This window comes from Sphingobacterium sp. MAE (assembly GCF_056711605.1).
In genome coordinates this window covers 1,384,115-1,441,785 of record NZ_CM160044.1, presented here as the reverse complement: position 1 = coordinate 1,441,785, position 57,671 = coordinate 1,384,115, and the positions used below count along the sequence as shown (strand labels likewise).

43 protein-coding genes, 1 pseudogene and 1 CRISPR repeat array (2 of these 45 running past the window's edge) are annotated in these 57,671 nt (G+C 38.2%); of the genes and pseudogenes, 33 read left to right on the top strand and 11 right to left on the bottom strand.

Annotated features, from left to right (window positions below):
- Together AC06G9_RS06130 and AC06G9_RS06125 are read right to left on the bottom strand one after the other, a co-directional pair.
- Positions 1-537, bottom strand: the 5' portion of a protein-coding gene (locus AC06G9_RS06130) for a FecR family protein (RefSeq protein WP_480957713.1). The gene continues 660 nt to the left of window position 1, outside the view; the window shows 537 of its 1,197 coding nt (coding positions 1-537); the start codon lies at positions 535-537; its stop codon lies off the left edge, out of view.
- 50 nt (positions 538-587) lie between these two features.
- Positions 588-1,217, bottom strand: a complete 630-nt coding sequence (locus AC06G9_RS06125) for an RNA polymerase sigma factor (RefSeq protein WP_480957712.1) — start codon at positions 1,215-1,217, stop codon at positions 588-590.
- A 632-nt stretch (positions 1,218-1,849) separates the two neighbouring features.
- Here AC06G9_RS06125 and AC06G9_RS06120 point away from each other — a divergent pair.
- The 5 genes from AC06G9_RS06120 to AC06G9_RS06100 all read left to right on the top strand — a co-directional run bounded on the left by AC06G9_RS06120 (position 1,850) and on the right by AC06G9_RS06100 (position 6,713).
- Positions 1,850-3,091, top strand: a complete 1,242-nt coding sequence (locus tag AC06G9_RS06120) for a GTP-binding protein (RefSeq protein WP_480957711.1) — start codon at positions 1,850-1,852, stop codon at positions 3,089-3,091.
- A 310-nt stretch (positions 3,092-3,401) separates the two neighbouring features.
- The gene (locus tag AC06G9_RS06115; protein WP_480957710.1) at positions 3,402-4,139 is read left to right on the top strand and encodes a CPBP family glutamic-type intramembrane protease; all 738 of its coding nucleotides are present in this window, start codon (positions 3,402-3,404) and stop codon (positions 4,137-4,139) included.
- A gap of 141 nt (positions 4,140-4,280) precedes the next feature.
- The gene (locus AC06G9_RS06110; protein ID WP_480957709.1) at positions 4,281-5,459 is read left to right on the top strand and encodes a sensor histidine kinase; all 1,179 of its coding nucleotides are present in this window, start codon (positions 4,281-4,283) and stop codon (positions 5,457-5,459) included.
- Positions 5,452-6,159: a LytR/AlgR family response regulator transcription factor gene (locus tag AC06G9_RS06105; RefSeq protein WP_480957708.1), complete on the top strand. Its 708-nt coding sequence runs from the start codon at positions 5,452-5,454 to the stop codon at positions 6,157-6,159. Before AC06G9_RS06110 ends, AC06G9_RS06105 begins: the two co-directional genes overlap by 8 nt.
- A gap of 35 nt (positions 6,160-6,194) precedes the next feature.
- A complete protein-coding gene (locus AC06G9_RS06100) occupies positions 6,195-6,713 on the top strand; it encodes an STM3941 family protein (protein ID WP_480957707.1) in 519 nt (172 codons plus the stop codon).
- A 16-nt stretch (positions 6,714-6,729) separates the two neighbouring features.
- Here AC06G9_RS06100 and AC06G9_RS06095 read toward each other — a convergent pair whose 3' ends face one another.
- Both AC06G9_RS06095 and AC06G9_RS06090 read right to left on the bottom strand, forming a co-directional pair.
- Positions 6,730-9,402 carry a TonB-dependent receptor gene (locus tag AC06G9_RS06095; protein WP_480957706.1) on the bottom strand — a complete coding sequence of 891 codons (2,673 nt, stop codon included), beginning with the start codon at positions 9,400-9,402 and terminating at the stop codon, positions 6,730-6,732.
- Position 9,403: 1 nt separating this feature from the next.
- Positions 9,404-10,285, bottom strand: a complete 882-nt coding sequence (locus AC06G9_RS06090; protein WP_346568926.1) for a GLPGLI family protein — start codon at positions 10,283-10,285, stop codon at positions 9,404-9,406.
- 727 nt (positions 10,286-11,012) lie between these two features.
- On the opposite strand from AC06G9_RS06090, the gene AC06G9_RS06085 reads away from it, so the two are divergent.
- From AC06G9_RS06085 to AC06G9_RS06045, 9 genes and pseudogenes are all read left to right on the top strand, one after another.
- Entirely contained in the window at positions 11,013-14,783 is a 3,771-nt protein-coding gene (locus AC06G9_RS06085) for an RHS repeat domain-containing protein (RefSeq protein ID WP_480957705.1), read from the top strand.
- Positions 14,770-18,093, top strand: a complete 3,324-nt coding sequence (locus AC06G9_RS06080; RefSeq protein ID WP_480957704.1) for a DUF6443 domain-containing protein — start codon at positions 14,770-14,772, stop codon at positions 18,091-18,093. Before AC06G9_RS06085 ends, AC06G9_RS06080 begins: the two co-directional genes overlap by 14 nt.
- Before the next feature lie 3 nt (positions 18,094-18,096).
- Positions 18,097-18,492 (top strand): hypothetical protein, encoded by a 396-nt coding sequence (locus AC06G9_RS06075; protein ID WP_480957703.1) that lies wholly within the window; start codon positions 18,097-18,099, stop codon positions 18,490-18,492.
- A 181-nt stretch (positions 18,493-18,673) separates the two neighbouring features.
- Positions 18,674-18,967 (top strand): hypothetical protein, encoded by a 294-nt coding sequence (locus AC06G9_RS06070; RefSeq protein ID WP_480957702.1) that lies wholly within the window; start codon positions 18,674-18,676, stop codon positions 18,965-18,967.
- Positions 18,968-19,513: 546 nt separating this feature from the next.
- Positions 19,514-20,449, top strand: coding sequence for a hypothetical protein (locus tag AC06G9_RS06065; RefSeq protein WP_480957701.1), 936 nt, complete (start codon positions 19,514-19,516; stop codon positions 20,447-20,449).
- 51 nt (positions 20,450-20,500) lie between these two features.
- Positions 20,501-21,031: pseudogene (locus tag AC06G9_RS06060) on the top strand (RHS repeat domain-containing protein); the annotation flags it as partial.
- Positions 21,032-21,351: 320 nt separating this feature from the next.
- A complete protein-coding gene (locus AC06G9_RS06055) occupies positions 21,352-21,615 on the top strand; it encodes a hypothetical protein (protein ID WP_480957700.1) in 264 nt (87 codons plus the stop codon).
- A 132-nt stretch (positions 21,616-21,747) separates the two neighbouring features.
- On the top strand, positions 21,748-22,134 hold the full coding sequence (locus tag AC06G9_RS06050; protein WP_480957699.1) for a hypothetical protein: 387 nt from the start codon (positions 21,748-21,750) through the stop codon (positions 22,132-22,134).
- 81 nt (positions 22,135-22,215) lie between these two features.
- Positions 22,216-23,313, top strand: a complete 1,098-nt coding sequence (locus AC06G9_RS06045) for a DUF3644 domain-containing protein (protein ID WP_480957698.1) — start codon at positions 22,216-22,218, stop codon at positions 23,311-23,313.
- Positions 23,314-23,403: 90 nt separating this feature from the next.
- On the opposite strand, the gene AC06G9_RS06040 is transcribed toward AC06G9_RS06045, so the two are convergent.
- The 4 genes from AC06G9_RS06040 to AC06G9_RS06025 all read right to left on the bottom strand — a co-directional run bounded on the left by AC06G9_RS06040 (position 23,404) and on the right by AC06G9_RS06025 (position 27,770).
- Positions 23,404-24,498 (bottom strand): hypothetical protein, encoded by a 1,095-nt coding sequence (locus tag AC06G9_RS06040; protein WP_293929198.1) that lies wholly within the window; start codon positions 24,496-24,498, stop codon positions 23,404-23,406.
- A gap of 17 nt (positions 24,499-24,515) precedes the next feature.
- The gene (locus tag AC06G9_RS06035) at positions 24,516-25,328 is read right to left on the bottom strand and encodes an RNA polymerase sigma factor (protein ID WP_480957697.1); all 813 of its coding nucleotides are present in this window, start codon (positions 25,326-25,328) and stop codon (positions 24,516-24,518) included.
- Positions 25,329-27,223: 1,895 nt separating this feature from the next.
- Positions 27,224-27,523, bottom strand: a complete 300-nt coding sequence (locus AC06G9_RS06030) for a type II toxin-antitoxin system RelE/ParE family toxin (RefSeq protein ID WP_480957696.1) — start codon at positions 27,521-27,523, stop codon at positions 27,224-27,226.
- Positions 27,513-27,770 (bottom strand): hypothetical protein, encoded by a 258-nt coding sequence (locus AC06G9_RS06025; RefSeq protein ID WP_480957695.1) that lies wholly within the window; start codon positions 27,768-27,770, stop codon positions 27,513-27,515. Before AC06G9_RS06025 ends, AC06G9_RS06030 begins: the two co-directional genes overlap by 11 nt.
- Before the next feature lie 640 nt (positions 27,771-28,410).
- Here AC06G9_RS06025 and AC06G9_RS06020 point away from each other — a divergent pair.
- On the top strand, positions 28,411-28,872 hold the full coding sequence (locus AC06G9_RS06020) for a helix-turn-helix domain-containing protein (RefSeq protein WP_293929192.1): 462 nt from the start codon (positions 28,411-28,413) through the stop codon (positions 28,870-28,872).
- Positions 28,873-28,973: 101 nt separating this feature from the next.
- Here the strand turns inward: AC06G9_RS06020 and AC06G9_RS06015 are convergent, their stop codons facing one another.
- Positions 28,974-29,471, bottom strand: coding sequence for a hypothetical protein (locus tag AC06G9_RS06015; protein WP_480957694.1), 498 nt, complete (start codon positions 29,469-29,471; stop codon positions 28,974-28,976).
- Between the two features lie 19 nt (positions 29,472-29,490).
- Positions 29,491-29,868, bottom strand: coding sequence for a hypothetical protein (locus AC06G9_RS06010; protein WP_480957693.1), 378 nt, complete (start codon positions 29,866-29,868; stop codon positions 29,491-29,493).
- A gap of 1,214 nt (positions 29,869-31,082) precedes the next feature.
- Between AC06G9_RS06010 and AC06G9_RS06005 the strand changes: the two genes are divergently transcribed.
- The 3 genes from AC06G9_RS06005 (at position 31,083) to AC06G9_RS05995 (ending at position 33,757) form a co-directional block, all read left to right on the top strand.
- Entirely contained in the window at positions 31,083-31,460 is a 378-nt protein-coding gene (locus AC06G9_RS06005) for a transposase (protein WP_480957453.1), read from the top strand.
- Entirely contained in the window at positions 31,457-32,437 is a 981-nt protein-coding gene (locus tag AC06G9_RS06000) for an IS3 family transposase (RefSeq protein ID WP_480957692.1), read from the top strand. Before AC06G9_RS06005 ends, AC06G9_RS06000 begins: the two co-directional genes overlap by 4 nt.
- A 756-nt stretch (positions 32,438-33,193) precedes the next feature.
- Entirely contained in the window at positions 33,194-33,757 is a 564-nt protein-coding gene (locus tag AC06G9_RS05995; protein ID WP_480957691.1) for a hypothetical protein, read from the top strand.
- Between the two features lie 528 nt (positions 33,758-34,285).
- On the opposite strand, the gene AC06G9_RS05990 is transcribed toward AC06G9_RS05995, so the two are convergent.
- Positions 34,286-34,735 carry a nuclear transport factor 2 family protein gene (locus AC06G9_RS05990; protein ID WP_045756565.1) on the bottom strand — a complete coding sequence of 150 codons (450 nt, stop codon included), beginning with the start codon at positions 34,733-34,735 and terminating at the stop codon, positions 34,286-34,288.
- A 575-nt stretch (positions 34,736-35,310) separates the two neighbouring features.
- On the opposite strand from AC06G9_RS05990, the gene AC06G9_RS05985 reads away from it, so the two are divergent.
- The 15 genes from AC06G9_RS05985 (at position 35,311) to cas2 (ending at position 54,632) form a co-directional block, all read left to right on the top strand.
- Positions 35,311-35,949 (top strand): hypothetical protein, encoded by a 639-nt coding sequence (locus tag AC06G9_RS05985; protein WP_248754402.1) that lies wholly within the window; start codon positions 35,311-35,313, stop codon positions 35,947-35,949.
- A 569-nt stretch (positions 35,950-36,518) separates the two neighbouring features.
- Positions 36,519-37,331, top strand: coding sequence for a sensor histidine kinase (locus AC06G9_RS05980; RefSeq protein WP_480957690.1), 813 nt, complete (start codon positions 36,519-36,521; stop codon positions 37,329-37,331).
- Positions 37,316-37,984, top strand: coding sequence for a response regulator transcription factor (locus AC06G9_RS05975; protein WP_480957689.1), 669 nt, complete (start codon positions 37,316-37,318; stop codon positions 37,982-37,984). The genes AC06G9_RS05980 and AC06G9_RS05975 overlap by 16 nt, the downstream gene beginning before the upstream one ends.
- A gap of 188 nt (positions 37,985-38,172) precedes the next feature.
- Positions 38,173-39,528, top strand: coding sequence for a T6SS phospholipase effector Tle1-like catalytic domain-containing protein (locus tag AC06G9_RS05970; protein WP_480957688.1), 1,356 nt, complete (start codon positions 38,173-38,175; stop codon positions 39,526-39,528).
- A gap of 102 nt (positions 39,529-39,630) precedes the next feature.
- Positions 39,631-41,502: a hypothetical protein gene (locus tag AC06G9_RS05965; RefSeq protein ID WP_480957687.1), complete on the top strand. Its 1,872-nt coding sequence runs from the start codon at positions 39,631-39,633 to the stop codon at positions 41,500-41,502.
- A 160-nt stretch (positions 41,503-41,662) separates the two neighbouring features.
- On the top strand, positions 41,663-45,169 hold the full coding sequence (locus AC06G9_RS05960; RefSeq protein ID WP_480957686.1) for a hypothetical protein: 3,507 nt from the start codon (positions 41,663-41,665) through the stop codon (positions 45,167-45,169).
- Positions 45,170-45,747: 578 nt separating this feature from the next.
- Positions 45,748-46,542 (top strand): CRISPR-associated endoribonuclease Cas6, encoded by a 795-nt coding sequence (cas6, locus tag AC06G9_RS05955; protein WP_480957685.1) that lies wholly within the window; start codon positions 45,748-45,750, stop codon positions 46,540-46,542.
- 85 nt (positions 46,543-46,627) lie between these two features.
- The gene (locus AC06G9_RS05950; RefSeq protein ID WP_480957684.1) at positions 46,628-48,577 is read left to right on the top strand and encodes a hypothetical protein; all 1,950 of its coding nucleotides are present in this window, start codon (positions 46,628-46,630) and stop codon (positions 48,575-48,577) included.
- A gap of 16 nt (positions 48,578-48,593) precedes the next feature.
- Positions 48,594-49,622 carry a type I-B CRISPR-associated protein Cas7/Cst2/DevR gene (gene cas7i, locus AC06G9_RS05945; protein ID WP_480957683.1) on the top strand — a complete coding sequence of 343 codons (1,029 nt, stop codon included), beginning with the start codon at positions 48,594-48,596 and terminating at the stop codon, positions 49,620-49,622.
- The gene (locus AC06G9_RS05940) at positions 49,615-50,295 is read left to right on the top strand and encodes a Cas5 family CRISPR-associated protein (RefSeq protein ID WP_480957682.1); all 681 of its coding nucleotides are present in this window, start codon (positions 49,615-49,617) and stop codon (positions 50,293-50,295) included. Before cas7i ends, AC06G9_RS05940 begins: the two co-directional genes overlap by 8 nt.
- Positions 50,288-52,582 (top strand): CRISPR-associated helicase Cas3', encoded by a 2,295-nt coding sequence (gene cas3 / locus AC06G9_RS05935; RefSeq protein WP_480957681.1) that lies wholly within the window; start codon positions 50,288-50,290, stop codon positions 52,580-52,582. The genes AC06G9_RS05940 and cas3 overlap by 8 nt, the downstream gene beginning before the upstream one ends.
- Positions 52,583-52,593: 11 nt before the next feature.
- Positions 52,594-53,109, top strand: coding sequence for a CRISPR-associated protein Cas4 (locus AC06G9_RS05930; RefSeq protein ID WP_480957680.1), 516 nt, complete (start codon positions 52,594-52,596; stop codon positions 53,107-53,109).
- Positions 53,110-53,175: 66 nt separating this feature from the next.
- Entirely contained in the window at positions 53,176-53,382 is a 207-nt protein-coding gene (locus AC06G9_RS05925) for an IS1096 element passenger TnpR family protein (RefSeq protein ID WP_480957679.1), read from the top strand.
- Between the two features lie 10 nt (positions 53,383-53,392).
- The gene (gene cas1b / locus AC06G9_RS05920; RefSeq protein ID WP_480957678.1) at positions 53,393-54,367 is read left to right on the top strand and encodes a type I-B CRISPR-associated endonuclease Cas1b; all 975 of its coding nucleotides are present in this window, start codon (positions 53,393-53,395) and stop codon (positions 54,365-54,367) included.
- Position 54,368: 1 nt separating this feature from the next.
- The gene (gene cas2, locus AC06G9_RS05915) at positions 54,369-54,632 is read left to right on the top strand and encodes a CRISPR-associated endonuclease Cas2 (RefSeq protein ID WP_480957677.1); all 264 of its coding nucleotides are present in this window, start codon (positions 54,369-54,371) and stop codon (positions 54,630-54,632) included.
- A 219-nt stretch (positions 54,633-54,851) separates the two neighbouring features.
- A CRISPR array of direct repeats spans positions 54,852-57,671; the repeat unit is 30 nt; unit sequence CCTTTAATCGCACCATCTTGGAATTGAAAT; it runs 6,187 nt beyond the window's last position.

The following is a 57,671-nucleotide window of genomic DNA, read 5'->3' as shown; positions in this document are numbered from 1 at the left end:
CCTGTTACTGGATTCGGATTCGGAAACACTGTAAATAAGCTGACCACTTTTTGTTTTCTCTACGCGCACACCGCCTTCTAAGGCCAATGTTCCGACTGCAACTTCATCTAATGAGATGGTCGAACCATCTGCCAAAGTCAATAAGGCTTTATCTTCTCCAGGGATTACTACACTTTGCTTATGGTGATCAGGTTCAGATAGGAAAGATTGACGTAAAATCAAGTACGATAGGGAACCGATGAGCAGTAGTGAAGCCGCGATCTTTAGCCATGGAGAAATTCGAAAGCGGGTATCCGTTTTCTTATTTTTTTTTGCGATCTGCTCCTTGAGGCGGAGATAATGATCTTCAACAGTAGTTACGGCAGTATGATAGGCCAACGTTTGGACTATCCGCTTCTGTTCTTCTACTTCTTTACGGTACTGCGCATGGTCTTGCAGCCAGTTTTCCCATTTGGCAACATCCTGAGCTGGGTATCCTTTACAATAGTTGATGAAGCTGTCATCTGCTAACAATGCTTTCAGATTCAGTTCTTCCATGTTTTATTTCTCTTCATTTGATCAATAGAGCATGGAGTATGCTATTTTCACTACTGATTTTCTAAAAAAAATAAAAAAAATGTTGAAAGGGCCCCAATGGCTATTTTAAGGAAGGTTTCTTGTTCTGCAGTCAACAGATTTCTTAATTTATCCACAGACTTATAGATGGTATTGTAGACGGTATTGATGGAAATACCATTTGCAGCAGCAATTTCTTGGTAGGATAATCCAAGATAAAATTTTTGATAAATCAGCAAACGTTGTTTCTCGCCTAGCTCATCAACTTTTTCTTTTACAAAGCGTCCCACCTCGTCTTCCGTATAGCGCTGTATAAATCCATCTTCAACAGAAGGAACTTCGCAGTTCTCCAATAAAGTGGCGATGGTCGGAATCATTTCATACTTCTTGGCATCATCGCGAAATAGTTTCCGCAAAAAGATGGTAATGATGTAATTATGGAGATGGTGTATGCTGCTACTTTTAGCTCTGTTTTCCCATAAATGAAGAAACACATCATTGATAGCATCTTGAATGATATCGATAGCAAAACCACGTTTGGTACCTACATAACTGAGATAATGATGGTAGTATTCGTAAATCTGATAAAACGCTTCTTCACATGCTGCTGCAACAAATGTATTCCAGTGTTCTTTCAGTTCGTGACGTGTTATAAGAGACATAAATTCAAGATCATACGGTTAACTTTTCTTTACAAAGAAATAGAACGCATATTAACAGAGCATTAATTATAAATAACCAAATCATGTCATATTGATCCTCCATATAAAGCCGAGCAGCAGCTCGGCACACGATGTACCTGCCCCCTATTGTCTATCTAATATATCCGATGCCTTTATCCGGATCATTTAAAAGGTATATTATCTTGTCCATCATGTCTGTATGTGTACCTGATCTGTTTTCTCAATTTCTTTAATTTTACAAATGCAACTATATTGCATTTACTATATTAGTTTTATATCTTTGCTTTTGTATTACACTTAAGAAAACAGATTATATATGATACCTGAAACATTTGAACAATGGAAAACCTGTTTGGTACATGATTGCAAGATCCCGCTAACAGCAGAATTTGCCAGAACGAGACTTGCTGTTTACCAGGACTTCAATAAGTCGGAAACGAAAACATTCATCCGCTTATATGGCCCTCAACACCATCAAAACATCATTGGCTGGTTTACAAAAATAGTTGAAGGTTCGATTGAGGATCAAATCAGCTAGGTTTTACACGAGCGGACTTTATCTCACGCAAGTACCCCTACCACTTACATTAAAATACTAAAGAATGAAATACATGCAGACAAAAACATCCGTATCCACTCCTGATGGGATCACGCAAAAGAAACTCCCCGTTACCGTATTAAGCGGTTTTCTTGGTGCTGGAAAAACAACCCTTCTCAATCATATTTTACATAATAAGGAGGGGTTGAAGGTAGCAGTGATCGTCAACGATATGAGCGAGGTCAATGTGGACGCGCGCTTGGTTGAACATCAGCACACGCTATCACGTACAGAAGAAAAATTGGTTGAAATGAGCAACGGTTGCATTTGCTGTACCCTGCGCGAAGATCTCATGGTTGAGGTGGAAAAACTCGCGAATGAAGGTCGATTTGATTATTTATTGATTGAGAGCACAGGCATCAGTGAGCCTATTCCGGTAGCGCAGACTTTTTCCTATGTTGACGAAGATCAAGGTATAGACTTGTCTCGCTTCAGCTATATCGACACCATGGTGACGGTGGTGGATTGCTTTAACTTTTTCAAAGATTTTGGTACAAATGAAATGCTACAGGATCGCAATCTAACAGATATGGAAGGTGACGACCGAACGATCGTCAACCTGCTGACCGACCAGATCGAGTTTGCGAATGTCATCATCTTGAATAAAACAGATCTGGTGGATGCTGGGACCGTTGGTGTTTTAAAGGCTGCGATACACAAATTAAATCCTGGGGCAAAAATAATCAGTTCTGTTTTTGGAAAAGTAAGTCCAAAAGAAGTGTTAAACACCAAACTTTTTGATTTTGATGAAGCCCAGACTTCGGCAGGATGGCAAAAGGAATTGGAGTCGGAACAGCATACTCCCGAAACAGAAGAATATGGCATCAGTTCGTTTGTATTCAGAAATCAAAGACCTTTTCATCCTGAACGGTTTTGGCATTACTTAAACCATCAGTATCCCGCAGGTATTATACGTGCCAAGGGTCTTTTCTGGCTAGCCTCCCGTCGTGATGAAGCTTTAAATTTTTCTCAGGCTGGCGGCTCTTCGCGCCTAGAGACTGCTGGTGTGTGGTGGATCAGTATGTCCTACTTCGAACGCATACAATTTGAAAGTTACGTCGCCAATAAAGACTATATCGAAGGTCGCTGGAGTAAACAATGGGGGGATAGAATAAATGAACTTGTCTTTATTGGACAAGACATCAATGAAAACAAGGTGAGGATGGACCTGGAAAAATGCTTACTCCAAGAAGATGAGTTTTATCTGTTTGATAAAAACATCAGGTTTGAAGATCCTTTTCCAACAAATATATAAGGTGGATCATCTTGATTAAAAATGTAATAACATGGTTGCATAAATAAGCACCATGTTATTTTTTTATCAGGGGACATCATTATAGATGTGTACATCAGCCCTGTAATTGATTTCCTCATCTCTTAATGATCTGTCAGATCTTTTAAATTTTTACTGCACTATTTTTTCAATCTCCAAGGCGATCAAACGCTTAATAACGGACCTGCTTAATCGATCAAAAAATAGCTTCTATCGGTTGATCATACCTTTTCATCGGTAGAATTTTTAAAGGATGTGGTGTTGCTCTACTTTTAAAGAAAAATTAAAAGATATGTCACTATACACACCGCTTATTTGGATCTCTATCATGCTACCGTTAATGGCTATTGCATTTGCCAAAACGAAAAAAGTAAATTCAAAATTTTTAATCCTTTTCATCGTCTATTTTTTAGCTGATTGTTATATCCAGCATTTTAGCAGACAATATGCTAGCCTTGATTCCATTGGATTAAAATTTTCTTGGGTCGGTAAAATCTTAAGTTTATTGTTATCGCTGACCATCATTTTTTCGGTAAGCAAAACTCATCGTGAGCAGATCGGATTCACCTCGAAAAGTAATACAAAGAAACAGGTCCGATTCGGCATTTTTCTATTCCTTGGATTCTTATTTTTTGATTTGATTTTCAAATTGATCCTATTCCCTAAAGGAGGTCATTTTGATCTTGAGACATTCGCTTTCCAGGCTACAATGCCCGGCTTAACCGAAGAACTAGTTTTTAGAGGCATTTGCTTTTGGCTTCTTGATCAAGCTTTTACTCCCAAATGGAATATCAAAGGGATCTCATTGGGTTGGGGATTTGTTATCGTGACGTTTTTATTCAGTGTTGCACATGGTGTTGTGCTCACGGAAGATCATCAACTCAAATTTGATATCATCACGATCATCTACCTCACGCTGATATCTTCGCTCAGTCTGGGCCTATTGCGAAAATTTTCAGGTAACCTAATTTACCCCATCCTTGGACACAATACCGTCAATCTATGTAATGCTATCATTAGAATTTTATAAGGAAACAGCGGCTAACAATAGCAAGGATAATCTTTCCAATAAGCGATCACCAACAGTATGGTCGCTTGTCTTTTTATACAAAAACTATCCCTATAAAGCGTTCAAAAAACTATATTTGGTTGATCTTTTTAAACACATTTCATGTCGCAGGATACACAGGTTTTCTCCAGCTATTTAACGAGTAAGATAGCAGAATTTGATTTTGAGCGTTTATATACCAAAACAAATCGAATGCTGCTGCATGTCTGCATGTGGTTTACTTTTTCAGTCTTATTGCTGCTAAGCTACATACTGGCTTACAAACTCTCTCTATTTAATGCTGTGATCCTCACCATCAGGATGACGACTGTTAATATGCTCGTATTCTATCTCTTCTTTTATGTCTTGCTACCCAAGATTTTATCTGGAGGCAGGAATAAGATCATTGTACTATTGATCATTAGTTTGCCTTTCCTGTTGTTTATCTGGATTGCGATCACCTATTTCTTTTCCCAGCTCTATCATGCTTTGGGGTTTGAAATCGAAAATGGTGAACTTAAAGGTGCGATTAAGATGAGTGCCGATCAAACCTTTTTACAGGCTGTTTCTTTCAAACGCATGATCTCGCAGGCCTTCATCGTGATTTCGATTCTATCGCCCTTCTTTTTTGTGAAAATTCTATTTGAAATCTCTAAACTTTATAGTAAAACTTTAAAAATTCAGCAGGAAAAAGCAAGCTTAGAAATAGAAAATATCCATATTGAAAAAAACTTTTTGAAATCCCAGCTCAATCCACATTTTCTATTCAATACCTTAAACAATCTATATGGGCTTGCGATAAAAAAAGATCCCGCGACGCCAGATGTGATCGTCAATCTTTCGGATATTATGAGTTACACCCTCTATGAATCCAATACAGAAAAGGTATCCTTACAAAAAGAACTGGAATTTATAAAGAACTATAGCGAACTTGAAAAAATGCGCTATCCGGCTGATAAAAAGATTGTATTACACCTTCCTGATGAAAACAATTTGATGGGATTATATATTGCTCCATTGCTCACTTTTACTTTTATAGAAAATGCCTTTAAATATGGTCTTAGCCATAACAAAGAACAGTTTATAAATTTGAGTATAAAAATTGAGGACAATCAATTTTACTTTCATCTTGAAAATGATGTAGATGACCATGTTGCCACAAAGGAGTTTGGAGGTATTGGGATTGCAAATGTTCAAAAGCGCTTGCAGTTGTTATATCCCGATAAACATGAACTCAGGATTGAAAATCTCCAACATAAATTTGTTGTCAGCTTAAAAATAAATTTAACAACTCATGGATAAGTTCACGTGCATCGTTGCAGATGATGAACCGCTCGGCAGAGAGGTGATCGAAACGTTTATAAAAGAAATTCCTTTTCTGACCCTCGTGGCATCCTTTGGTGATTCCGTAGAAGCGCTGCTCTATTTACAAAACCATCAGGTTGATATTATGTTTAGTGATATCCAAATGCCAAAAATAAATGGGATGGAGCTGGTACATGCCTTGGTCAATCCCCCTATTATTATTTTTGTTACTGCCCATCGCGATTTCGCATTGGATAGTTTTGATGCTGGGGCAACCGACTATCTGGTAAAACCTGTTCGATTCGATCGGTTTTTAAAGGCTGTCAACAGAGCTAAAGAAAGAGTCCTGACAAGTAAGGCTACTACACGCCCAGAGACAAAGCCTGACCGTATATTTATCAAATCGGAAGGAAGGTTAGTCAAAATTGTATTGAATGAAATCCTTTATATAGAAGCGCAAGGCGATTACCTGAAGATCGTCATTCCCGAAAATAGCTATACCACGCAAGCTACGCTCAAATCTATGGACGAAATCCTAGATAAGCAGCTCTTTTTTCGTGTGCAGCGTTCGTTTATCCTTAACATCGAAGCTGTCAAAACCGTCAGCGGAAATATGATCGAGTTGACAAATGGTAAATCAATAGCTATTGCTTTAAATAAAAAGGAAGAGTTTTTCAAGTTGTTGGTCATCAAATAAAAGAGATAATTTTATTATATTTACTTGAGATCCTTATGGTAGATATACAATTTAAGAACAGTAAAATTAGTACAGGTATTTTCCTATGTATAGCCTTTATTGCGCTTTTACTTTTCTTTATTTTTAACTCGTCAAACAGCTATGCTCCCATACTACTATTTTTAATATTCGTCACGCTTCATATCTTATATTTTCATAAAATTAGGTTCTGGATCGAACATAAAAAAGGACGACCAGGATTAAGCATAGAAGAACGAGGACTAGTAAATAACACAGCAGATACCCCCATTTTTATTCCTTGGAATGATATTCAAACTTTTGAAACTGGCTTTTATCGCGCGCAGAATCAAATCTTTATCCACGTTAAGGATGAGAAAAAATATGACCAAGTTAAACGTACGGCTTACTTAACTGCTTTAAATGCGATAGGTCGTTTTTTCAGATCAAAACCTGATTTACTTTGGATCGATGTTGATGTTTTAGCGATTTCTGAACCACAACTTTTGCTGTTACTTCAAACTCGATTAAAAGCATATGGTGAAGCGAATCGGTGAGTGCTGTTATGAGTGCTTATTTAAAATTAAACACCGCTTTTAAAACGGCCATTCGCCCTCTTAGCTCATAGCTGTTATGCATTTGCATGTTCGCAGATACCGAATAGGTTTCAAATTTTTTAACATTCGCCAGATTCGTCAAGTTGAGTTCAAAGTCCGTTTTTGATTTTTTGTGACGATAGCGGATGAAGGTATCGAAAAACAAGTAATTAAAATCGTTGAATCCAGGTTGATGCGCATAGACATTCCGAGCACTGAACCGTACATGAAAACCGGAAAATAAGGTCATCGGTAACCCAAGTTGATGGGAAGCCTGGAATGTATTTCGATCCAATCCCCTAACCTTTCCTTTCTGTTTACTGCTCATCCACGACAACTGCCCCGTGTACGAAAGATTCAACTGCTTCCAGATTTTTAATTCCAAATTAGGTCTCAAGGTATAGCCTATATTTTGAAATGGAAGGATCTCGTTATTGAAAAACTGGTTATAATCGGATAGGGACCACGATGCTGCCAGCTTCATGGTACTGGATAAGGCAAAGATATATTTGTCAAATCCGACAGACGCCTGATAAGAATTGACGATATTTTCCTGTTCGATCAATTGTGTCTGTGTCGATTGATCATTCACCACATTGGATAGTATGGTGTTGGAGATGGATTGTTTATAATTCAATCCTACATTCATAAATAACAATTTTATCGTTCTTCCTACCTTATAATTTAAGCCAAACTCATTGTTTTTATTTTCGGTGATGACACCGTTATTGCTTGAGAAGGTGCGATAGTTTCTAATCAATAGCCCCTGATACACATTTTCTATATTTCCAAATGAATGGCTTCGTTGATAAGAAAAACTAAGTTCATCTTCCTGACTCACACGAAGCCTAGCGGAAAATGTAGGATTGAATAAAATATCATATTGATTTTTATCGAGGTTAAAATAAGGATCCGCATAACAGGTATATTGCCATGAAACCGGCAATACCAGTCGAGTGCCCCATCTCCTATTGCTCCATTCATATTCTGCATTTGCAGAAACGGAGGAGCGATTCCAGTGCAGCTTATTTTGAGTAGAATCTAGCGCGACATCCGCGATATTGCCCGCTTTATGGATCGCGATATTGGATCTCAATTTTTGATCTTCGACCATCGCACCGAGATTGTAGTATTGTTTTAATTTCCCTTTAGGAAGTCTATATCCGACACTTGCTTTCGTAAAAACTGTTGGAACTACCACATGCTGCCAAGTTTGTTCATAAGGAACCCCTCCTGAGAACACATCAGGAAAGAGCCCTGGGGAGAATGATAAAGTTTGCGGTTTAGTCGCATAATTGAGATACCAGTTTACTTGTACTATATCACCATTTTTAAGTGCAGGTACCCATTCCAATTGATTTGAAAAGCCTTTTATTTGATGATGGAGACTGCCCAAAATAGTCTCCCCATTGCTCCCGATATTCGCCTCGCAATCTTCCTTTTCATACTCAAATGAAAAAGCATTATTGATATAGCGTTTCTCTATATTTTTATTTAAACTCAAGCGCAGTGCCGCTAGCCATTCCGTTGTTTGGGTATACTGATTTTCATCAAAAATATAATCGCCATCTTCTGAAAAATAACTCGTCTCTCCTTTAAAATTGGTGTTATTTTTATCCTGTAAGAGCTGAATATTGGATTTCAATTGGAAGCCATTTTTGATATTCAATAGATTGTTGGCATTTAAAGCCACCGAATTATTCATAAAATAATTTGATTTGGCTACAGGTGGACCACCGACAGTACCTAGAGCCAGTAGATTATTAACGGCCGAATACCCCATTCGCGAGAGCACAGTAGCTTGGTTAAATCCTGTAAAATCTCCCGTCAGATCATTTCCAATATTATTGCCCTGCAAGACATTCAATACTTTATATTTTTTATTAAACAGGATCGTATTGAGTTCGCCGTCATATTGCTTGGGTAGTCCTGCACCTAATTTTGCCTGACCCGTCAACTTCAGTTTCGCATCGTCCTTGATCACGAGATTGATCGCCACTTCATCGGTATAGCGTCTATTTTTGAGCACTTTCATGTGTTCATGATTGGTCAGCACCTCGATGTCCTTGACCATCTTATGCGGGATCGTTTTGGTTCCGATCGCATAGCGGTCATCCAATAAATCATCCCCATCAATATAGAACTTCGAAATCGCTTTTCCCTGATATTTGATACTTCCATTGTCCCCGACCTCAATACCCGGCATCCGTTTTAATACCTCACCAATGCTACGGTCCTCCTCTTTTGCAAAAGAAGCCACGTTATAGGCAAGCGTATCACCAATCTGTCTGATCTGCGGTCGACTTTTGACTTCTACATCTTCCAATAGCACTACTTTTTGTTCCAGTTCAATTGTTTTTTTTAAGCCAACTTCTGTCCATGGGATTATTTTTTTGTGGTAGCCAAGATGATTGATCTCCAGATACGCTCCATCCACATCTTTAACTGTAGCCAAAGAGAAAGCACCATCCGCCTTTGTTTCTTTGAAGGTTAACAATTTATGGTCACTAGATTTGAGCAGGACATGGATATGATTTAAGGCTTTCTTCGTGTTTTTATCTACTAAAAATCCTTCGATCACATGTTCCTGTCCAAAAAGCTGTGCACTACAAAGCAGCAGGTAAACAATAAAAACAGCGCGTTGTAACATACTACGGTTTTAATTCTAAAGGATTATTCGTGACCGAAGAAGGTTTATAATTATCGTCATTTTTAATGGACATGGATTTAATTTTTGATGCGTCGATAGCTGAGGAAGATGAAGTGGCACTACCTCCGCTGCTCACAAATACACCTGGACCTGCAATTCTCACGTTGGACTTCGATTGCATATAGGCACTGGGATTTGCCTTAAATGCCTTTTCTAATTTTTCGACTTCATCTTTTGTCGACAAAATAGCCTTTGCGGGAGTTCCAATGGTCACTTGGACATCAGCCGCCAATTTATCAAAACCTGAATATTCAAACTCCACCTCATTCTTATCATCCTTTGCGGCTAGAATAAGTCCTGGCAAACCGTGTAATTTCCACGGTCCAAAAGAAAACGGAATATCGGTTGTAAACCATGCGGTATAATGTCGACCTGCAAAAGTGGTGGTGGCTTTTTGACAGGTATATCCACCTATTACTTTTGTTTCATCGGCTATATTCCAATCTTGTTTAGGATAGGTAGTCTCCAATAAAAACTCATCTGAAGCAACACGCTTCACTTCTACCATCTGGGATTTAGCAGGTTCGAGCAGATAAGATTCTTTGATGCCACTGGTGGATCTGGAGATCACTAAATTACCGTCAAAATCTGGAGCTGAAAGCATTTTTGTGGTTTGCTCCTGCATTCTGGTCGTTGAATAACTGGTATAATAACTTGTTTGCTGACCTAAATAAGTAACGACTTCATCACGGGTATGCTTATCTCTTTGTGTCGTGTCATTGACATGCTTGAATATGTAATGCACTTTGGCAATTGCCTTTTCTTGCGCTTTAACAGCCATAAAACTGACTGAAATCAATACGGTTAGTAAGATCTTTTTCATAATGTTTACGATTTTTTTGTAAACTTACGAAATATTCGTAACTAACAAATACTCCTCATAAAAAATCATTCAATAAAAATGCAAGCAACTGATTATTTGATCAATAAAATTACGATATGATTATTTTCACGTAAAATAGACCATTTTTAGTGAATTCTAAGTACTGTTTTTTTTGTGCTGTGCGGAAGATTTTTTTTTATTTAATTTGAAAAGCATTTTAAGTGATTTAACAGCATTTCATTACAGAAATAAGTAATTAGCAATTAACCCTATCGAAAGGACTTTTTTATGATAAAAATCATGCTTTCCGTATCAATAAAATATCCCTACTTGAATGAATAATAAAGGAATATGGGTACTTCAAGCAATATAATTACAAAATAAACTAGGGATAATGACACTTTCAGGAACCTCTATCTTAGAATCATAAGTAGCATTTTAATTTCATGTAATTAAAAAAATATGCCTGATTTGCTTTTAACCATATTAAAAACACGATAAAATAACTTTAAAAAAATAAAAAAATATTTCGTTTTATAAAATACTGTCCTTAAATTAGTTGTATATTTATCTGAATATTGCCAGTACGCCATTATTTAACCGACCATTATCCATTACCTTCAGAATAAGTAGACAATAAAGGCGCTAAAACCTTTATTTACCGAAATCGCACTCGGATAAACCAATTATTAACTGCTTCAAGCACAATTGTACGGCTATGGAATGTATGCACATCAAATTTTATTTGGTTGCGATCCTGCTGTTAGGCTCCAGATTTGTATCAGGTCAAGTCGGATCGCTCACACAGGTTGCCAACCCCCACTCTCCGGATGCGACCGCGCTGGGGCGATATGTCGAGATGCCTGTCGGGCATTATACCGGGCTGCCGGATATCTCGATCCCTTTATATAACCTCGAGGCCAAGGGTATACAGGTACCGATCTCCCTGAGCTACCATGCCTCGGGCATGAAGGTCAAGGAACTTCCCGGCTCTGTTGGGGCGTGCTGGGCACTCAATGCCGGAGGCGTCATCAATCGCATTGTCAGGGGATATCCCGATGACCATACGGCGTCCTGGACTTCCAGCGCGGATTATCAGGACAGCCAGACCCGCGCCCGTATGGCCAATGCCTATACCATCGGATTTACAAATGAATTCACCAGCTACGAACGTTTTTGGCTAGCCGCCAGCAAAACTGGAGTTTATTATGAGGGCATGGCCGACTCTTATAATGCCATGCGCAGGGATACCGAATACGATATTTTCTCCTTTAATTTTAGCGGCCATACGGGGCAGTTTACTTTTGATAACTACAACAAGCCGTTGCAGCTCAACGGAAATGATCTCAAGATCGAATACCTACGTCCCAATTATAAGATCACAGATGCACAGGGGATCGAATATTATTTTAATGCCGTAGAGCAGGACTACGATGAAACCGCGGTGAGCTCCCATGCACTGTATGTAACCAGTTGGTATGTCACCAAGATCCGCAATCCCCTGAGCGGAGAGGAAATTGTGTTCACCTACAAAAATTACCTTAAAAATGATCTGTACGACCAGACCGGAGACGGACAACAGACATTCACTAGAGCTTATGGCAATACCATCCGCAAATTCCGGTATTTCGATGGTACGACCCGGCCACTTCCCCCGGGCGTAACGGAGCAGTGCGAGCTATACGATGTCGGGGGCCGCCCCACTCCTCCCTATAGCAATAATTCACTTTTTCCGGATGAGATCACCTGGGGAGACAAAAAGATCAAGTTTTACGGAGCCCTGAACAGAACGGATCTGTATAAATACAAGCTGGACAGTATCCAGGTACTCAGCGTAACACAGGTGCTGAAACGCATCCGCCTCCATACCGGGTATTTCAATGCTGCGGCGTCGCGAATCAAATACCGTAAACTCAAACTGGACAGTGTAAGGGTAGGGTCTGAACTGTACAAAATGGAATATTTTGAAAGTGTGCACGGCATGGGCATACCCTCCATACAAACCAAAGGGCAGGATGTCTGGGGATATTATAACGGGGAGGACGAAAATTTGATGGTAGGAGGCGACTACAATGACGATGTTTTCAATTTCAATGTGGAGTATAACACGAACTATAAAGTTTTAGACCTTCCTTCTAATAATTACATCAACTATTATCCCTATCGTAATAGCACCTTCCGCAATCCGGATGTCAAATACGGACAGCTCGGCACACTGTCTGCGATCACCTATCCAACTGGAGGTCGCAGTATGTTTACCTACGAAGGCAATACTTTTGGGGTGGCCTCTGCTGGGGGCAATGTCGAATATGACGGGGTGACCCAGTTTAAATTTGAGAAACAGTACATGAAACAATGTCGGGCACAGGCACCGATCGCATCGGGTTCAACCAATTGGAACGGCACCCGTAACTTTGTCATCCATCAAGACCAGAACGTACAGCTCAGCGGGTCGCTCGGTATGGATCCGAGCGTAACCTATTCGGATTATCAGAGCATCATTCTTGTTCAGCAGCCGACTGCCAAAATCTGGATAGCCAAATACAACGATGTCACAGGGACTTTTGACAATATAAAATCCTTTCAGGTAAGACCTGACCTGCTGATCGGAAATCCATTGAATATCGGTCAGTACATGGCCAGAAAAGCACTGGGTACTGTTACCATAGCAGAGAGCATGTTCATGGCTAAGGGAAGATACCAGATCTATAGCGAAGTCTCTGGACAGGGCGTACATGCCCAGCAGAATATTGGTATCCAATTTGACTATAAGGCATCGGACAGTCTCTTTTATGCAGGCGGACTGCGCATCAAAAATATCCAATTTGATCCGGGACCATCTGCACTGAGCGCTTATTCCAAAAGCTATAATTACCATATCAGTTCCCGTTCCAGTGGAGTGCTGGAAGCGCCCATATCCAATTCGGGACAGTCCGGTTTTTTTGGAGATCCCCATTTGCATGTGCCCACCAATACAACCATTCAGTTTAGCTGTATGTATTTTAATATCTTCTCCCAACCGCTTATTCCGCTGGGCAACTCCATGGGTAGCAATATCGGATATGGACAGGTCACCGAAACCCGGGAAGATGGTGCCAGCACCGTTTACTACCATACCACGGGCGGACCGGGCTGGGCCTCTGCCGATGAGTTTGTCGAAGATTATCTCGCCCCCTTTATGTCAACGCGATCACGGATACTGACCGACAATTCCTGGTCCAGGGGACTGCCCAAAAAGATCGAATATTTCAATGCCGCTGGCCAGCCCGTCAAGCGACAGTTTATGGACTACTTATTTGATATAAACTGTAACCGTAAATCGATCTCCTTTGTGATGACCAGTGTTCAATTAAATGTACTGACACAGAGCTACATACCTGGAGCGCATACCTTTTCGGTCGTATGCCCCAGCAAAGCCCTGCTGGTCCGGGACTCCACCGTTCAGTACAACCCCGAAGGCAATACCTTTGAGACGGTAAAATATGAATATGCCACCGCCCGCCATTATTATCCGACCAAAATAACCCGCTCCAACAGTTTGGGAGATAGCCAATTGGAATATAGGCGCTATCCGCAGGATTTCAATGTGGGCATAGGACCCACCGATTCCTTTTCTAAAGGGATCCGAAAACTGCAGGAAAGCAACGTGCTTGCCCCGGTTATCGAGCGTTATACCGAATCCCGCCGTGCCGGCCAGCCGGGGCTCTCAGGCCTGAGCGGAGAGATCGTCTCTTTTCAGCAGACCCTTCCCCTGCCCGATCAGGTCTATCAGCTGGAGGCGTCGCCGTCTACACTCGGCACGGCATATAGTCCACTGACGGCGACCTATAACAGCAGCAGTATGGATAGCCGCTATAAATTGCGCGGACAGTTCAGCAGTTACGACAGCAAAGGCAATCTCGGCCAGTATGCACTGCAGAACGGACCTACAAACAGTTTCCTATGGGATTACAGCGGCCAGCTCATGACCGCTTCGGTACAGTCTGCCGCGCTGAGCGATATCGCTTTTACCAGCTTTGAGGCAGAAAATAAGGGAAGCTGGACCTATAGTGGTGCCACGGTGGCCGATGCCACCAGCCCAACGGGCAGCAGGGCATACGTCCTGACCGGCGGAAATGTAGTCAGGACAGGGCTCAATGCCGGCACCAGCTATATGCTGACCTATTGGGCAAACAGTGCCTCGGCCGGAAATATCAGCGGCGGTGCCGCAACCATCATCCGCACCAATGGGAGCTGGAGGCAATACCAGCGTATCATAACCGGAGTGACCGCTGTTACCCTGACCGGTACCGACCGAATCGATGAGCTCCGGCTGTATCCGCTGGGCGCACAGCTGACCACGTATACCCACATCCCACTGGTGGGCATGAGCAGCCAGACTGATCCTACGGGACGCACGGTCTATTATGAATATGACAGCTTCCAGCGGCTTATCGCCATCAAGGACATGGACGGAAAAGTCTTGGACAATTATAGATATCAATATGAAAACCTTTAAATACCGACCGTTTATGAAGGCAATAGTTCGATATATGATCTTGCTGCTATTGAGTATGCCTCTAGCAGTACTGGCGCAGAGCGCGGGACGCAATTACGTCAAGAAAACGACATACCGCCAGCCTTTCACGGTCCCTCCCGCAAATCCTACCGTACAGCAGGCCATGGAGGACATCAGCTATTTTGACGGGCTCGGGCGTCCCCTGCAGCAGGTCAGCGTGCGTGCCGTACCGGCAGCCGACCGTGATCTGGTCGTGCCAGTCACATACGACAGCCTGGGACGGCAGGACCTGACTTTCCTACCCTATGCCACGGCGATAGGGGTCGGCGGAGCCTACAAAACCGGCGCCGTGGCGGCACAGGCTTCCTACTATGGGGCTCCGCCCACAGGCGTGGTGCAGATCCCCGCGGTCAGTGGACTGACGCCCTCTTTTTCAAGAACTGTGTTTGAATCCAGCCCCCTGGACCGCGTGCTGCAGCAGGGTGCTCCTGGTGCGGGATGGCAGCCCTACAGCGCCACAGTGCCGACATCGGGACATACCGTGAAGACTGTCAACAGTACCAACATAGCGAGCGAGGTCAGGCTCTGGCGGACTGATCTTTCCGGAAACGGAGCCAGCAGCACCGCTTATTATGCGCCCGGAAGGCTCTACAAGACCATCATCAAAGACGAGAACTGGACCAGTGGAAAATCGGGTACCGTGGAGGAATTTAAGGATACCGACGACCGTATCGTGCTCAGACGGATCTGGGAAACGGAGAGCAAGTCGCTCAGCACCTATTATGTGTACAACGATTATGGCGACCTCTGCTATGTAATCCCGCCGGCGGTGACGGTCACCACTTTTACGGATGCCGATACGGTATTCGACCGTTATATCTTCGGTTACAAATACGATGTCCGCAGGCGGATGACCGACCGCAAGATTCCGGGAAAAGGATGGGAATACCTGGTCTACAATGTACTCGACAGGCTCGTGCTGACCCAGGATGCCGTACAGCGGGCACAGAACCAGTGGAGCTATACCCGTTATGATGCCCATGGTCAAGTGGTTTCATCAGGTCTGTACACCAATACGGTCACCACGGCAGTGGCCACGATGCGCACCCTGGTAGAAAGCTATGCCGGAGCGCTCTGGGAAAACCGTACCGGTGCCGCAAGCTATCCCTATAATACTTTTCCCGCAGCAGGTACCGGTATTACCATCACCGAGCTGCTGGCCAACTATTACGATGATTATGCTTTTACGGGAGCCTCCACCCTGCCCGCTTCGGGCATCACGCCCAGCGGACTTTCCTATGCCATGCAGACAGGCAGCAAAGTGTGCAGAACCGACGGCAGTTCGCCGCTGGTCACGGTGCTGTACTACGACCACAAAGGGCGGGTGGTCCAGACTGCCGCGCAGAACCATCTGGGCGGCACGGATTATGTGACCAATACCTACAGTTTTATCGGCGAACTGCTCAGCAGCAGCCGTGCACATAAGGCTTCCCCATCGGGAGCAGTGACCACCATACTCACCAAAAACGAGTACGACCACCGCGGCAGGCTGACCGCCATCAAGCATAAGATCGGCAGTCAGGATACGGTGACCGTGGCGGCCTATACCTACAACGAGCTCGGCCAGCTTATCAGCAGATCACTGGGTAAGAAAGCAACAGAACCCGACTATGTCAGCAATGCAACCCTGCGCTACAATGAACGGGGCTGGCTGAAAACGAGCACTGCCAGTAATTTCAGCCAGCAGCTCAACTATCAGGACGGGACCAACCCGCAGTGGAACGGCAATATCAGCCAGCAGCTCTGGGGAACGACTTCGACTCCGTCAAGTACGTTCAGCTATCAGTACGACAGGCTGGACAGGCTTTCCAGCGGAACGGCAACGGGCATGAGCGAAGCGATGCTCTACGATGACATGGGCAATATCACCAAGCTCACACGGGATGGCTCAGCGATCAATTATAGTTATCTGGGAAATCGTATTACAAGTTTATCGGGCGGACTGAGCGGCAGTTACACCTATGATGCCAACGGCAATGCGCTGACCGACCGTACGGGTATGATCCTGACCTATAATCAGCTGAATCTTCCGGCTACGGCTAATAAAAGCGGTACAAGCTTAAGCTATCTGTATGATGCACTGGGAAACAAACTGCGCAAAACCGCGGTGGTCAGTTCGGTGACCACCGTAAGGGAGTATGTGGGCGGCATTGAGTATAATGGCGCCAATATCGACATCATCCACTTTCCCGAGGGCTACGCCCTGAAAAGCGGTGCTACTTATGTGTATCATCACAACCTCACGGACCATCTGGGAAATATACGGGCGACCTTAAAACGTGGAGCGACACCGACCACGGTCGATGTGGTGCAACGCGATGACTACTACCCTTTTGGCAAGCGAAAAGTTGTAACGGGCGGGATTAATAAGTATCTTTATAACGGAAAAGAGATCCAGGGCGAGCTTGGAGATCAGTACGATTATGGAGCGCGTTTTTACGATGCGGAGATCGGACGATGGAATGTCACCGATCCGATGGCGGAAAAGTATTTCGATCACTCTCCATATAATTATACGGCAAATAATCCGATCCGCTTTATTGATCCTGACGGGATGGCCTGGGAGGATTCCGGTTTCGGAATGGTTACACGGGATCTTAAGGATATCACCAATCTGCTGGGAAGCTTAAGCTATCAGCAGGATCAGGAGCAGGATCCCAATAAAAAGAAAAAGCAGGATCCTCCACAGAAGAAAAATGGAGGTGGCTATAGTTGGGGGCAATTTGGTAAAGATCTATTGGACGGTACTCCTGTTGCCGGTAAAGCATGGAGCAGTGGACAGCGATTAGAACAAGGCGACTATCTCGGTGCAGCAGGTGATTTTAGCACTGCATTGGCAGAAGGCATTACAATGGGGTTCAGCTCTAAAATGGCTAGTGCTTCAGTAAATTTATTTACTAGATGGTTTGGGAGTAAAGCGGCTAAAGGAATAACAAATACGTTTGCACTTACTAGACATGGCGAATTAACTAATGGAGTTTATACTGTCTCTAAAGAAGCTATGAAAAAGCATGTGTTTAATCTAGGACAAGGGAAAAGTGTATTTTATCCGACTCTAAATGCTGAGGAAGCTGTGTTAAAAGCTGCCCAATATGCTGATGAAGCAGGGCTTTGGGTTGGAAATAAAGCAAAAGTCCCCGTGGTAAATACAAATATTGGTAGACTCGGAAACGGCTCACCAACAAATATAATTAATGTTTACCGAAACTCAAACGGGTCAATTCATGGCTCGCCAGGAACAATAAAATAACATATGAAAAATTTAACAGAAATATTTAAAAAAGTCATTGAAAGCAATGTTAATTGGCAATTTTCCTTGTTCTATTATGTACTTGATATATTGAAAAATAATAAAATTGAAGTATCATTTTGGGAACGAGAAGAAAACTGGGCATCAATTTTAATGGATAAAAAAGTTGTAGGTTATATATGGAAAATATATCCATTAATTATTCTTGAACACGAAATTTCTTTTCAAGTTAAATATATTCTTCAAAATATTAATTGGGTTAATTATATTTCGGTCAATTCTTTGAGTAAAGATTTATTTAAAATTGAAAATAAGGAAATTGAAAAATATTTTGAAAATTTCAACAATTTCAAATCATTTACGATAGAGGATTTATGGTTTCAAACAAATAGTAAATAAAATATTATTGTAAGGAAAAAGTTAATTTTATCTGATTGTGATTCTCTAAATGTAGGAAGAGATCTTAAATCTGTTTAAAACGCAAAACAGATGTAAGATACATATGGGGAACCCAATAATGCACTTTAAATATAGCCAAAAGCCCTTGAGTTCTTTACCAACAATAAAGTGATAGTAAGTTATGTTTAAAAAAAATGATAAAAGAAGATTGTATTGGCTTATTGAATTATCTGAACAAATAAATGGTTGGACATTTTGTAATGATTATTACTACTCTTATAGTTTAGATATTAAAAGTGATGATTTAACAGATATAGAAAAGTCTGCGTTTTCTGAATTGGATAAAATAAGCAGTAGATATACTGATGTTCAAGAGGATTTAGTTAAATATCCTGACACTTATTACAATGAAGAAGAATTAAAGCATAAGATAATCCAAACAAAAGAGAAGTTACAAGAGCAAAGTCCGCAATAGTGGGCTTTGTTATTTATCTAAAAGCCTGTTTGGTTTTAAAGTTTTGGATATAGGTATCAATGACGTTGAACAGAACACTTTTGGTATCGGCATCCATCTTTTGTATATCGTTGATACGTTCCACCGTTTCTTTGTCATAAGAAGGGTTTTCCCCTTCCCTGATTAAAAATCCACCGTTACGCCAAAGGCTTTAGCCATTTTGGCGACCATCTCAAAGGAAGGCAGGTTCTCATTTCACTCGTATTTCCCGCTAATCTCACGAGAAGCATCAATTTGGAATTCCAACTTACAAAGTGGAGACTCTTTTATATTAACCTGTATTTAGAATCTAGTTTTAAAAAAGATTTCATATACAGAACGATGCAGAAAGTTCAATTAAATTAAAAAGGATAAGACTCTATCAAAGAAAATTCGAAATACAAGGATACCATAACACTATAAACTAGGGAAGTTGATCATTTTGAGAACCTATATTTAAATTAGGATATTAAGCTAAAGATATTTGTTCTTTGATTTCTGAAATATACCCCTTCCCCATCGGGAGCAGTGACCACCATACTCACCAAAAACGAGTACGACCACCGCGGCAGGCTGACCGCCATCAAGCATAGGATCGGCAGTAAGGATACGGTGACCGTGGCGGCCTACACCTACAACGAGCTCGGCCAGCTTATCGGCAGATCACTGGGCAAGAAAGCAACAGATCCCGACTATGTTAGCAACGCCACGATCCGATACAATGAAAGGGGCTGGCTGAAAACGAGCACTGCCAGTAATTTCAGCCAGCAGCTCAATTATCAGGATGGCACAAACCCGCAGTGGAACGGCAATATTAGCCAGCAGCTCTGGGGAACGGCTTCGACTCCGTCGAGTACGTTCAGCTATCAGTACGATAAGTTGGACAGGCTTACCAGCGGAACGGCAACGGGCATGAGCGAAGCGATGCTCTACGATGATATGGGCAATATCACCAAATTGACACGGGATGGCTCAGCGATCAATTATAATTATCTGGGAAATCGTATTTCAAGTTTATCGGGCGGACTGAGCGGCAGCTACACTTATGATGCCAACGGCAATGCGCTGACCGACCGCACGGGCATGACCCTGACCTATAATCAGCTGAATCTCCCGGCTACGGCTAATAAAAGCGGGGTTAGCTTAAGCTATCTGTATGATGCCCTGGGGAATAAGCTGCGCAAAACCGCCACTGTCAGTTCGGTGACCACCGTAAGGGAATATGTGGGCGGAATTGAGTACAATGGCGCCAATATCGACATCATCCACTTTGCCGAGGGCTACGCCCTGAAAAGCGGTGCTACTTATGTGTATCATCATAACCTCACGGACCATCTGGGCAATATACGGGCAACGCTAAAACGGGGTGCGACACCGACCACGGTCGATGTGGTGCAACGCGATGACTACTACCCTTTTGGCAAGCGAAAAGTTGTAACGGGCGGGATTAACCGAAGAACGTAGTGATGAGCTCATTTGTACCATTGATAATCAAATTGTTTTACAAATAATAAGTATCTTTATAATGGAAAAGAGATCCAGGGCGAGCTTGGTGATCAGTACGATTATGGAGCTCGTTTCTACTATGCGGAGATCGCACGATGGAATGTCACCGATCCGATGGCGGAGAAGTATTTCGATCACTCTCCATATAATTATACGGCAAATAATCCGATCCGCTTTATTGATCCTGAAGGGATGGCCTGGGAGGATTCCGGTTTCGGAATGGTCACACGGGATCTTAAGGATATCACCAATCTGCTGGGAAACTTAAGTTATCAGCAGGACAAGGATCCAGAGAAGAAGAAAAAAGGAAATATAATTGCAAACAGTCCTGGTTCCATTATTAGAAAAGATGGAAAAAGCCAGTTGCAAAAAGGCGATCCTTCAACTAATTCATTTCTGAACAATTCATTTGAGCTAGGAGTTGGATTTACACCTGTAGGCACCTATTTCGATATAAAAGCGGCCTTATCCGGTGAGGATATGAATGAGGAAAACTTATCTCCTTTTTATAGAGGAGCGGGATTAATACCTCTTGTATAGGAAATTAGGAAAACCGCTAAAGCGGGCAGTCAAACGATCTATCGCGTTGTTTCTTCTGCAGAAGCAAAAGATATTTTAGCACATGGTTTTAGGCAAGCTCCAACTAGCTCAAAAATTTCTTCATATGAAGGTAAATTGTTTTGGACGAATATAGAAGATGCTAAATGGTATCATAATTGGGCAGGGGAAGGAAATCAAATACTCAAAATAAAAGTTTTATTTTTGAAAATGGTACAGATTTAGGAAAACAATTTTACTATGTAAGTCCAGAAAGATTGAAATGGTTTAATTCTTCTGTCAAATCAGTAAAATAATTTTTTATGATAAATTTAATCGGTACTGTAGAATGGAAAAGCGATAAGGTTTTGATAGGAAATCGTATTTTTCTATTTTGTTTTGGAGAGAAATGTATGTCTGGTAGAATAGAAAGTTTTCAAAAAACAAATATTTTAAATGAATTTAACATTTGGGTTGAATTTATTAAACCAGATTATTTTCAGGATAACTATGTAATTGATAACTCTTTTACCATAAATGAAGCATCATCAATTTTAGCAAAAGGAAAAGTTAAAGATTTAATTTAATCAAGTGGGTAGTAAAAAAAATAGAGCTCACTTGAATTTTAGTTACAATTGGAAAACAATCTTAGAAACATATTGATATGAACAGTAAAGATTTTAAAAAATTGTTTGGCGAAGTAGCCAAATCAAACGGGTTTGAAAGTGCTTTTGGGGGATGGTTCAGAGATAGCGCAGAATGTATCATTGTACTTAAATCTGCAAAAATCAAATTTTGGTGATTATTACAAAATGAACATCAAGATTTATATACAAGGAATATTCGGAAATAACTACTCCAGAACAAAGGATTTAGTTAAAAAAGACATTGGAAACATTTTCACTAGACAGCCACACGAGTGTAAAGCACTTTTTGATTTTGACGAACCAATGGGCGATGAAGATCGCAAAGCCAGTCTAGCAAAATTATTTAGTGATTTTATTATATCATTCACAGATAAAGCCTTATTAAAGTCAGGTATAAAAGAGTTAGCAGATAAAGGGAAAATTACTTTGCTGCCTGCAGTAAAAGAAGAATTAGGCTGAAATTATTTTTTATTAAAATACTCAACAAATAATATACTTTAATAATATACATTTACCTTTATAAGTAAAACCTAAAATATAATGCAATTACGAAAAGGTAAAACTAAAACATTACTAGAAAGTTCAATTGATTGTGCTTTATTATCCGTCGAAATTTATAATAAACCTAGAGCCCCATTCAAAGTAGAATGTTTTATAACACATATGATTATGTCTTGGACGAGGCTTTTACATGCTCATTTTAATCATACAATTGGTGAAACTTATTTTTATAAGGAAATAAATGGTAGATATAAAATAATTGATGGGGACAAAAAAGCCTGGGAGCTGAAGACCTGTATTCAAAAATATGGAAATCTTACAGATGGTGTAAAATGTAATCTTGACTTTTTCATAAAACTCCGGAATAAAATTGAACATAGATCCATATCTAAAGATGAAATTGGTTTAATGATTTTCGGAGAATGCCAATCACTACTATATAATTACGAGAATGAGCTAATTAAATTATTTGGTCAAGAATATGCAATTAATGAAAGTTTAGCATATTCTCTTCAGTTTTCAAGAGTACGAACTGCTAAACAAATTGAGTCGAATAAACAATTATTATCAACAGAAATTCGACAAGTTAAAGACTTTATTGATAAGTATAGATCAAATATTCAAGATAGCGTATTTAATACGCAAGAATTTAGTATTAAATTAATTCAACTTCCTAAACTTGCCAACACCAGTAGAAATGATTTAGCTATTGAATTCGTAAATTGGAATTCAATCTCAGAGGAGGACAAAGAAAACTATGAAAAAGTTACTGCTTTAATAAAGGATAAGGTACAAAAAACAGAAGTCATTAATCCTGCTAAATTGAAACCTGGCGCAGTAGTGAATGCCGTAAGAGAAAGCTACCCAGGTGCTGGCTTTAATCATTTTGATCACAAATGTTTATTATATATTTTTTCAATTAAACCTACGAAAGAAGATAGACCTGAAATAGATCCATTTGAAACAAACACAAAATTTTGCCATTATGATGAAGCACATGCTGATTATTTATTTAAAGATGAATGGTGCCAATTCTTAATAAGTAATATTACAAGTGGAGTATTAACAAGGGAAATATGGAAAACCAATTTTGACAATAGAGCAAAATTGAAAATTGAAACATTCGAAATTTTGTAAATTAAAGTTACTTCTAAAAAATTATTATAAAAATAATCTTAAAAAGATAAACGGAAATGGCTAGTAGCTATTTCCGTCCAGTGCAATGATCTATTCCACGATCAAATTAATTCCAGCCATATTCGCTTTGTATTTTATCTTTTCAATCAGGCCATAGTAGCTCCAGTTTCGCAAAAGGAATTCATCTTCTTTAGCAAACTCTTCCTTGTTCGTCTGATTGACCAATAATAATGTTCCTGCTTCAGATTTTACACATAGATCAATCAGCCTTCTGCTATAGAGATGCAAACGACTATCCACATAACGTTTCTCCTGTTCATTGACTTGCTCCATACTTTTCATCTTTTTCTTACGTCCATGACCACCTCTGTTGAAAGCTGCACCTTTTTGCAATCGGTATCTCGCCGCCTGAATAGCCATCCGCCGATATAGAAATTCTTCTTTGTTTCCTATTTGGTAACTATTTTTATCAATAGACACCGTGATCGGATGTTCTACAGACAACGATGCTTCAGCAATGATATGGTCTTTTAGTTCGTATTTCTTTTTCGGCAATTCCAGAGCGAGCAATAAAAATATCTTGCCTTTTACTATCTGGATGGAGCTTGCACAGATCTTGATTTTTCCGACCAGTGCCCTCTGCAATAAAACCCTCTTGTCCGATCGATCTTTGCCGAGATACGTGCGAAAGGGTATTTTGAACAGTTTCAATATAAAATCACGCCCTTTCTCATCATTGCTCAGTTTCACTTGATCTCCTCCAAATGGAATCGGCATATCTTTTTTATAATTTCTCAACGATTTTTCTCCTTTCCAATAGGCTAAACGATCAGTACTATAAGCCCTGTTTAAGGTCATATTCATGGACGAAAGAATATCCGATGGCAGTTTTCCTTTAAAATATAGAGACAATATGCGATACGTGGTATTCATCTTAGAAGTGGTGAATATACCTTCTGGATCTTTATCAAAATTAGCGAGCTTCACTTTGACGTCATCGCGCAGATAGATTAAATCCTTCATCTGCTCTTGGATGTATTGGTGCGTCATAACCATATTGGATCCGCGATACACCATGTCCTGCCACTCAAATAACTTTTTATAATACGCAGACCGTTGTTCTTGATCATCACAGTCCAAATAAATCTGAACTTTTCGGGTTAAAATTAGGGTATCTTTTTCCATAAGCGATATCTCTTTAATTATGCTGTTTTCTTGGCGTTTTTGATTTTAGTATGCGCCTGTACGAAGAGTTTTTTAACCATCGATGGATTCAAATTCAACGCTTCGGAAATCTGCTCAAATGACAACTGTAGCTCATAGCGCATATGAAAGATTTCGGCCTGATGCTCATTGAATTCACCCTCCAGTACCTCCGAAGACCGTCTATTTAACAACTCCATTTGTTGCGAGTTATTGAATATGGAACGTAGTGTATCAATGGTTTTTTCGACCTGCAAACTGACTTCATAGTCAGATATACCACCCAAATAATAGGCAATGCGCTCGTAGTTAAAACTATACTGTAAACAGAGTTTGATGAATAGCTGCTGTTGATTGCTGAGGCTTGGCAACAGCCGGTTAAGTTTATCCAATCGCTCCTGCTTTTCTTCCTCCAGCTTCTCCAGATAGACGATATCCGTTTCCTCCTCTTCCTCTAGGGTATATCCCACCAGAAACTCTTGGTAATCTTCGATACCATCCAACCGTAGCAGTTTTCGGTGAAATCTAGTTTTTGTGGTATTGTAAAATGCATCTATAGCAGCTTTAACCTGTGCTTTTAAAAAGGCAAAGGTATCGTCTATTGTCTTCATCTGTTTTCGGCAGAGCCACAGTCGCAATAATGCTTCCTGCGCGATACTTTCAGCCGCACAATCATCCTTGGTCACGCGATATGATTTTACGAAAAGATATCCGTAGAAACGATTGTAAAAATAGGTCAAGCCTCTTTCATCTCCGTTCTGCAGAAAGGAGAGATATTTTTCAGCTTGCTGTGTTTGTAGTGTTTTACTCATAATCATTATTTTGGTCAGGGCACATGAGAATGCCAATACATTGGTTATTTATCTAAACAGATCTCAGCTTGGTCTGGCGGATTTTTTTGGGAACTGAGATCATGTTTAAGGCATATATTAAAGCGACTTAGAACACTCCTGTCCTATTGGAATTGACCGAAAATATGTGGCTTTTTATCAAGAGCATGCAATATATCTTGTATCTAATGCCATAAACTCAAAGTGTCATTACCTAAATTATGTGTAGGCTTGCTTTTTCATCGTCATCAACGTGACCTGAGCGTACCTGAGATGGATATGGAGTTTTTAGAATATCGACTTACTTAGGCCATTGTGCAGTGACAGTTCTGTCAACTGTATAGCTTCCCTGTCGATTGCATATTCAATTGCACTAAGCTCAACCCCCTATTGCAATAAATTGAATTTAGCGAGTGGTACCCTCCTCACCCTACGGCTGTACAAGCAGCCTCCATTATTTTATATTGAGCGAAGTCAAAATTTCTAACTTTCTAACCCTCTAACTATCTAACGATTCTTCAACGTGTAGTCAGCAACAACAAATACAGCCAGCTAATTGTACACACCTTTCAATTTGTGATCAATAAAAACCCATGCTATTTTCGGTATTCAGTGAGTGGTAAAAATCCCTCACCCTACGGCTCTACAAGAAGCCTCCATTATTTTATATTAAGCGAAGTCAAAATTTCTAACTTTCTAGCTTTTCTACCTATTCTTTCAACTTCAAGTCAACAAACATTTTTTTAGTTTTTCTTTTTCGCATTACATTGTACATACTGTTTTCAGAACTGTACTTAGTAACTCTGACATTTGATAACTTTTAATCGTTTCATCAATTGTAAATACCATTAATGGTATTCGCGATTGATTGTACACACCTTTCAATTGTGTTCAGTAACAACTTGATGCTCTCTAGCTGATTCACAAACCGAATTGTACACAGCTTTCAATTTGTTGTCAGTAAAAACCCATGCTATTTTCGGTATTCAGTGAGTGGTAAAAATCCCTCACCCTACGGCTGTACAAGCAGCCTCCATTATTTTATATGATGAACTAGAAACTAACCTTCTAATCCTTTCACTTTCTAACTATTCTTTCAATTTGTGGTCAGTAGCGACTTACCTCCGTACCGAAGACCCGCAGCACATGTTGTATATACCTTTCAATTTTTGGTCAGTAGCGACCCCCTTACTATTATTCAGTATTCAGTGAGTAGCAAAAATCCCTCACCCTACGGCTATACAAGCAGCCTCCATTATTTTACATTGAGCGAAAAGTCAATATTTCTAACTTTCTCACCCCCTAACTTCATAACCTTCTAACTATTCTTTCAAATTGTGGTCAGTAACAACAGACTTTAATCTTAAACCTCAAGAAGACTAAATTGTACATACCTTTTAAGTTTGTAATTAGTTGTGATATCTTTTGGTTCCTTTTCGTTGCATCAATTGTAAATACCATTAATAGTCTTCATTATTGATTGCATATACCTATGATCAGTAACTACCCATGCTATTTTCGGTACTCAGTGAGTGATCATGATCCTCACCCTACGGCTGTACAAGCAGCCTAAATTATTTTATATTGAGCGAAGTCAAAATTTCTAACCTTCTCACCCTCTAACTTTCTAACTATTTTAAACGCTCTGTTAAATTTTGGTTAGCAACAACGAAATCATAGGGTTATATATCAGCATCACGGTTGTCTATACTTTCCACATTCTGGTCAACAACAACTTTTCCAAATTGAATAGAAAAGTGAAAATAATTGTACACACCTTTCAATTTGTGGTCAATAAAAACCCATGCTATTTTCGGTATTCAGTGAGTGGTAAAAATCCCTCACCCTACGGCTGTACAAGCAGCCTCCAGAATTATTTATTTGTGAGGATATTTTTGAGGAGTTTGCGCGGTATGAAATACTGCTTTGATGATGATCAGTTCCTGCTCATCATCTAACGTATAAAAAACGATATAAGGAAATTTCGTTAGCATCCTGCCACGAAAGTTAAGATAGAATACCTGAAAATATCGGACTTTCAAAATATCAGCAACAGCTTTTTTATAGTCCTGAAGAAATTTTAATGCAACTTTTTTAGATGCGTGCTCCATATAGTATGCGGTAGCTTCTTCAATATGGTTTCTTGCAGCAGGAGTGATCAGTATGCTATAGGCCATATTTGACCTTCAACTCTTCGAAAACTAGATGAGCAGGCTGGCAATCATCTAACGACACGTCATTCTGAGACAAAAGGAACTGCTCTTGTTCATCAGTTAGTTTGAAATTGGTCTCTTTCGACTCGTATGTAGCCCCGATAAGTTCGAGTACTTCGAGGAAAAAAGAAGTCTTGTCTTCTGGAACAGATACTTTAAATGTAGTCATATTCAAATTTAACAATAAATATTCTAAGTTCCTAACTGGCAATTGTTAACAGTAGTAATGAATATTAATGGACATCACTTTCGAATTGTGCTCATTAACAGATACCCTTCGATAATAGATAATATGCTTATCTATGTGTTTTGTACATACCTTGAAATTTGTTAGCATAAACAAATCATACTATTTTTCAGTATTCAGTGAGTGGTCATTTACAGCGCAAGCCTAATAATTTTAAAAAAAATGCAATTTTAGTCGTATTGTACATGTCTTTAACATTAAGGTCTGCAATAACCAATGCTTTTTTCAAGTACTCAGTGAGTGGTCATTCCCCTCACCCTACGGCTGTACAAGCAGCCTCCATTATTTTATATGGCGAGCTAGAAGTTAAACTTCTAACTATCTAACCTTTTAACTATCTAACTACCTAACCTTTTAACTATCTAACTACCTAACCTTCTCACCCTCCCAACCTTAGCTAAAATTCCGATCAATACCAATATGTCAAAGAACTAAATCATACTAATGATGGTTTATATTTCCTCATAATGAAGAACAAATTACAATCTTGTCATTCCCAACAAACTTTCGTAATTTTAAATCAAATTTAGGCTTTGCCAACCATAATAATTCATGGTATCCTACCGATTTACCGGTAAAGTACCGATCCAAAAAATCATAGTATATGAACACTATTTTTGAAGAAAAAAAAGAAACCATGCACATCGGTCACAATATAAAACGGATAAGAGAAATTCAAGGAATAAAACAAGAGGCCTTTGGGCAATTGTGCAAAAGCAAATACTCGCAGCAACGGATTTCTGATTTTGAAAATATGGTCGCTTTTGAAGAGCCGCTATTAAAAGAATTGTCAGATGCACTTGGGGTAACACCAGATTTCGTCAAATCGTTTAAAGACGAAAATGTGATCTATAATATACAGAATAACAATAACTCCACATTTAGTGACAATTCTGTCGGTCAGAATGCACAGCCCGTATTCAACAACGACGGCTCAGACAAACTGCTCGCACTATTAGAAAAATTTATTGAAGAAGACCGCATCAAGACCCAATCTATTGCTACATTAAGCAAAGCGGTACTGGATCTTGCCAGTGAAGTGAAGAAATTGAAAGAAGATAGATAAAGAATTATTAACATCATTTTAAATGATTAAATTCAATTTTGCAATGGCCGTTGCAAAATTGAATTTAAAATCGGTATTCACTTTATCACTGATTGTGAAACCTATCTTCCCAATGCCTTCCGACGCTCCACCTCAGCCTGGAGACTCTGGAACCATTGCTGATAGACACGAGGCTCATAGATCATTTGCTCCTTACTATCCTTATTCACTTGCCCCCAATAGCCACTTTTACTGGATTCGCTTCCTTCATACATCGAGATCTTAACCTCCGTCACATCATCATTAACGGCCTCCACATAAAACATGGCTTTAGAAGTGTTAGCATCTTTAGAAGAGCCCCATAATGCGCGTTGCATATTCGCATTTTTATTTTCGAGACGTTTACTCGCATTGATTAGACCAGTCTCTTTATCAGCACGGTCCACAATATAACTCTCCGACTGCAATAAGCTAATAATGGCCTTAAATATCAAATCTTGATCAGATTCAAATTGTTTAGTTGTCATCATTTTTACTTCAGCAGGTGATTTAGTTACCATTTGAGTAGCGCATGAACTCAACAATGCGATAAAACATAACAATACTGTCGTTTTTTTCATTTCAATATAATTCTAAAAGTTAATATGCGGTGGATACGACCGAATAATCGGTTACAACATCATGCTCATCAAACGTGATGATGAGATCAAAAGATTTACTACTACTACTTTGGCTGGCACGCTGCCCTGCAAAAAAATCTGTAGATCCAGCTTTATTCTCGACAGACATACGATTATAACTCCAAACCTCTCTATTCGATTTGTTTTTAGAAACCAAATTTGGAGAACCAAACAACTTCATGATTTCATCTTGTGTGGTCTCTCCTTTAATTACCTTGCTTTTTACTGTACACATGGTGAGGTTACTCTTTTGTGTATTACCCTCTGTTGCATACTTATAACTGGTACAAGAAGTAAGTGATAATACAAGTAAAACTGATCGTAATATTGTATACATAGCTTAAAATTTTGGCAAACCTATCGAATACAAATATTTAAAAGCTACGGTTAGCCGTAGGATTAATTGATATTATTCTCGTATGATAGCACAAAATACCAATGAGAAAAAGAAATTGTAAAAACTTGTATGAAAACATGAATTGATAGAAGAGAATGAACTAAATATCATACAAACTACTAAAAGAGTTTTTAGCAGAGTGGTATAGCAACGAACAATTATTTAGATGCTATAGATATCACTTTTTTTACCGGACCATTTAAAGTATTTAGTTGCTTAGGCAATAATATTATTTAATTATATTCAGCCATTTAATTTCTTTAATCCAAATCGGTCAATCTTAGACTCATTGCTGAGCTACACAACAGATATCTTAACTGAATATCGAATCACCAATCCTTTCATTCAATCATGATGACTACCTAATTTCTTTTCATTTGAAAGTTATTTTAAGCGATTTAAAAGATAATCCCTGCAAAAACACACTAGAGTATGGAAAAAGAAACTTAAGGACTTAAAACGCCTTATTTAAGATAAAACACATTTGAAATGTAGGTCAAGTATGAATGAAGCAAGATGAAGCGTGGATAGTGCGTTGATACTTGATCAACAGGTACTGTTTTACGCACTATCCATACTTGACCATTGCTTAGCATATGCACTACGCAAGCTTGGGAGATACATGAACCACCTTGTTCCCGTGCTGGTCTAGGCGGGGCCTCCTGATCTTCAATCAAGCTACTGACCTGAGTAGATATCCGGTACCTTTTTAGTAGCTCTTTGGTACCTTCTTAGTAGCTTCTCCGTACATTCTTGGTACAGGATTGGTACACTCCCCGTGAATAGCCCGTACACTAACGGTACACTCTTGGCCACTTGAAAGCCTTATTTTCCTTCAAAATCAACAGCAGGGATGTCCAGGCTATTTGGATCTGATTCGTACTTTGTTTTAACCTTGTTCGTACCTTGTTTTAAACTTTCTTGTCCCTGCACCGCAGTTGCAAAGTCCCTGCACCGTCCATTTCCCGGGTCAGGGACGGGAAATAGGAGGTGCAGAAGCGGTGTACAGACGGCTTTCGGTAAAACAGTGTCCGAATCTGGTTAAAAGCAGATATGGATATGGTAGCTGCCAAAAACTGCGCTGAAAAATCCAATTTGTCCCTTCCTGAAAAAGGTTTACAAAAACCGAATATTAAAACCTTAAATTTAATATTATGAAACAGCGTATGACAAAACGTAAATCAGGGGGACAACAAGTTTACAGCGACAGCTTCAAGATCTTAGTTTCCAGGGAGTACCTAACAGGCAAGTTTAGTTATTCCCAACTTGCAGAGAAATACAATCTTCCGGGAGAAGCGACTCCTCGTTATTTTATGAAATGGTACCAGCAGTGGGAAAGCAATCTAGATCTGGAAGTTCCACAGGTTGTAGATTCGGAAGATCCCGGGATAAAAAATGAACAAGAGCTCAGGGATGAGCTTTTTGAGGCAAATCTCAAGATTACCGCCCTGGAGATACTGATCAAAAAAGCGGAGGAGCTCCATGGGGCTGGGTTGGTAAAAAAGTCTGGGGCCAAATCGTCCAAGAAATGAAGTCGTGTTACCAGAATATTTCGGTCACCAGACTTTGTGGACTATTTGGCAGAACTAGGCAGTCCTATTATAAATATATGGGCAGAGAGCAGGAATATTCCGTTCGCAGCGGACTTGTATTGGCCAGGGTACGAGAAATACGGAAGGACTCCCATCGCATGGGTGCCCTTAAGCTTCGCAGCATACTGACCAAAGAAATGGGCAGCGCGATGATTGGGCTGGGAAGAGACGCTTTCTTTAGGCTGTTGCGTGAGAATGACCTTTTGGTCAAGTGCAAACGCAGGTATGCCATCACGACCCAATCAGACCACCGTTTCAAAAAGTGGCCCGATCTTGTGCAACGTAGGCAAGCCCTGCATCCCGAACAGATATGGGTGAGTGACATCACCTACATACGCATCCGGGACAAATGGATCTACCTGTGCCTGATCACAGACGCCTATTCCAGAAAGATCGTGGGCTACAAACTTACCCACAGACCAACAGCCCAGGCCTGTATATCAGCGCTCCGGATGGCCATAGCGCATAGGATTTACCCACAGAACATTCTGACCCACCATTCGGATCGAGGTATCCAATATTGCAGCACAAATTATATCAGTATATTGCAAGAAAACGGTATTGCCATAAGCATGACACAATCCGGAAGTCCATACGACAATGCTGTGGCAGAAAGGTTAAATGGTATCCTAAAAAACGAATATCGGATGGCCGAGACTTTTCCAGACTACAAAACTGCGCTTAACCAGCTGGTCAAAGCAGTCAACATATACAATCATTTTAGGCCACATATGGCCTGCAACATGATGTCTCCACAGCAGGCACATCAGGAATGGAAGAACCAAAATGTTCCTGGACTCTTTCAGCGACGTAGTCCGGATGCAAAAAAGTTCCGCATCAAAATGAGGGAAACAGTGGCTAGGCAACGGACAACTGATAACAGTAAGAAAAAAGACAATGACAACCATATGCAGTAGAAAGAAATAGGATGTAAAATATATATAGTAATCTGTTCGGTATATGTAAACCTATTTCAGTATAAGACAATTTGGTGTTTTTCTGCATTTCTTCGACCTTTCTTCGACCTTTCTTCTAGACTTGTTCTACCTCCACCTGAGTCTCCTTCGAGTCGGCTTCGAGTGTCCCCTCACTCCCTGTCGAAGCCCACTCGAAGCCCACTGGGAGCCCACTCGAAGCGACCTAGGAAATGGGGCGAAGTTGGTTAGGAAAAGGTGAGTATTTTGTCCGCTGGATTCTGGTCTACTGCTCCTGCTCGAATTTTGTTCGGCTCATCTTCGGGGAATTATCGTGTAGCAGGTGAATATTTACCGAAGGAATTTTGACTGATAAATCACACGTTAGTTGCTTGCACAACATTATTTTTGGAAGTGTTTTTAGGGATAGGGTTTTTAGGTGATATCAGCTACTTTCTATATAACAGCTCTCCGTCAGTTTTAAATAGTTATCGAACATATATCCCCAGATCTTAATTATAATTATATTTCTTCTGTCATTGTAGTCTTTTTTAATGGACAAAGATTACCTACTCCATTATTGCTCTGATAATTAAGAAATCCAATCGGTCAAAATTATAAGGCTACAAATGTTTATCCACTATCAAATTTTAACACAATTTTAAATAATAATTTTGAAATTTTAATGCTTCCAGTTTATAAATATTAATTTTGATTGTTTATATTACTATACATAAGAAATCAAGATATAGATAAGATATGAAAATATTATTAGTTGCAATATCATCTTTAGCCCTTATTGGATGTAAAAAGGTAGGAAGTGATGAAGAAATTCTGAAGAGGGATAACATTTATTTACTAGATTCTATCGTAACAAACCAAGATTATGATGTTAACAAGGATGGTATTTCAGAAAATTTAATAAAAGAAATACCAGAATTAAAGGGATCAGTTGTACAAATAAAAGATATAGATGACATTACTTATATAAATATTTTATGGGCAGAACCCATTATTGACAATAAATTATTAATTCATACTATTGAGGAATCTTATGAAAAGAAATATGACATAAGCACTTATAATATCGTGCAAAACCAGTTTTATGGAGATCTAGTTAATAAGAATAAAGAGAAACTAATAAATCTAACGCAAAGATTATCTGGTGATAATCATGTTTATACTTATTCAAAACCTACAAGTATAAATCTTGAAAACAATGAGAAGCAGCTAGTAATTGTATCAAATCAAAAATTCATAGTGAATAATCAAATAGTTTTTCCAATGGTTAAATCATATTACACTATTAAAAGTTCTAAATAATTAAGATATTACTACTTAAAGTTTTTTAGTTTTCGAACCTAACACTAAAGCTGCATATGCCATGCTCCCAAAAAGCTATAAATTTTTTGGGAGCATTTTTATTTAATCTTAAAATTTTTACGACTAAAAATTAATATTTTCTGAATCAGTAGCTCGATGCCTTCGTTTTGAATTGCTACTTAAAATTAGAGATTCTCTTATCTTACCAATCATTATATTGACCTATATTTTGAATTTAATTTATACATGATTTCACATACGTAACCATTCAGAAAGTTCAAATGAATTAAAAAGGACAAGTTTTCTATCAAGGATAAATAGACATCCATAGATAAAATTACATCATATAATATAGGGAAGTTGATCGTTTTCAGAACCTATATTTGATTAGATACAATAACCCAGAAAATATTTGTCCTTTGATTTTAAAAACATGAGTTTCCTACTTATCCTGTCAGATAGAACAGGAAATAGAAAAGCCACATCTCACGACGTGGCCCTTACTAAACATATGAATTAAACAGTAAATTATTGATAAGAGTTAATGGATTGAGATACTTTCCAGTTACCACCGTCATTGACCAAAGTAACTAAATCGATCTTGGTAAAACCTTCAAACTGAAGGATTACTTTTGCAATCATATAGTCACTTGACTGCTCAACGATGGTGGTGCTTGTTTTACAGTTCAAATGCTCACCTTTTTGTTTTTTCAGTAATGAAATAACTTCTCCGCGGCTGTTGGTTTTATCTGTTGCTGCCTGTACTTTTTGACTGAAACCGGATGCGAACAACTGCTCTACTCCTGCTGACTCTCCTTCGGTCATCACGGCTACATAATGGTCAATGGCGAGATCTGCTGTGGATAAGTTGACAGCTGCTTTCTTAGAGTGGTCGCCTACTGGTTTTGCTGCCGCCATAGTGAATGTAGATACTGCGATCAAGGCTGCTGCTGCGAATGTTTTTGCTAAAGTTTTCATATTGTCTTTATGTTATATTGTTAGTTTTTTATTTTAGTTGTTGATTCAAAAGTAGGGTGTAAATCGCCCCTACCCTATGGCAATTAGATTAAACCAACTAAAAACTCGGCGAATGGTGGAAATAAGTAGGTGAATCATTTTTGGATATTTTTGATTTGAGTATACTAAGCGCCGAGGTCGATTGGTTAAATATTTTTTGTAAACAAGTCTGCCTAAAAAATGGCTTGTGAAGCTGTACGCTATAGCAAGTTTATTACGATCGAAAGAATTAGAACTGGAGTAGCATACTAACCGACAGAAAAGCTATTGATGACAATTTGTGAAAAAGTAAAATTTCTTTTGGAAAAAGATTTTCTGATCGATACATACACAATCTATTATTAGGCCTTATTTGACATCGAAAATTAGCGGAAAATCACTCTTTTTATGAGAAATATCTGATAACATAATAGACTTACATTGCCTATAAATATCACTATTTTTTAATTATTTAGAAGGCTTATATGTTTTTATTAAAAACTTGATCCTCCTGTTTTTTTTATTTATACTTGTAATAAATAATATTTCTATAACCTATGGATCTTCAAGAAGTAAAATCATACATAAGAAATTGGAACCAATATTTGCTACAAAAAGGAATTAAGGGATTGGTTAAAAAATTAGAAAAATTTCAATATTTTGAATTTGATGCGGAGCAGCTTCTGGGGGGCAACTCGGAGTATGTACATGCTTATCTGGGCATTTCTGAAGATCTTAAAGACGTCAAACTCTTTATTATCACGGATACTTTTGATTCAAAGAAGACACTACCCCATATCGAAAAACATATTTGTGTAGCTAATCCTGTAGTATTTGGAATTTCAGAACAACTGCAGGCGGAAATTAGCGATAAGAAAGCCATGAAAAGAATAAAAAGATGGCAAAAATCTCCAAAATCATATTTGAAGGGCAGTTTCTCCGAGAAAACCAATGTGGTACGTTGCTTTACAATTCCAACTGATGATTTACGGACGAAAGTAAATAGAGCTTATTTTGCCATCAAAAAAGCGAAAGATACCCGTCCGTTGGAATATGAGATCGATCTGATTATTAGAAATATAGATATGCACAACATGAAGGAATCAAATATATCCTATGATACCATCAGATTGGTTCCGCCATTTCCACCAAGTACTGAAAATTTTTACTTGATAGATGAGATATTGAACGACTAAATCATTTCAATGTTGATTAAATTATTGGATTGGGGTACATGGCTTGTGCCCCTTCTTCTGAGCTTAATGTGCTATTCGATAGCCAAATATTACAAACTATTAAAACCTTACCAGAAGGTAATTTATATCTTCCTACTGATCTCTTTATCTGTAGACCTCCTAAGTCGTTTTTGGTCCTTCGCCTTTGCACAAAATTTAGAATTTATATCCATCTTTGCGATCATAGAAGTTATCATATTTTATATTTTTTATTATAAAATATTGTCATCAACAAACCATCTGCTCGGAAACATTCTCACTATTTTTGCTTTGGCCTATCTCTGTTTAGATATGCTATTATTCCAAACCAATCGTTTAACAGATTATCAAACTTATACCCGTAGTGTCAGTTCATTATACATTGTAGTCAGTAGTTTATTATATTATAAAAAAATCTATTCGGAATATACTAGAGATAAAGAATTGCTCCAGTTAAATGGAATTTTACTGCTGTACTATAGTTTGAATTTTATACTCTACTTGCCTATAAACTATATTATCAACGTCTCTGTAGCGATTAATATTTCATTATGGATATTCAAGATTATTTTGTTATTGATATTTTATTTATACCTATGGAAACATCTAATGAATTATGGCAAAAACAAGAAACAATCTCGAATTGGATTTTAATATCCGTCATTTTTATATTCGTCCTGATAGCAATTGTCATCTATATATTTACATTAACAATCCATCAACGTTATAAAAATAAATTAGCACGTCAAAAAGCCGAACTCCAATATAAAATAGCACTACATGATGCTACACTGCAAAGTATCGAATCAGAACGAAAGCGATTCGCATCCGAATTACATGATGGTATAATTGGAAAAATGACGGCCATAAGGTATAGTCTACAAATGAATTTAGCTCCAATAGAAGTTGACAGTCTGTTAGAAGACTGTATTATTGAATCAAGAAGCCTGTCACATCAGCTTTACCCACCGCTGCTAAAAGATTCTGCTATAGATCAACTCGTTCAAAGCTGCATACAGCCTTATCAAACAGCTATTGCTATTTCTTATCATTCGGATATGCGGTCTGAAATCATGCTATCTGAAGAACAAAAATTGCATATTATTCGTATTATACAAGAATTACTGACCAATACGATTAAACATGCTCAAGCCTCGGTAGTCAATATTAGGATTCGGATTGAGCGAAATATTCTATTGCGGTATACCGATAATGGTCAAGGACTAGTCGTTCAAAATAATCCCGGATTAGGTCTACAGAGTATTCAGTATAGAGTGATGCAACTGAAGGGAACCAGTAAAATTTATACCCAGGGCAAAGGCTTTAAAACATTAATATATATTCCAAGATGCGTACAAGATTAGCCATAATAGACGACGATTATTTATTAATAGAGCTGATGCATAGATTTCTGCAGGAGCAAGATTTATTTGATGTTACTTTTTCTAACACCAAAAGTAAAGAAGCTCTAGACTTACTTACTCAAGAGAATATGCGCCCGGATATTCTTTTGTTAGATCTTAAAATGCCGGAAATCAATGGAGTAGATATGCTCAAAATAATAAAGGAAACATATCCGTGTATAACCGTCATTATCATATCATCCCATTACCAAGATAATCACCTCAGCTATATGATCCAACACGGGGTGGCTGCATTCGTACCCAAAGGAATTTCATTAGCTATTTTACTGCGCGTCATAAAAGGTGTCCGCGAACATGGATTTTATCTTTTGCCCGCTCAAATAGATGTCCTTCGAAATCAGGTAGCTCATGCCACCACTGCGCCAGACTTTTCAACTCATGGCATGACCGAACGTGAAATAGAAATACTAAAATTGATAGCCCAACAAAAGACAGCAAAAGAAATTGCTGAAATCTTATTTATCGCTCCTCGCACTGTTGAAGGCCACAAAAACAATCTATTTTCTAAAACGGGGACAAAAAACATAGCTGGATTAGTCATTTTTGGTATTCAAAAAGGCATGATCAATCTAAACGAAATCAACTTTTACTAACTCGCAACTCTTTATTATACGTCTACCGTACCCACCCCAAAAAGGTATGGTAGGTAATATTACCTGTCCTAGATTTTAGGTAATTCCTTCCTAAAACCCTTCAGCTCCGCTCGCTAATTTTGATATACTCAATAATCAACTGGATAGATGAGCTGGATGATATGAACACTTATAAATCTTTAATAAATATGAATACAAAAGAAAATTTTTCGACGATAAAAGTCGGGTTATTTTTTGACGGTACAGGAAATAACGGATACAATAGCACCGCTATAAATCCAATTGATGAGGGCAGTTATCACGCTTCTCCATCAAACATCTTTCGATTATACAATAACTATCGCCATGAAAGTTTTGACAATACAAATATGTTGGCCGTTTATGTCGAAGGCATTGGCACACTTACCTATCAGGAAGATTCGTACTGGAACCAAGCAACAGGAGATTGGTCAAGATATTATGGCGGAAGTAGTAAAATTAGTTTTGCACTTGAAGGTATACATCAAGAACTAACACAATTGTTTAACTATAATACGTATGAAAAGGAGATCGTGCTTGAATTTAATATATTTGGCTTCTCGCGAGGAGCAGCCTTGGCTCGGCACTTTGCCAATCAACTGACCAAAGTCAGATCAGATGTTTATAACAAAATAAGTTCTTCATTAAGCAAATCCCAAAAGTCGCTTAAAGGCGTGGTATTGAATTTCATTGGACTGTATGACACGGTAGAGTCCTTTTTGCAAGGAAAATTTGATACCTCAACATCGGATCTAAACGCCAATTGCGTCTATCACCTCAGGGCGATGCATGAATGTCGTAAAAACTTTCCTTTTACATCGATCTTTGATAAAAAGACGAGTGAAAATGCCGACAAAACCGGCGGGGGCTTCCTCGTGAATAAAAATTTCTTTGAACTCTATGTACCGGGGTGCCATGCCGATATCGGTGGTGGTTATTTGAACCATCTCATTGAACAAACGTCAATCACTTGTACATATACCGAAAAAGGTTCAAGAGAAGAAGTTGCCAGTCTACAAAAGAACAAACTGTGGGAGAAATTGATTGACAACAAAAATATCTCATACTACAATTATCCCACTCCAGGATTTAGCTATGCGATATCAAAACGTACAGATGTACAAGCAGAACTACAGTGGGCATATGCATTATTGATGCTCGATACTGCTGTGCAATTTGGCTGTCCTTTTAATAAAGAAGCATTTTTTGAACTATATCGTTTGCCTGCGGACTTAAGAGACTTTTTTACAGCACTTCAAGAAAAGAATGAATTGCTGATTAACAAAAAAAGTATCCAAGCTTTAAATCAAGATGTAATAGACCGTATAACACAACAGTATATCCATATTTCTGCAAATTGGGATTACATCAGTCATTCCCAAATTGGTCCATCAACCGAACCTTTAAAATATACTGTAAATGATGATTCATCTGCCCAAAACGAGCTAACAGCTAATCTTCAAGCATCTGCAAGAGTAAACGAACCTGAAAAAAATTGGGTAAGAACAGTTAAATATCAAAAATAGAATAGTACACCTTTTTAACCTGATAACCACGCCGTTTTAAAAGGCTCAGCCATTTAGTAGAGCGTCATTTCATAGATCCATTTAATTTAAATCAATTATATTATGAGTGCAAAAAATTCAGATTTGTCAAACCCAAAATATGGGTATGACATGGTAGTCGCGACTACACAAACTTCAGTCAATGCCACCATGAAGGAGTGGTTATCCAAGTACAGTGGCAAGCCGTTTATTCAGGCTTATATTTATGATCCTTCCGCAAATAACGGAAGTGGAGGGCCCGCCCTGACAAATTATGACGAATTAGTAGCCAAACTCGGTTTTGATCCCTTCACAATACCTGAAAACACGCCAATGACAGATCCTCATTTAGTCAAGTTGCTGGAAGAGCGGTTTATGTTTGCCTTTTACACCGAACTTGGGCTTCCGGATTTTCCGCTAGAAAAGATCCCGCCTGTCATCGAATTTAACAAAGAAGGTTCGTATGTGACCTATAATATGGTTGCGAAGACGTTCAAAATTGTGGTCATACAGCCCGGACTATATGGTCCTGCGACCTGGATCAATCTCAATCAACAAGATGCAACGGATCCATGGGTATTCTCGTTTACGATAGATCTCGACTTGCGCACAGACAATATCAACAATCATTTTAGTAATCTACCAAAAGAGACACAAAATGAAATTAAAAATCTGGGGATCGATATGTTCAGCGTACAGCAGCTTTTTCTGGATCTCAATGCAGCAAACCTTTCAGACAGTGTTACGATAAAAGGACTTGATAAAAATAGTATAGCCTATGTATACCTCAACCAGATATTCATCAACACCTACGTCGCTCAGATCAGTAAAGATGGTGGCATCATGCTCGGGTATAGCGTGGTATCAAAAGAAGAATTCCCTAAAAATGTATCCATCATCCCAACTGATATGAATTTTATGATCTCTTCCTATAAAGATTCGTCGGGTAAAGCTACTCCTGATTACAATGGGTATACGCTGAACTACCTCATTATGTCAAAAGGAAGACCATTGCCAGCGCCTGTACAGTTTAGCTGGAACTGGGTAGAAAAAGATCAGGTATCTCAGTATGCCGGTGTCATGGCGGTGAATAGAAATACCTTTATCACTTACCTACACCATTTGCTGTCGCAGGGGCTTGGTACCATTGCGAGAAAGCCTACCACCAATTTCCACATCAACTGTATAGAATGTGGTATACGCTGGGGCTATGAGGCGGAAGAAACTCCTCAAACGTACAAATTAGTAAATCAAGGCGGGGCGCATGTACTGACCTATTCCTATAATAAAAGAGCATTTGACGATGATAACGCCTGGTATTGTGCAGCATGGGGGAATTTTGAAGCGAAATATAATGTACAATCTGATGTGTACCTAGAGGGCACAAGCATTCGTATTGAAACCACGACAACGATGTGGATGCACATCAATGTCTGCGGCGGTGTGACGGAAGGTAATTTTGCAAAAAAGTCATCTACAACACTCTATACGCTTGGTGTTGATGCCTACGGTCGTATTACCGTATCAACGAATGGCCCCAAAATCACCGATCATTCTGAGGCTGTAGATCCGAGCTGGTGGACTAAATTTTTGACTTTGGGCGCTATAGATGATATGGTTGACACAGTGAAAAACTCCGTTAAAGGATGGCTTGAGGGTTTCCTTGCAACAGATGCGGGCAGAATTCAACAGATGCTCAACAGTTCGAGCGGCTGGACATTCCCGGGCGCAAGAACATACGCATTTATGAACGCTCAGTTCTCTGAACATCAAGATCTTGTAACCAACGTTTTGTACATTTCTCCTAAAACCGACCGTAAAGTGATCGCTCAAATGCTTGCCTTAGTAAAAAGTGAACCTGAGATCCTTCTTGAACGCGCCGATAGCCTAGAAAAATTATTGGTTCATAAAATACCGCAATTGTCTTCACTCATTGCAGAAATAGAACATAACTAGGCTTCATACCTAGACTATAAACAACATTAAAAAGAAGTAATAATTTAAATGGCTTTGACAATTCTATTACCATTGGTCCATATACGCCATTGATTTACGACAACATTCTTAATGATTGCAAAACAAGATTATAAACAAGAATAATATAAAAATTAATGCTATGCCACAAAAAAAAATAAATTATTCTACGGAATTAATGGTAAATTTTAAACAGGCAAAATCAGTTGCGCCACAGAAAAAGTTTGAAGCACTTCAAACGGACGAGGGCTATTCTCTTCTTTTTTCGATAGGTACTGATCAGGTATTTTATCTTACCCAACAGACATCGGGTACGACAAGCGGCTGGAAACAGGATGATCTCAGTAGCCTGCTGAGCAAAAATCACGGTGGAAAAAAAGTAGTTGCCAAAACATTTGCGGTATCCCAAAATTTCACCAGCAGAAAATTTGATGTTGTACTTGCTATATCCGTGGATGATACTGACTACCTGTATGTATCATTAAATAATAGCTCCAATTTAAAGGCACTTAACGACCTTACTTTTCAGTGGGAATTAATCCCCTATGACGATCCTAAACATACCAGTATTAAGCTGGATGTTAAAAACCTATACATAGCACAAACAAAAAATGAGGAATATATTGTTGTAGATATATCAAGATCTACCTTTGATCCACCTGCTGACTTTCTCGAACGGTATTATATTGATCCCAAAAAATTGAGTGGCAGATATTGGAATAACCTTTCGATGGGGGGTGATCTCAATCCAGGCATTAGCAGCACTTTGGGTCGTAAAGATCGTGACCGGGTAGATGGTATCTATACGCTCGGATCGATCAATGGCACTACGGAGTTATTGTATGCGCCGCTGTATAATCCCTTCGACCGAAAAGCTCCAACGACCATTACACGTTTACAGGTTCCATCGCAAGCAAGCGCACTGGCTGCAGTGAATGTAAATGGCAATCTGACCGATTTATTTGTCATAGGTGAAAAAACACTCTACTATTTTGCCGCTGATAAGCAACAGGATGGAGACGCTGGAATTCCTTTGATGAAGAGTGATCTGTTTGATGGTGTAAAAGATGTATTTGCCTTTTGTGACCAGGAGAAATATGTGATATGGGGTAAAAACCGGGCCAATCAAATATTTTACACCTCTTGTCTCAAACAAAATATAGCCGAGGCCAACTATTGGACCTTTCCAGTACCCATACTAACAGGTGTAGAGCAACTTTCACCCTTATTGAATATTGTTGATTCATCCAATGTATTTTTTGCTGTGGCTGGAAATCAATTGATAAAAGCGGAACAGTCGCCAGAGACCAGCATCTGGTCATTTCAGAAAATAACGTTAGAAATACCAGTTGAATCAAAAGCGGAGCACTATAGTTCTTATACTACACGTATACAACTAACGGACAACAACGATAAAGTACTATCTGACACAGTCTTAAATATCAGTTCGAATAGCCGAATGCCAGTGCTTATCAACAATCTTTATTATGTGATTACGCCAGATCCGATTGCTATCCGTACTGATGATGCGGGCGTGATCACAGTTGTCGAAGAGATTCAAGATATTACAGGGCTTCAAATTATGGTTTCGGACGATGCAGGCACTTCCGTTGTCATCAACCCCATGAATAAGCCATTTGAAAAAATAGCCTCTTTAAATAGCTCCAGTAAACTGCGAGATGCAGTCATTGTGAATCCTGACGGACAAACTAGAAAACTGGTAAGTGCAGATGTCGATAATAATAGTTTGAACCAAGTAGCAATAGCGAACAGCAGCTTATCTCAGGCCTACAAGGAGGTGTCCGAAAATTTTAGTCATAGATCGGGTGGGCTGCTCATGAATATGGCATATGGCAATACCGTTTATCTTGAGGGAATAGGTGACACCATCGTATCTGAAGTCGGGGACCTGTTCAGGTGGCTGGCAAGTGGAGTAAAATATGTTGCCAATATCGTAAAGAATGTGGTAACAGGTGTGTGGCATTTTGTCGTCCAAATTGGCAATAAAATTTACCAAGGTGTGCTTAATTGTGTTGAAAAAGTTGTCGGTGCGGTACGTTGGATCTATGACATCATCAAAACAGCTATAAAAGATCTGCTCAAATATCTCGAATTCCTGTTCCAGTGGAAAGACATTACCCGCACAAAGGAAGTATTCAAAAATCTTAGTAAACTCTACCTTAGACGTCAGATCGATCAGGTAGGCGAATTGAAAACTGCTTTTGACGGCGAGATGAAAAAGCTGGTAAAAATATGCAATGAATGGGGAGGCATTACAGACTGGAAAGGCTTGGGTGCTGCGGCAACTTTGCCAGCAGACGCGAGTTCGCAGCCAGCAAAGGGAGATTCAGCTCCTGCAGATCTTCTACTATCTCATTTCCAAAACAATGTCAGTCATATTAAGGCAGATCCACTCGTTGGCAAACTCAACATGGACAATCAGTCGATTATCGATTTACTGTTCGACACCCTTAAAAAGGAAGGTGTGATCTTCGATGCCGTACTCGATCAAATCGATCAACTTGTCTCCGAGTATCAAAACATGACCCTTGAGGAAATCCTGAAAAGAGTAGTCGCTATCATTGGCTCTGGTGTCCTGGAAACCACACAAAATATATTTGACGTCCTTTTTGACATTTTTATAAAAATGCTGGAATCGGCTTTAGAGATACTAGATACACCAATCTATATCCCAGTGGTAAGCGATATCCTCGAATATTTTGGTGTGCCCAAAGTCTCTATGTTAGATCTGCTCTGCTATATAGGTGCAGTGCCGGTAACTGTAGTATACAAAATGGCCAAAGGTGCAGTACCTTTTCCACAAGATGAATTTACAAACTTTTTAATCAAAGCTTCTACTTTCGAAGAAGTAGAAAAAGCTTTCAACCCGCCAAAAATTGTGTTGTATACGCATCAGAAAGATCTGAAAGTTGAAAGTACTGCCGTATCCTTATCCGTAAATCCCAATCAAATTTTTTATGTCGATGCTGGTCTTTTTAGGGAAATGAAAAGTAACAGTTTGACTATATCACCAGAAAACTCAAAGGTAATTTCTACCGTTGGAAATATGTTTGCAGGTTTCTTTTCGCTGATGTCCATATTTATTGTTCCTTTTGAAGCGGCTGCCCCAACAGGAGAAAATCCATTTGGTACTTTCTCTGCTGTATTAGGTGTTTTGGGCGCCGGATCAGTTGGAATTAGCAGTACATTAGTTCCTAAAATGCCGATTAAAAACAAAGTGGTTTCATGGATTAACACGGGGACTACCGTGACTAGTATTCTTTCCAAAATAGTTTTCAGCGGTCCTGCACAATCAAAATTCAAAGCCTCTCCGGGAATAATGAATAAACTGGCTGCTGGTGATGGGCGTGCTACGGGAGCTATTGTAAACAGCATACTTATACTTCCGGCTCTGTTCTGCTCATGTTGGCATTTTTACGAACTAGCCCAGGAAAAAGAAAGTGCTACACGCAGTGTCGCGATCATTAATGAAACAAGCAATATGACTTCATATATCAGCAGGCTTTCTTATGCCGTAGCTGTCAATGTGAAAGATCCAGAGGTGAAAGCTGTCTCCATTGGAGTACTAGTGGTGGCGAATATATGCACATCAGGCTTGCAAACGGCGAGTGCAATAGTGAATGGATAGGTCATTCTGAAAGTAGGGATTAGTTTCTTTAAGCCGCTTAAGATTTTAATTTTAAGCGGCTTAACCATATTTAAAACAGCCACCCCCTAAATTTCCCCCAAGGGTAACGCGCTGTGAATTGCTTTCATTATCTATAGATGATTTGTTGGTCTTGTTGGGAGCTATTACTTTGGGAATTACAATTTAAAACTAGCGACTAACTTCTAGTCCAATCTCTGTATTGAACTATATGTTAGATATAGTTATTCACCATATGAATTAGGGAAGTTGGTCATTTTAAGAACATGTATTTATAGGTCTTTAAAAACTCAGAGCTTTGATTTTACAAATCATAAAGGCTTCGACTTATTGAGCGATAAAGATGATATAGAAATATGTGATGTCAATCCATGGGTTCCAAAATAATGATATCCTCGATCTGAAATTACGAAGATCAAACTGAAAATAGATAAAAAAATGAATACCTATACGGTTTACCGTAATCTTATATTCTAGAAATAATCTTAACTTCGATAAAGCGATAGTCAAGATCTTGTTTGCTTTTAACAATGTAATTCATAACCAATATTAACCGTAAAATGCAATTTAAAATAACGCTATTATCGAAAAGTAATTCAACTATAATACCGATTAATTATCAGTATCCATTGTCTAGTGCTATTTACAAGATTATTGCAAAGGGTGATCGTGAGTATGCTAACTTCTTACATGAGTCTGGTTATGGAAAAGGATTCAAATTATTTTGTTTCTCACAGATTAGCTGCCCATTTAAAATAGAGAATGATCGTTTAAGACTCTTAAATCCTGAACTTTCATTCTATGTCTCCTTCCATCTACCTGAAACAATGGAAAACTTTGTTAAAGGATTATTCCAATCGGAAACATTGGATATTGCCGATCATAAGTCAAAGGTAAGTTTTAATGTTAAATCCGTGGAGTCATTGCCAAATCAGCTAACAGATTATATAGAGAATGAATTAATAAATATATCAATAAAACCGCTATCCCCTATAGTTGCTAGTATGCCTAGAGAAAGTGGAATATCCGAATACCTTGCTCCATCTGATCCCAGATTCATAGAATCTCTAATTTACAATTGGCGAAGCAAAATCGCCACCTGTTATCATGAACAAACAGCTTCAGAAGCCTTACTTCTATTGGAAACTATATCATTCGTAAAATCTGCTAAATCAAGATTAATCACAATAAAGGCAGATGCAGCAGAAGAAACAAAAATTAAAGGATGGTGGAACTTTGGTTTAAAAGTAACTGCGGAACGTCGATTTGTGGAGCTTTTACTAAATTCTGGAATCGGCAGAGAAAATAGTATGGGATTGGGGTATGTGGAGATGGCTGAAAAGATAAATAGATAATAGATTTAAAGGACAAGACTATATTGAATAGATTATGACCATATTCCATACCTACACTGGCAATGCCATTCTCAACAATGCATTGATGACTATTGAAGCACTTGCTAAATTAAACAACGTCTCAGAAATAAATCCAGATGTCTTAACTCGGATTTATACTGATGTCGATTTAAGGAGTATTAATAAGCGTCTTAAAAGCTATACGATGCTATTTACCAAGAATGGTCCGCTGCATAATGACAAAACAAATGGAGATAAGGTATATGAATCCCTGTTTAAAACAATAGTATCAAACTTCGAATCAGATGGTTCTAAGATTTGTGAAATATCTGGCTTAAAATTCAACAAAACCTTTAGTGAGCTTTATAAACTAGCTTTAAAGGAAGAAGGAATAGGGGAAAAAGAAATCTTAAAAAAGGACACTAACATTAGTAGAACGTGGTTTCCATTAATAGGTGGTTTAGGATCGGATGCCCAGGCTTTACCACAAGCTAAATTTGCTATTCAAATCCATCCTATATGTATTGCAATTCTTCAATTTTTACCGCTATCGTCACTCCTTTACAAAGGTGGAGTTTTGTTGTTCGACTCTTCTAACTTTGAGCTATCAAGACAAATGATTGCAGACCATACAAAAATTTTATCGGAAAGAATTCAGGCAGTTTCTGTTAAAGAGTCTGTCGAAAATATAAAAGATTTTGCAAAAGGGAACTATTTAATTAAAGTATTAGAGATACTGAAACAAAAAGAAGAGTATGAAGAAACATACTCCGATCTTAATATGTGGAGTTTTTCCAATTCAGGCACAGGAGCAAGTTGTGAGATTGATCGAGTTCCCAACTCGTTAATTAAAAAACTACAAATACTATATAGTAACCCAAAAATTGGGAATGAGTTAAAATCTATTTTAACAAAAAAGGAAACCTCTTATAGTTTCCTTGAAGCATTGGAAGGTAGTATTGATTGGTATTTACTGTATCCAAACGTATTTGGAAGTGGAAAAAAAGCAGTAACATATGATGGAGTTTCTCCTGAGTTTTTAGAGTCATATTATAGAATAAACGGTCGAGACTCGGTAATACCAATGGCTAAATATTCTGCAAATTTGATAAGCAGATATAAATCAAAATCATTTGAAAAACTGTTGGAAAAAACAGACGCTTGGAATAATCCAGAATACAAAATTGAAATGTACAAGGTATATATTAAGGCTACTGAGCAAAATGAATGGAGCTTAATGCATCATGTGGAAATTTTAGACAATAAGGATGAATTACCAATAAAAAGTAATTTTTATCGCATCCAAAAACTAGTTCATTACTATACACAAAAGAAAATTCAAAGCGATGGAATTCCTGAAATTGATGAATCAAACACAAAAGTATTGAATGCTTGTAAATGGATTATAAATCTAATTCAGCACGACCCAAAAGCAAATACTATAAAATCCAATCTCACTAATCCAAATGAGAGCAATAAAGTCGGATACAACCGTATTATTTTTGATGCCTTGGACAATACCGAGCTAGACTTCAATGAAGTCGTAGAGATATTTTACGATAAAGACTTTAAATATAGAAAGTATGGGTTGAGCGAACTATTGAGAATTTTCTTCTCTCAACCGCAACAGCAAAATTTTCAGTATTCATATTTTAATAACCAAATGCCCAATGAATCTCTGTTTGTAAATTGGATGAATAGAATTGATGCGTTTACTAAGGACTATCAAAACTACTACTATGCAAAATACAAGAACCTAGAAACAGGAAAGCTCCCGTACAATAAGTTTCTAAAAACTATAGAAAGTCTAATCAAAGAAAATAATAATTTCTACGGTCTATTGAGAGAAGCTATTTTTAACACCAATAAATATATTACTGAAACTCAAAATAACAAAGTAGATAAATGGATAATAGAGGATTTAATGACTAATCCAATTGGAAACAATAACCAGAATATCTGTTTACTTACTATTAAGTTCTTACTGAAACAAGCTGCACTAAAACCATTGAAAAATCAATTATTAGAAAATTAAAATATCAAAATAAATTATGACAAAATTAAACAACATTACAGGCGCATTACTTATAGATGCAACAGCTACTTTTCTAAATGGTGCTGGTCTAGGCGTACAAGAGGATAAAAATCGTGTAATACCAAAGACCTATAAAGAAAAAGTAAATAACCGATTGGAAGATGTACCTTATGTATCAGCTCAAGCTTGGAGAAGATGGCTCCGTGATACGACAAATGAGGAAAACAAATGGAATCCAAGTGAGCTGAGAGCTGTTGGGGATGGATCAGAAAAAGGAACTACTAATAAAATAGCGACAGAATTAAATCCAATTGAATTCCCTGAAGATGACTTATTCGGATACATGAAAGCCGGTGCAAAAGGAGAAGAAAGTATTCAGCGGACATCTCCTTTTAAATCCTCGATTTTGAAAGGAATTAAGAATATGCGTACCATCAATACCGACGAAGCTTTTGTTCATTTGAAAGAAGGCACTCCCCTTCCGTATTCTACAAAATTCTACTCTGCTCATTTGGAAGGTTTTTTCAATCTGGAATATTATCGACTAGGTGTTTATGATAACTTGGGCAGTAAGCAGGAGTTGGCTTCTGATCTAGTAGAAAAACATGAAAACAAGTTGAATCAATCTAGCTTAGGAGGAAAATTCAAAAGATATGAATTGAAAAATGCAATTGAAAACCGTAATAATAATGCTTCTGGGTTATTGAACGGTTTAGCTTATTTAAGAGGAGGTGCAAAACAAGCTGCTTTTGGTGCTGATGTATCTCCAAAAGTGTTAATACTTGCAGGTTTAGAATCAGCCAATCCAATTTTTAATAACCTTTTTATAGGAACTGGTGAAAAACCTATTCTAAATGTCGCGTTGTTAATTGAACTGGCAGAGGACTACAAAAGCAAACTCGCTACACCAATCTATATCGGCTTTAGAAAAGGTTATTTACAAAATGAGGAAGAAATTAATGAGGTGTTAAAAGAGGGATTTGTTTTAGCTTCACCTATTGAAGTTGTCAAACAATTCAACAAAAATTATTTGGCAAATGGGTAAATTATTGGAGGTAAAGTTTTCAGGATGGACTGCTACACCCCGCCTCCCCTTTATTCTTTCTGGTAATTCGGTTTGCATGCATACTCCAAGTTACTCTTTAGTACTGGGCATAATTGGGTGTTGTCTCGGTCGAAATGTTTTAGCTGAAGAAGTAAATTTTGGGTTCAAATATGCATATGAAACAACTGCTCATGACCTCGAAACTAGACAACGACTAGAATACGATGGACGGAAAGTTAAACAACATAGTAAAGGTAGTGATGCCTATACTAGAGAATTTCACACCTCTCCTCATTTGTCCATTTGGGTTGACAGACTCGATTGGAAAGATTTTTTTGAAAATCCAATCGGAACACCATCGCTAGGACGTTCGCAGGATATATTAAAAATTGACAGTGTAGCAATAATAGAAGTAGAACATGTTGATCGAGGAGATTTAGGAGGTTCTTTGCTACCATTTATAGCAGGCATGCAAATAGGGGGACAATTGGTACAATTAGCAGAATCTTATCTTGAGAACGAAGATGTAGGTGAAGGGCGAACAGCGATCGCTTCAAAAGTATTTATATCAATACCACACGATAATAATACAGAAGTCGCTTTTAAAAATATATACAAAACAAAGACAGATAAATCAGTTGCGTTTTATCTGCATAGATTTGACAATGAATAGCAATTATTTTGATCAGTTTTTTGCTAAAAGTGATGGTATAACCACACTAGAAATGCATACCCGACATGTCATCACTGCTGGGAAAAATCTACTGAATTCTCTTCCATTGAATGATGATGATAGAGAATTTTGGTATGACAAACTGATCAAAATTGCTGTTTTACACGATCTAGGTAAAATTCACAATGAATTCGTAAACAGATTAAAAGGATTGCAACAGGGTGATATACGGCATGAATTGGTATCGCTTCTATTTTGCATTAATTATCTAAAATTAGAAGATGATGAGCTATTTGCAATAGCAACACATCACAAAGGTGTTGTAGATCAACACGGAAAAGGAACCCTGTCACAATACCAAATAAGTGACTATATTGAAAAATGGTTTGTATCCGACACGACTATTTTTGAAAGAGAAAATGTGACAACATGGTTAAGTCTATTTGACATAAATATTGAAAGCATAGATCAAGATTCCATAAAAGAGCTTCCCAAACATGTAAAAATGTTTTTAAATGCAAAATACCAAAAGAAGGCAATTCTAGATTTAGACAAAAGAAAACAATTCTCTTTATGCAGAGCTTTGCTAATGGCTGCTGACCATTTAGGTTCTGCAAGAAAAGAAGATGATATACCTACTTATAAGCGCCTTAGTTTACAAGATTTTCAACCTTATAAAAATGCTGAGTTCCTTCCTTTTCGACCATTCCAAGAAAGATTACAACATGTGCACACGGATATCATTTTACATGCTCCTACTGGTTCTGGGAAAACCGAAGCAGCACTGAACTGGATTTATGCGAATCAGACAGAAAATTCAAGAATATTTTATTTACTTCCTTATACGGCTAGTATAAATGCAATGGTGAGTCGCCTACAAAAACATTACAACAAAGGAGTTGTAACAGCCTTGCATTCAAAAACATTGGATTTTTTATACGATCAAATTTCAGAAGAATACAATAATGAAATAAAAGATTATCGAAAAATTGAATTAGAAGCTAGAAATAAGAAATCACTTTCAAAAGAACTTTTCTTTCCTGTAAAAGTAGCCACGCTTCACCAAATTTTAAAAACATCGTTAAAAGGAAAAGGTTGGGAGATGGCTCTGTTTGATTACAGAAATGCATTGTTTATAATTGACGAGTTCCACACTTATGATGCCTTACTAACGGGAATGCTGTTGGCGACAATTAAGCTGTATAGAAGATTATTTAATGCCAAATTTTTCTTTATGTCAGCTACAATTCCTGACTTTATGCTAAATCTCATTATTAATGAAATTTATGACGGTGATCATAACAGATTAATACGTCCGGATAAAAGCTTAGTAGAGGATAGAGCTATATTAGAGAGAAAAAGGCACCAATTGTATTGTTTTAAAAATACGTCAATAGATATGAAAATTGAATTGGTGAACTCATATCTGAGATCAGGAAACTCTATCTTAATAATCGTTAATAATGTAAAAACAGCTCAAAAACTGTTTAAAGAAATTCAATTTGAGGGTACAGTCCAACTTTTGCACAGTGGATTCAACAAAAGAGATAGAACGATTATTGAAAAGTCAATTACAGATGAGGATACAAGTAATCGTCCGCAGTTGTTAATCGCTACGCAAGCGGTAGAGGTTAGTCTTGATATCGATTACGATATTGCTTTCATTGAAAATGCTCCTATTGATGCTTTAATTCAAAGATTTGGGCGAATTAATAGAGGTGGGAAAAAGAGAATAAATCCCGTAGACCGTAATTCTAACATCAAAAATCATACTGTACCCGTTTATGTATTTGAAAAATCGATCGGAAACACATCTTACTTTTATAACAATGAGGTTCTGGCGAAAACATGGGGACAGTTAGTATCCATAAATAGCCAAGAACTAGGAGAAGACGATTTAATAAATATTTGCAATAGTGTTTACAAAGAAGGGTATAATGATACACAACAAAAGGATTTTGAAATTGGTCTTAATAATTCCATCATCAATCAATTCGAAGAAGATTGGATTGCTGGCCAATGGAGAGATTGGGTAGAAGATATTTTAGATAAAGGAAGTCAAAAAATAGAAGTTCTTTGCTTAAATCTCGTTAATGAATATGAATCATTGATTGAACAACAACGATATTTAGAAGCAAACCAACTATTTGTACAAGTTTACAGATACGAAGCTGAAATTTCTAAAACCCGAAAATTTGGAGATGTTTTAGTTGCTAATAATTTAGATTACAACTCAACAATCGGATATTTTAAAAGATTAAATAAAGCTGATGACCAATTCTTATAATATGTTTCTTTATGCCAATCACTGGAACCCATATCGCCTACCTCCACACCTGCCATCGCAAACTCTGGCTTTTTGCCAACGGCATCCAGATGGAACATACTTCTGAAACAGTAGCTGAAGGAAAGCTAATTGCTGATACCACCTACCTAGATCGTTCAAGAAAGTATACTGAACTAGCAATAGATGGGATCAAGATTGACTTCTACGATGCAAAAAACAGTATTATACACGAGGTTAAGAAGTCCAACAAAGTGGAACGAGCTCATCTGGCTCAGGTAAAATACTACATGTATGTACTTTCACGAAATGGTGTTCATGAACCTAGTGCAATATTGGAATATCCTAAACTTAAACAACGAGATACTGTACACTGGGATGATGAAATCGAAGCATTAGGAAAACAATGGGAAAAAGAAGCTAGTGAAATTATCGCTCTAGAGTCTAGTCCTCCCCTAGTTAAATTGAACATTTGTAAGAAGTGTAGTTACTACGAATTCTGTTATATAGAGGAAGAAATAGATAAATGAAGTAAAATATAAAAATATCGTATTACAATTAAAAATCTAGATCAATGGAATTGTTAAACCTCCTGTATGGCGAAGATTATTAGTACCAAGCATTTTACATTTGACAGGATAGATGAAGTTACACAAGAAGCTTTCGGATGGCAGGACTATCATCTTTACCAATTCTCACCAAAAGGTTTTGGCTCCTACACCCAAGTAGCCGTCATATACGAAAATTGCGATAAATATAATACAGAGGACTCTAAGAATGAAAAAAACTTACTATTTGTTTAATCCAGGCCGAATGAGCCGGAAAGATAATACCCTAAAATTTATACCTGTAGATGAAGATGGTATAGAAGGAACTCCTAAGTATATTCCTGTAGAAGGTGTCTCTGATTTATTTTGCTTTGGAAGCTTAGATGCTAATAGTGCCCTGTACAATTTTCTTGGCAAGGCTGGCATTGCTGTTCACTTTTTCGATTATTATGAACATTATACAGGCTCTTTTGCTCCAAAAGAATATCTCCTAGCTGGAAAAATGCAAATTGAACAAACCAAGCGATATATAGATAAAAAGAAGCGTATGGAAATTGCTAGGAAATTCGTTTCAGGAGCAGCATTCAATATGGGTAAAAACTTACGATACTATATCAATCGGGACAGACCAAACCTCGCTCCTACGCTAGAAGTAATAGAAACCTTTGGTAATTTAATAGCCGATACTTCTGCTATTGATGAGTTAATGGGAATTGAAGGTAATATCAGACAAACGTATTACTCGACTTTTGACTCGATCATAACTTCGGATTTTCAAATGGACAACCGTAGCAAAAGACCGCCTAAAAATGAAATCAATGCTTTGATTTCATTTGGCAATATGCTTTGTTATACTTTGTGTCTAAGCCAAATTTATCATACACAACTCAATCCAACGATAAGCTTCCTTCACGAACCTGGATACAGACGATATTCACTAGCTCTCGATGTGGCAGAGATTTTTAAACCGCTACTGGTGGATCGTATTATTTTCAGATTACTCAACAAAAAAGAGCTGCAGGCTAAAGATTTTGACCATCAAATCAACAGCTGTGTGCTGAAGGAGTCTGGACGTAAGACCTTTGTTCGCATCTGGGAAGAAAGAATAAATGAAACCTTTAAACATCCAGTACTAAAAAGAAATGTGAGTTATAAACATCTGATAAAACTAGAATGTTATAAACTGACTAAACATATTTTAGGTATGGAAGAATATAAACCTTTTAAAGCAAGATGGTAATATGTATGTCATATTAGTTTATGATATGGGTGAAAAGCGCGTTGGCAAAATGCTCAAACTTTGTAGACGCTACCTCAATTGGATTCAGAATTCTGTTTTCGAAGGAGAAATTACTGAAGTTAAATTGAAAGAGCTTCTATTCAAGGCAAAAGAAATAATGATTTTAGATGAAGATAGCATTATACTTTTTAAAAGTCGACAGGAAAAATGGATGGAAAAAGAAGTTCTCGGAAAAGAAAAAAATGAATTAACTACCTTCCTATAAATCATCTACATGTCGTCGATGAGGACGACGAAAGAAAGATCTTTGACATGTTAATTACTAAAATACTTCTAAATTACCCTTTAACAAGAATTAAAGAGGGTTGTCGCTTATAGGGGTAAATCTTACTATTGTGCATCGACTAATTTTCACAAAGAATAAGAGGTTGATACATTGGTTTTCTCGCCTTTAAAAACTACATTTGTATGTCGTATTATACGGCCTTTAATCGCACCATCTTGGAATTGAAATTGACAAAGCACGTAAATTCAGATATAAACCTTATAACCTTTAATCGCACCATCTTGGAATTGAAATTGATCATCAACGGTTAATAATTCGCAAAAGATTTTTCCTTTAATCGCACCATCTTGGAATTGAAATGTGAATAGTAATCAAATTCAGGGTCGGGACAATAACCTTTAATCGCACCATCTTGGAATTGAAATCGTGGATTCAATGGCATGCCAAAGCCTTTATAAAATGCCTTTAATCGCACCATCTTGGAATTGAAATTAATCTGCCAAAACTTGGATGTATCATCACTTCCTTGCCTTTAATCGCACCATCTTGGAATTGAAATAACTTGGTTAAGGAATTGCAGCGTTATGGGTTTGAGTCCTTTAATCGCACCATCTTGGAATTGAAATTTAACAAGAAAAAACAATTGGTAGATTACAAAAGACCTTTAATCGCACCATCTTGGAATTGAAATATTTTAACCCCTCTTATATCGGATGTTTCTTCCTCAACCTTTAATCGCACCATCTTGGAATTGAAATTATTGAAAATCTCGTTTACCGTTATTTGTTTCTAATCCTTTAATCGCACCATCTTGGAATTGAAATATGGGTATTTGGTGATAGAGTTAAAGGCGCATCAGGCCTTTAATCGCACCATCTTGGAATTGAAATCAGCATGGATAGTTTCATTGCTCGTATCTCCTTGTGCCTTTAATCGCACCATCTTGGAATTGAAATGTGAACTTACTGGGCTTTACAGGTCTACTTATGATTTCCTTTAATCGCACCATCTTGGAATTGAAATTTCAAAAAATAGTTTCGATTTTTCCCCTTCAAGACCCCTTTAATCGCACCATCTTGGAATTGAAATGAAGTTCTAAATATACTTTCATTGATGGTATACGTACCTTTAATCGCACCATCTTGGAATTGAAATAGAATAGGGAACTTGCCTAGGTCCGTAAATCCTCAAACCTTTAATCGCACCATCTTGGAATTGAAATATATCACCTCGTAAAAACGGCGTTTCGATAACGACGCCTTTAATCGCACCATCTTGGAATTGAAATTCTGGATTGCCGTTGGAAGCATATTTAAAATGTCCTCCCTTTAATCGCACCATCTTGGAATTGAAATGGATGGGAAACCAAAGACGATAACGGTCGCAAGGACCTTTAATCGCACCATCTTGGAATTGAAATAGGACTGTCAACTAAACGAACCGGGGGGGTATATAACCTTTAATCGCACCATCTTGGAATTGAAATATGGCAGAAATTGAGTTAGCCGATATCGTTATCCGAACCTTTAATCGCACCATCTTGGAATTGAAATTGTGATCGCGATGCCTAATCGTTTGGCCGTTGCCTTCCTTTAATCGCACCATCTTGGAATTGAAATGGAATTGTTTTTACACTGAAGTTCGCGCCATGATACCCCTTTAATCGCACCATCTTGGAATTGAAATCTACGAATATGATCACTCTGTTCAATGTTATTCCTCCTTTAATCGCACCATCTTGGAATTGAAATTAAATTCGGTATGACTAATTCCAGGTTAAGCAGGATCCTTTAATCGCACCATCTTGGAATTGAAATGCTGGAGCAGCATAATAGAAACGGTTAGGAATAGATTCCTTTAATCGCACCATCTTGGAATTGAAATTCATTCGAGCGGCTTTTTAAAGTGTCAATAGTTCCTCCTTTAATCGCACCATCTTGGAATTGAAATGAATTATTTGCGTTGGGTAAATAATTAATATTTAATACCTTTAATCGCACCATCTTGGAATTGAAATTCTTTTGCAGATTTTTTAAATTGATTTTGTTCTTTGCCTTTAATCGCACCATCTTGGAATTGAAATCTTCGTATTCAGAAAAGATTGGCAGGATTATCCTGCCTTTAATCGCACCATCTTGGAATTGAAATTGTTTCCAATTGCCTCTGCTCCTGTTGACTTTGTTACCTTTAATCGCACCATCTTGGAATTGAAATAAAGAGAATTGAAAAAGAGGCTGAGTTAGCTCAAACCTTTAATCGCACCATCTTGGAATTGAAATATTATTGCTGAAATGATCGATACAGTATCGAAGTACCCTTTAATCGCACCATCTTGGAATTGAAATATGGATACCTTGGCTAAAGGTTTGGAGTTCGCGGACACCTTTAATCGCACCATCTTGGAATTGAAATGAGAATATGGGGAAGTATAAATACGAATACAGCAAACCTTTAATCGCACCATCTTGGAATTGAAATCTCGTATAAGTCGGTCATAGTATTTATGTCAACATAGCCTTTAATCGCACCATCTTGGAATTGAAATCCTCAGAATATTGAACAATCTAAGGGCAACGTGTCCCTTTAATCGCACCATCTTGGAATTGAAATAATTTATTTTCATATTAATTTATTTAAGACAACCAAACCTTTAATCGCACCATCTTGGAATTGAAATAATTCAGGTCTAAGTACCTATACTGTTTCTTTTCAGCCTTTAATCGCACCATCTTGGAATTGAAATGGCAAGGCTTTCTTGCTTTCATTCGGTGGCATCGAGCCTTTAATCGCACCATCTTGGAATTGAAATTTGGGAATAAAGTCTCTTTAGCCTCAATAAAAGCCCCTTTAATCGCACCATCTTGGAATTGAAATTTACTTTTTTAAATACTGTTTGTTTCGTTTCCATACCCTTTAATCGCACCATCTTGGAATTGAAATTTAGTCGTACTCGTGAATTAGAGTTAAATAAAAATTCCTTTAATCGCACCATCTTGGAATTGAAATTACAGGTGGAGG

Excerpts from the sequence above, each read along its gene's own strand:
- AC06G9_RS05940 (WP_480957682.1), top strand. The coding sequence starts at position 49,615 with ATGGGTAAATTATTGGAGGTAAAGTTTTCAGGATGGACTGCTACACCC.
- AC06G9_RS06035 (WP_480957697.1), bottom strand. The coding sequence starts at position 25,328 with ATGAGTAAAACACTACAAACACAGCAAGCTGAAAAATATCTCTCCTTT.
- AC06G9_RS06125 (WP_480957712.1), bottom strand. The coding sequence starts at position 1,217 with ATGTCTCTTATAACACGTCACGAACTGAAAGAACACTGGAATACATTT.
- AC06G9_RS06055 (WP_480957700.1), top strand. The coding sequence starts at position 21,352 with ATGATAAATTTAATCGGTACTGTAGAATGGAAAAGCGATAAGGTTTTG.
- AC06G9_RS06015 (WP_480957694.1), bottom strand. The coding sequence starts at position 29,471 with ATGAAAAAAACGACAGTATTGTTATGTTTTATCGCATTGTTGAGTTCA.
- AC06G9_RS06010 (WP_480957693.1), bottom strand. The coding sequence starts at position 29,868 with ATGTATACAATATTACGATCAGTTTTACTTGTATTATCACTTACTTCT.
- AC06G9_RS06020 (WP_293929192.1), top strand. The coding sequence starts at position 28,411 with ATGAACACTATTTTTGAAGAAAAAAAAGAAACCATGCACATCGGTCAC.
- AC06G9_RS05930 (WP_480957680.1), top strand. The coding sequence starts at position 52,594 with ATGCCAATCACTGGAACCCATATCGCCTACCTCCACACCTGCCATCGC.
- AC06G9_RS06045 (WP_480957698.1), top strand. The coding sequence starts at position 22,216 with ATGCAATTACGAAAAGGTAAAACTAAAACATTACTAGAAAGTTCAATT.
- cas7i (WP_480957683.1), top strand. The coding sequence starts at position 48,594 with ATGACAAAATTAAACAACATTACAGGCGCATTACTTATAGATGCAACA.
- cas1b (WP_480957678.1), top strand. The coding sequence starts at position 53,393 with ATGAGCCGGAAAGATAATACCCTAAAATTTATACCTGTAGATGAAGAT.
- AC06G9_RS06095 (WP_480957706.1), bottom strand. The coding sequence starts at position 9,402 with ATGTTACAACGCGCTGTTTTTATTGTTTACCTGCTGCTTTGTAGTGCA.
- AC06G9_RS06070 (WP_480957702.1), top strand. The coding sequence starts at position 18,674 with ATGTTTAAAAAAAATGATAAAAGAAGATTGTATTGGCTTATTGAATTA.
- AC06G9_RS05925 (WP_480957679.1), top strand. The coding sequence starts at position 53,176 with ATGGCGAAGATTATTAGTACCAAGCATTTTACATTTGACAGGATAGAT.
- AC06G9_RS05975 (WP_480957689.1), top strand. The coding sequence starts at position 37,316 with ATGCGTACAAGATTAGCCATAATAGACGACGATTATTTATTAATAGAG.
- AC06G9_RS06030 (WP_480957696.1), bottom strand. The coding sequence starts at position 27,523 with ATGGCCTATAGCATACTGATCACTCCTGCTGCAAGAAACCATATTGAA.
- AC06G9_RS06000 (WP_480957692.1), top strand. The coding sequence starts at position 31,457 with ATGAAGTCGTGTTACCAGAATATTTCGGTCACCAGACTTTGTGGACTA.
- AC06G9_RS06105 (WP_480957708.1), top strand. The coding sequence starts at position 5,452 with ATGGATAAGTTCACGTGCATCGTTGCAGATGATGAACCGCTCGGCAGA.
- cas2 (WP_480957677.1), top strand. The coding sequence starts at position 54,369 with ATGTATGTCATATTAGTTTATGATATGGGTGAAAAGCGCGTTGGCAAA.
- AC06G9_RS05995 (WP_480957691.1), top strand. The coding sequence starts at position 33,194 with ATGAAAATATTATTAGTTGCAATATCATCTTTAGCCCTTATTGGATGT.
- AC06G9_RS05965 (WP_480957687.1), top strand. The coding sequence starts at position 39,631 with ATGAGTGCAAAAAATTCAGATTTGTCAAACCCAAAATATGGGTATGAC.
- AC06G9_RS06090 (WP_346568926.1), bottom strand. The coding sequence starts at position 10,285 with ATGAAAAAGATCTTACTAACCGTATTGATTTCAGTCAGTTTTATGGCT.
- cas3 (WP_480957681.1), top strand. The coding sequence starts at position 50,288 with ATGAATAGCAATTATTTTGATCAGTTTTTTGCTAAAAGTGATGGTATA.
- AC06G9_RS05990 (WP_045756565.1), bottom strand. The coding sequence starts at position 34,735 with ATGAAAACTTTAGCAAAAACATTCGCAGCAGCAGCCTTGATCGCAGTA.
- AC06G9_RS05970 (WP_480957688.1), top strand. The coding sequence starts at position 38,173 with ATGAATACAAAAGAAAATTTTTCGACGATAAAAGTCGGGTTATTTTTT.
- AC06G9_RS06085 (WP_480957705.1), top strand. The coding sequence starts at position 11,013 with ATGCACATCAAATTTTATTTGGTTGCGATCCTGCTGTTAGGCTCCAGA.
- AC06G9_RS06075 (WP_480957703.1), top strand. The coding sequence starts at position 18,097 with ATGAAAAATTTAACAGAAATATTTAAAAAAGTCATTGAAAGCAATGTT.
- cas6 (WP_480957685.1), top strand. The coding sequence starts at position 45,748 with ATGCAATTTAAAATAACGCTATTATCGAAAAGTAATTCAACTATAATA.
- AC06G9_RS06120 (WP_480957711.1), top strand. The coding sequence starts at position 1,850 with ATGCAGACAAAAACATCCGTATCCACTCCTGATGGGATCACGCAAAAG.
- AC06G9_RS05960 (WP_480957686.1), top strand. The coding sequence starts at position 41,663 with ATGCCACAAAAAAAAATAAATTATTCTACGGAATTAATGGTAAATTTT.
- AC06G9_RS06115 (WP_480957710.1), top strand. The coding sequence starts at position 3,402 with ATGTCACTATACACACCGCTTATTTGGATCTCTATCATGCTACCGTTA.
- AC06G9_RS05950 (WP_480957684.1), top strand. The coding sequence starts at position 46,628 with ATGACTATTGAAGCACTTGCTAAATTAAACAACGTCTCAGAAATAAAT.
- AC06G9_RS06110 (WP_480957709.1), top strand. The coding sequence starts at position 4,281 with ATGTCGCAGGATACACAGGTTTTCTCCAGCTATTTAACGAGTAAGATA.
- AC06G9_RS06005 (WP_480957453.1), top strand. The coding sequence starts at position 31,083 with ATGAAACAGCGTATGACAAAACGTAAATCAGGGGGACAACAAGTTTAC.
- AC06G9_RS06080 (WP_480957704.1), top strand. The coding sequence starts at position 14,770 with ATGAAAACCTTTAAATACCGACCGTTTATGAAGGCAATAGTTCGATAT.
- AC06G9_RS05980 (WP_480957690.1), top strand. The coding sequence starts at position 36,519 with ATGGATATTCAAGATTATTTTGTTATTGATATTTTATTTATACCTATG.
- AC06G9_RS06040 (WP_293929198.1), bottom strand. The coding sequence starts at position 24,498 with ATGGAAAAAGATACCCTAATTTTAACCCGAAAAGTTCAGATTTATTTG.
- AC06G9_RS06100 (WP_480957707.1), top strand. The coding sequence starts at position 6,195 with ATGGTAGATATACAATTTAAGAACAGTAAAATTAGTACAGGTATTTTC.
- AC06G9_RS05985 (WP_248754402.1), top strand. The coding sequence starts at position 35,311 with ATGGATCTTCAAGAAGTAAAATCATACATAAGAAATTGGAACCAATAT.